This window comes from Saccharopolyspora sp. 6V (assembly GCF_020176785.1).
Classification (GTDB): domain Bacteria; phylum Actinomycetota; class Actinomycetes; order Mycobacteriales; family Pseudonocardiaceae; genus Saccharopolyspora_C; species Saccharopolyspora_C gregorii.
The window spans coordinates 1-53,064 of record NZ_JAIUKB010000026.1 but is presented as its reverse complement, the minus strand read 5'-3'; the positions used below and the strand labels follow the sequence as shown (position 1 = coordinate 53,064).

Genomic DNA, 53,064 nt, shown 5'->3' with positions numbered 1-53,064 from the left:
CCGGGCCCCCCCCGGGGGGGGGGCCGCCCCCCCCCCCCCCCCCCCCCCCCCCCGGGCCCCCCCGCCCCCCCCGCCCCCCCCCGCCCCCGGCCCCCCCCCCCCGCCGCGGCGCGGTCAGCGCCAGGACGGCAGCCACAGCTCGGCCTGCCAGTGCTCCTGCGTGATCGGCTCCCCGTTCAGGATCGGCCACAACCAGGCGAAGTTCGCCACCACCAGGCCGACGTACAGCGCCACCAGCAGCAGCCCCGTCTTCCGCCGCTCGGTGTGCTCCCGCGCCGCGCCGAGCACCTCGCCCAGCACCAGCACGATCCCCAGCACCAGGAACGGCGCCATCGGCGTCGCGTAGAAGTAGTACATCTGCCGGTCCAGGTTGATGAACCACGGCAGGTACCCGGCGGCGTAGCCCACCAGCACCGCGGTGTAGCGCCAGTCCAGCCGGCTCGCCGCCCGCCACACCGCCCAGGCCGCCACCGGCAGCGAGAGCCACCACATCGCGGGCGTGCCCAGCAGCATCGTCGCCTGCACGCAGTTCGACCCGCCGCAGCCGGGCAGCCCCGACTCGTAGTAGTAGAGCATCGGTCGCATGCCCATCGGCCACGCCCACGGCTTCGACTCCCACGGGTGCGGGTGGTTCCCGGTGGTCAGGTGGGTGTGGAAGTCCAGCACGTTGAGCTGGTAGTACAGCAGCGAGCGCAGCGGGTCCGGCAGGAAGCCCATCCCCACGTCGGAGGCGGTGATCGCCGCGTTCCGGTCGGTGGCGGTCTCGCTGGCGAACCAGTTCGCCCAGGTCGCGAAGTACACCGCCAGCGGCAGCACCAGCAGCGAGCCCAGCGCGGGCACCGTGTCCCGCACCAGCGCGCCCACCCACGGCCGCTCCACCCCCGCGGTCCGCCGCGCCCACGCGTCCCACAGCACGCTGAGCAGGCCGAACGCCATGATGTAGTAGATGCCGTTCCACTTCACCCCGCAGGTCAGCCCCAGCGAGACGCCCGCGGCGAACCGCCACCACCGGAAGCCCAGCCGCGGTCCCCACCGGCTGTCGCCGATGCGCCCTTCGGCGACGACCAGCGACAGCCGCTCCCGCATCCGGTCGCGGTCCACCAGCAGCAGCGCGAACGCGGCGAGCACGAACAGCGCCTGGAAGATGTCGAGCATCCCGACCCGCGACTGCACGTGGCTGACCCCGTCGCAGATCAGCAGGATCCCGGCGAGCGCGCCCAGCAGCGTGGAACGGGTGAGCCTGCGGGCGATGCGCACCAGCAGCACCACCATGATCGTGCCCGCCAGCGCCGCCGAGATGCGCCAGCTCCATGGGCCGTACCCGAACACCCACTCGCCGATCGCGATGAGCTGCTTGCCGACCGGCGGGTGCGCGACGACCTCGTAGCCGGGGTTGTCCTCGTAACCGCCGTTGCGCAGCATCTGCCACGCCTGGATCGCGTAGTACTTCTCGTCGAAGACCGGCGTCCCGTCGTCGGTGGCCCGGCCCAGGTCCCAGATCCGCACGATCCCGGCGATCAACCCGATCACCAGCGTCACGATCCAGCCGCGCAGCCGGTCGGACGGCATCCTCGGTGCGAGCAGCGCCCGGGCGTCCCGAGAACCGGGTTCGGCCGCGGGCGGGGTCTGACCGGGTTCGACCATGTTCTCGGCCTGGCCGCCGGTGGAGTTCGGCACGAGCACGCTCACACGTGAATCGTAGGGTTGGGCTCATGGACCTCGAATCCGGATCGGGCACGTTGGTGCTCGCCGCGACCCCGCTCGGTGATGCCCGCGACGCGTCCGCCCGGTTGGTCGATGCGCTCGGCTCGGCGACGATCATCGCCGCGGAGGACACCCGCCGGGTGCGCACGCTGGCGACGTCGCTAAGGGTGAACCCGGCCGGGAAGATCGTCAGCTACTACGAGGACGTGGAGGCGGCGCGCACCCCGCGGCTGCTGGAATCGCTGCGGGACGGCCAGGACGTGCTGCTGGTGACCGACGCCGGGATGCCGAGCGTGTCCGACCCCGGGTACCGGTTGGTGTCGGCGTGCGCGGCCGAGGGACTGCCGGTGACCTGCCTGCCGGGGCCGTCGGCGGTGACGACGGCGCTGGCCGTGTCCGGGCTGCCGTCGGACCGGTTCTGCTTCGAGGGCTTCCCGCCGCGCAAGCCGGGGGAGCGGCGCCGCTGGTTCGGGCGGCTGCTCGCCGAGCAGCGGACCTGCGTGTTCTTCGAGTCGCCGCGGCGGCTCGCGGACACCTTGGCGGACGCGGTCGCGGTGCTCGGCCCGGACCGGGCGGCGGTGGTGTGCCGCGAGCTGACCAAGACCTACGAGGAGGTGCGCCGCGGCGACCTGGGTTCGCTCGCCGAATGGGCGGGCGCCGAGGTGCGCGGCGAGATCACCGTGGTGATCGGCGGCGCGGCCCCGGTCTCGCAGGACCCGGCCGACCTGGTGCCGCAGGTCGAGGAGCGGGCCGCCGAGGGCATGCGGCTCAAGGACGCCGTCGCCGAGGTCGCCGAGCTCAGCGGCGCCCGCAAGAACGAGCTGTACACCGCGGTGCTCGCCGCCCGGCAGTGAGCTGAGCGAGCCCGCCCCTCCGCCGCGGGCCGGGTGGCGTCGGCGGGATCCCCACTGCGGGACCGTGGTCACCGGTCGCTCCGCGCGGGGGAACGTCGATCCCGCGGCGGTGGCCGTCGCCCGGGTGGTCGCTGCTCAGCGGTCCGGGCCTGCTGGGCGCGGTCGAAGCCGGGCGGTGCGGTGGGGTGCGGGGCTACCGTGCGCGCATGGTGTGGGTGACCGGGACTACCAGGCTGGCGGCGATCACCGGTGCGGAGTCGCGCAACGCCGGATCGGGCGTGGTCGCGACCGACCTCGGGATCTTGTGGGACGACGGGCGCGGCGGGGTGCTGGCCGCGTTCGGCGACACCTACGGCGAGCGCTGGGGCGGTAGCGGTGCCGGCCCGAAGCACGCGGACTGGCGGTGCAACGTGCTCGCCCGCAGCACCGGGACCGACCTCGACTCGGGGCTCGACCTGGACTGGGTGGTGCGCCGGGAGGACGGTGGCGCGGCCCAGTTCCTGCCCGGCGACCGCACCGGCGTCCGCGAGCACACCGTGATCCCCACTGCGGGCATCGCCGTCGGCGGGCGGAACCACCTGCACTACATGTCGGTGCGGCGCTGGGGAGTTCCTGGTTCGTGGCACACGAACTACGGGGCGCTGGCGTACTCCGACGACGGCGGCCGCAGCTGGACGAAGTCGGAGTCGGCGGTGTGGCGCAACGACCGGCAGCCGTTCCTGCGCCGGTTCCGCCGCCGCGACCAGGGCGGCCACCCGTTCCAGCAGCTCGCATTCGCGGGCGTCGTGGCCGGGCGGGTGCACCTGCTGGGCACGCCGAGCGGCCGGTTCGGCGCCGGGCACCTCGCCCGGGTCGGCCCGGACGACCTGCTGGACCCGGCGGCCTACGAGTACTGGACGGCGCGCGGCTGGACCGCGGACGAGCGGGAGGCGCTGCCGGTGCTCGCCGCCCCGGTCGCGGAGCTGTCCGTGCAGTTCAACACCCACTTCGGCCAGTGGTTCGCGGTGCACCTGGACGAGCGGCGGGCCGCGATCGTGCTGCGCACCGCCGACCGGCTCACCGGACCGTGGTCGGCGGGACGGGTGCTGGCCGCCGGATCCCGGTTCCCCGCGCTCTACGGCGGCTTCCAGCACCCGTGGGCGGCGGACCGGCCCGCGGTGTACTTCACGACGACGCAGTGGCGGCCGTACAACGTGTCCTTCCTGCGCGCCGACCTGGAATGACCCCGTCCGGTCGGGCTCCGCGCGGACCGTAGGCTCGCCGGTGGCACGACCGACCGAGGGGTTTGACGGTGAGCAAGAAGGACAAGAAGGAACGGCCGCCGATGCCGGAGGCGCTGCCCGCGCCCGCGGTGGACGCGCACACCCACCTCGACGCGTGCGGCGCGAAGACCGCCGAGGACGTGCGCACCCTGGTCGACCGCGCCGAAGCCGCCGGGATCACCCGGGTGATCACCGTCGCCGACGACCTCGAGGCCGCGCGCTGGGCCGCCGAGGCCGCTACCTGGGACGACCGCGTGTTCGCCGCGGTGGCGCTGCACCCGACCAGGGCCGAGGACCTCACCGACGCCGCCCGGGAGGTGCTGGCGGAGCTGGCCGAGCGGCCGCGGGTCGTGGCGATCGGCGAGACCGGGCTGGACTACTACTGGGACTTCTCCTCGCCGGCATCGCAGCACGAGGCGTTCCGCTGGCACATCGACCTGGCCAAGCGCACCGGCAAGCCGTTGATGATCCACGACCGGGAGGCGCACGAGGACATCCTGCGCATCCTGACCGAGGAGGGGTCGCCGGAGGCGGTGGTCTTCCACTGCTTCTCCGGGGACGCGGAGTTCGCCCGCGCCTGCGTGGACCGCGGCTACGTGCTCTCGTTCGCGGGCACCGCGACCTTCCGCAACGCCAACGCGGCCGGCCTGCGCGAGGCGGCCCGGCTGGTGCCGGTGGAGCAGATGCTGGTGGAGACCGACGCGCCGTTCCTCACCCCGCACCCGTTCCGCGGGCGCCCCAACGAGCCCTACTGCGTCAATTACACCCTTCGAGAGCTCGCGGAACTGCGCGGAGCCGATCTCGCGGAACTCGCCGTGGCCACCACCGCCACGGCAGAGCGGATCTTCCGCCTCGATCAGGTAGGAACCGGCTGACCTGCGCTGACTGAGCGTGCCCTGCCGTCGTGCCGGGCGCGCGCACTGACTTGCGACCGCGACCCGGCGACCTAGCGTCCCCTGCGGAAGCCGGGGGCGGCCCCGCTCGGCGATCGGCCACAGTGGACCCGACAGGTCCGCGGCAGGCGCCGGGACCGCTGCCCGGAGGCACGGCAGTCAGGACCTGTATGCGCATCCGTGGCATCACCAGGATCGGAATCGCCGCCGCGATCACGCTGTGCGGCGCGCCGCTCGCGACCGCGGCACCCGCCCCCGAGCGCAGCGGTGACGCCGGAGAACCCCGCACCGCGCAGGTGTGGGACCGGCTGGCGCAGTGCGAATCCGGCGGGAACTGGGCCACCAACAGCGGGAACGGCTACTACGGCGGGCTCCAGTTCGACCGCAGCACGTGGGCGGCCTACGGCGGCGAGGGCTTCGCCCGCTACCCGCACCGCGCCTCGCGCGAGCAGCAGATCTCGGTGGCGAGCGCGCTGCGCGACGACCGCGGCGGCTACGGGGCCTGGCCGGCGTGCGCCCGGAAGCTCGGGCTCCCGCGTTGAGCGCTCCTGCTCCGAACGGCGTCCCGAAGCGCCGCTGAACGGCTCGACCGCCGGAGATCGCCCGGGAGTGTGAGGAAGTGAGGTTCCTCATCACCCACCGCGTCCGGACGGTCGTTGCCGCCGCCGGCGCGGGCGGCGGGAGATGACCGCTCTCTCCCGTCGCCCGCCCCCCACCCGCCGTCCCGGCGCCCGAGCCGGATCCGCTGATCGGGGCGACTGGTGATCCGCTCACCAGGGACGATCAAACCGTCCACTGGGGACGAAGTGGTCGATCTCGGCGCGGAGCGGCGAAACCGCGGCGGTGGTGGGAAAACTGGCAGCGGTTCGCGGTCGATCACTCGACCCGATCACCGACGGTGCACGGTTGCGCGGCAAATCGGCGTAACCCAGGTCACACCGCCGGGGGGCCCCTTGGCGGGCCCGCGGGATCACGCTAGAGTCTCGGCCTCGTAACCGATGACAACGAAGTCACGGGAACGCCCGCTAGTCGCCGCCGGGTACGTCGGGGAAGTCGGTGCCACCGATCGAGCTGGGAACGAGACCGGTTCGCATCAGGTATCGGCTGAAGACGGCGCTTGGCTACGGGAGTCGGATACGGAAACGAAGCACGAAGTCGCGCAGCGGCAGGTGAAGGAGTTCGAACCGGACATGCTCGGCGAACTCCCCTCGGTCACCCGCGCGCGGACGGCTTCTCGCTTTCGAGAGGTAGCGACCCTGTGAACGGACGCGGCATCCCCGGTGCCCACGCCAGCTCCACCAGCAGTGATGAACAGCTGGGTGGTGCAGGCCGAGACCACGGCTACTGGGCCGATTCATTCGAGCCCTCGACGGACTGGTTCAGCCCCGTGAGCCCGCAGCAGCAGACCGCGGTCGGCCTGCTCGATCGCGAGAGCGATGCGGAGATCACCGCCGAGCAGCCCTTCGCCCCCATCAGCGACCGGTACCCGGCGCAGGACCACCCGAGCTTCCCGCCCGGCGCGCTGGAGATCACGCCGGACGACGTGCTCGAAGCGCTCGGACCGCAGGCCGACGAGATGCTCGCGACTGCCGACATCGACGTCGACGAGCTCATCCGGCTCATCAACGCAGAGACCGTGGTCATGCCGCCGCTGGTCCTGCCCGACGAGCTCGGTGAACCGCAGGCGCAGCCCTCCCCGGAGGTCGTCGAAGCGATCACCTCGTGGAAGCAGCGCTTCCTCAAGGGCGCGGTCGCCGCGGTCATCCTCACCCTGACCGGCTCCGGCGGTGCCGCCGCCGCGATGGACAAGTCCGTCACCGTCGAGATCGACGGCAAGGAACGCCAGGTCAACACCTACGAGTCGACCGTCGGCGAAGTCCTCGAGGACGAGGGCATCAGCATCGGCGAGCACGACGCGCTGAGCCCCTCCCCGCAGTCCAAGGTCGGGCACAACGACACGATCACCCTCGACCGCGGCCGCCTGCTGAAGATGACGGTGGACGGCGAGCAGCGCGAGGAGTGGGTCCGGTCGGTGACCGTCGGCCAGGCGCTGCGCCAGCTCGGCGTCGCCGACGACGGCGCCTGGGTCTCCAGCGCGCGCAGCACGGCGGTGCCCGAGCAGGGCATGGACCTGGTGGTCAAGACCGCCAAGGACATCACGATCACCGACGGCGCGGGCGAGCCCCGGCAGCTGACGACCACCGCGGTGACCGTCGACGAGCTGGTGCAGGAGCAGAACCTCCAGCTCGGGCCGGAAGACCACATCACCCCCGGCGGCGACCAGAAGATCACCAGCGGTGCCACGGTGCAGATCGACCGCACCGGCAGCACCGTGATCAACGTGACGGTGCCGATCGAGCCGCCGGTCAAGGAGATCGAAGACGACTCCATGCTCAAGGGCGAGGAGAAGGTCGAGAACCCGGGCACGCCCGGCGAGAAGATCGTCTTCACCCGGGTGAGCACCCGCAACGGCGAGGAGACCGGTCGCGAAGCGGTCGGCGAGAAGATCACCAAGGAGCCGACCGAGAAGGTCGTCCGCGTCGGCACCAAGCAGCCGCCGAACAGCGCCGTCTGGGACAAGCTGGTGCAGTGCGAGGCCGGCGGCAACTGGTCGATCAACAGCGGCAACGGCTACTACGGCGGTCTCCAGTTCGACAAGAGCACCTGGGACGCCTACGGCGGCGACCAGTACGCGGCCTACCCGCACCAGGCCAGCCGGGAACAGCAGATCTCGGTCGCCACGAAGGTGCGCGACGCCCGCGGCGGCAGCTACGGCGCCTGGCCGGGCTGCTCCTCGAAGCTCGGCCTGAGCTGAGCCGCGCCGGGACGGTTCCCGGCTCCCGCGTTCTTCGACCGGTCATCGGCCTCGTGCCGGTGCCCGCTCGTTCGCGTTCCCGGGCCTGCTCGGTGCGGTCCTGATCAGCGCGGGGGAGGGCGGGCGCGGTGCGGGAAGCGGGCGCGGGTAGCTTTGACCTCGTGGAACAGCACGCGAACCAGGCGCGGTTGCTCGGGCCGGCCGATGTTCGCCGGCTGGCGGGGGAACTCGGGATCCGGCCGACGAAACGGCTGGGCCAGAACTTCGTGCACGACTCGAACACGGTGCGCCGCATCGTCGGCGCGGCCGAGCTCACCGCCGAGGACGTGGTGCTGGAGGTCGGGCCCGGGCTGGGCTCGCTGACCTTGGCGTTGCTGCCGGAGGCCGCCGGGGTGGTGGCCGTGGAGATCGATCCGGTGCTCGCCGAGCGGTTGCCGCGCACCGCCGCCGAGTTCGCCCCCGAGCTGTGCGACCGGTTGCGGGTGCTGCCCGCCGACGCGCTGCGGGTGCGGGCCGCCGACTTCGCCGAGCCGCGGCCGACCGCGCTGGTGGCGAACCTGCCGTACAACGTGGCGGTGCCGGTGGTGCTGCACCTGCTGGCGGAGCTGCCGTCGCTGCGCACCGGGCTGGTGATGGTGCAGTCCGAGGTCGCCGACCGGCTGGCCGCGAAACCGGGTGGTCGCACCTACGGGGTGCCGAGCGTGAAGGCCGCGTGGTACGCCGACGTCCGGCGCGCCGGGCCGGTGCCGCGCAACGTGTTCTGGCCGGTGCCGAACGTCGATTCCGGGCTGGTGGCGTTCTCCCGGGTCGATCCGCCGTCGGCGGCGCCGCGGGCGCAGGTGTTCGCGGCGGTGGACGCGGCGTTCGCGCAGCGGCGCAAGACGCTGCGGGCGGCGCTGTCGGGCTGGGCCGGGTCGGCGGCGCGCGCCGAAGAGGTGCTGCGGGCGGCGGGGGTGGATCCGGCGGCGCGGGGCGAGCAGCTCACCGTGGCCGATTTCGCCCGGGTGGCCGAGGCCGCCGGAGAACCGGCGCGCTGACGTTCCGCTGCGTCGCCTCCCTTCGGGACTTCGTTGGTCCGTCCGGAGGGAAAACCGTAGTGTTGATCACATAAGGTCACCGGAATATTCACGGCGGGCCATGCCCCCTGCTCAACAGGGGGATGTGATTTGTCAAACGATTCCACATAGTGACGGGTTTTGGCTTGCGCCCGTCGACACCGCTGCGTTCTACTATGCGGGAAATCCATCCCGAGCGGCTGAGAGACCTGGCTCCACGACGCCGCAGCAACCACTCCACCGGAGCAGGTGCTAACGCCAGGGTCGATGGAGTTGTGGTGTCTGAAACTCTGCTCGCAGGTGAACGTGCGCCCCGGACCAGCCGCCGGCAGGCCCGCGGCGGTCGCGCTCGCGTCGGATCCGGTCCGCACGGCCTCGCCTTGACCCAGCGCCGGGTCATCGATCACGGACGCCGCACCACGACGGCCTGTCGCCTCGCCGGCTGACGACCCCAGTCGTCACCGCCCCACCAGGCCCTTCTGTTCCTCCCCGCCCGGCCGCGGCATGCCCGCAGGCCGGCGTGAGCTGATGCGGAGCGATCGTGATCACAGTCGAGAACCTCACCAAGTCCTTCCGGCACGACCAGTCGAGCCGGTCCGACGTCGTCGCCCTCGACGACGTGTCCCTGGAGGTCCCCGCGGGCGCCGTGCTCGGCGTCGTCGGCCCCAGCGGCGCGGGCAAGTCCACCCTCGCCCGGTGCATCGCCCTGCTGGAGAAGCCGGACCGCGGTGCCATCCGGGTCGACGGCACCGACCTCGTGGCCCTCGAAGGCGCCGCGCTGCGCGCCGCCCGCCGCCACATCGGCGTCGTGCCGCAGGGCGACTCGCTGCTGCGGCAGCGGACCGCCGCGGGCAACGTGGCGCTCCCGCTCGAAGCCGCCGGGATGCCCGCACCGCAGCGCCGCAGCCGCGTCGCCGAACTGCTCGACCTGGTGGGGCTCACCGACAAGGCGCCGACCTACCCGGACCGGCTCTCCGGCGGGCAGCGGCAGCGCATCGCGGTCGCCCGCGCGCTGGCCGCCAAGCCCTCGGTGCTGCTGGCCGACGAACCGACCTCGGCGCTGGACCCGGGCACGACCGACTCGGTGCTGACCGTGCTGGACCGGGCGCGTTCTGAACTGGGCGTCACCGTCCTGGTGGTCACCCACGACATGGCCGTGGTGCGGCGCATCGCCGACGACGTGGCCGTGCTCGAAGGCGGGCGCGTCGTGGAGCACGGCAAGGTGCTCGACCTCGTCGCCGAACCCGGCAGCCGGGTCAGCACCAGCCTGCTGCCCGAGACCGACCAGGCGCCCGCCGTGCCCGGAGTGCGGCACGACGTGGTCGCCGAAGTGGTCCTCGTCGGCTTCGCCGCCGTCGGGGCGCTGCTGCCGGAGGCGGCCGCCCGCTTCGGGGTGGAGCTGTCCATCCTCGGCGGCGGGCTCACCCGGCTCGGGGACACCCCGGTGGCGAAGTTCCGCATCGGACTCACCGGCGAGCGGTCCGAGTCGGCCCTGAAGTGGATGGTCGACCGGGACGCGCACGTGCGGCGCACCCCGGTCAGTGTTGATGGAGTCGCGGCGTGAGTGATCCGACCCCCTGGGCGGAAGTAGCGGAGCTGCTCGGCGGTGCCACCGTCGAAACGCTCTACATGGTGCTGGTGGCGACCGTGCTGGCGGTCCTCGGTGGACTGCCGCTCGGCGTGTTCCTGCACCTGAGTTCTCCGGTCGGGCTCAACCCGCGTCCGACGCTGCACCGGATCCTCGGTGTGGTCGTCGACGTGGTGCGGTCCGTGCCGTTCGTGGTGCTGCTGGTGGTGCTGGCCTCCTTCACCAGGTTGTTGGTGGGCACGTCCATCGGCAGCACCGCGGTGATCGTCCCGCTGGTCGTCGGCGCGGTGCCGTTCTTCGCGCGGCTGACGCAGAACGCGTTGCGGGAGGTGAGCTTCACCGTCGTCGAAGCCGCGATCACCACCGGGTCGAGCCGGTGGCGGATCGTGTGGACCGTGCTGCTCGGCGAGGCCCGCGCCGCGCTGGTCGGGGCCGTCGGCGTCACCGCCGTCGCGCTCATCGGCTACGCGGCGATGGCCGGCGCCATCGGCGGCGGAGGTCTCGGGACCACCGCCATCCAGGACGGCTACCAGGCGTACGACGAGCGCGTGCTGTACGGATCGGTGGCGGTGCTGGCCGTGCTGGCCTTCGCCATGCAGCTGCTCACCGACATCACCGCCAAAGCAGTGGACCGCCGCCGCAGCGCGACCGGCTAGGCCCGCAGCTCACCAGGAACACTCCGACGACGGGGACGTGCGATCCCCGCCGGCCGCCGGTGCGCGTCACCGGCCGGCCCTCCAGAAAGGACGCGATCGATGCGTTTTCGCTCCCTGGCCGTGGTGCTCACCGCCGCGACGCTGGCGCTCGCAGGTTGCGGCGGCTCCGGCACGCCCGCCGCGCAGGACCCCGAGGCCCCGCTGACCATCGGCGTCAGCCCGCAGCCGCACGGCGAGATCCTGCAGTTCGTCAAGGACGACCTGGCCGAGAAGGCAGGCATCGAGATCGAGATCGAGAAGTTCGACGACTACAACCGGCCCAACGAGGCCGTCGCCAACGGCGAGCTGGACGCGAACTACTACCAGCACAAGCCGTACCTGGCGGAGTACCAGGCGCAGCGCGGCGGCGAGTTCGAATGGGTGCAGACGGTGCACCTCGAACCGCTGTCGGTCTACTCCAAGAAGGTCCGCTCCCTCCAGGAGCTGCCGAACGGCGCGCGGATCGCGCTGCCCAACGACCCGTCGAACCAGACCCGCAGCCTGGAACTGCTGCAGGCCAACGGTGTCCTCAAGCTGAAGCCGGGCGCCGAGCAGGGCGCCGGGGTGCGCGACGTGGCGGAGAACCCGAAGAACATCCAGTTCCAGGAGCTCTCCAGCGACCAGCTGCCCCGCTCGGTCGATGACGCCGACGCGGCCATCGTGAACGGCAACTACGCGCTCAAAGCCGGGCTGAAGGATCCGATCGCGGTGGAGAGCGCGGAGAACAACCCGTACGCCAACGGTCTCGTCGCCTCGCCCGAGATGGCGAAGGACCCGCGGGTGCAGAAGCTGGCCGAGCTGCTGCGCTCGCCGGAGGTCGAGGACTTCATCAACAAGACCTACGGCGGCATCTCGGTGATCCCCGCTTCCTGATCGATCCCGGACCGGGGGGCCCCTCGTGGCAGCGGGGGGGCCGCGGTGCGTCCGGGCCGGGCTGGACGAAGATCCACCTGGTGGCGGTGCCATCGCCCGACCGGGAATTCCGGCCGGGTGCGCGGAGGTTCCGCTGTGAAGTCGGGTGCTGGGGCGGCACGCGAGTCGCGCGGACACGTACGCTCTAGGGGTGCTCTCCGTGGTACCCACCCCCATCACCGTGCGTGTCCCGGCCAAGGTGAACCTGCACCTGTCGGTCGGCGATACCCGCCCGGACGGCTACCACGAGCTGGTCACCGTCTTCCAAGCGCTCTCGCTCACCGACGAGGTGACGGTGCGCACCGCCGACGAGCCCGGCATCGAGGTGCACGGCGAAGGCGCCGACTCGGTCCCGACCGGGCCGAGCAACCTGGCGTGGCGGGCGGTGCAGCTGCTCGCCGAGCACTCCGGCCGCGACCCGGAGGAACCGGGCGTGCAGCTCACGATCCGCAAGGGCATCCCCGTAGCGGGCGGCATGGCGGGCGGCAGCGCCGACGCGGCCGCCGCGCTGCTGGCCGTGAACGCGCTGTGGCGGCTGGAGATCGGCCGGGACGACCTCGCCGACCTCGCCGCGAAGATCGGCAGCGACGTGCCGTTCTCGCTGCTGGGCGGGACCGCGCTCGGCACCGGTCGCGGCGAGCGGCTGGTCCCGGTGCTGGCCCGGCACACCTTCCACTGGGTGATCGCGCTGGACCGGCGCGGCCTGGAGACCCCCGGCGTGTACGCCGAGCTGGACCGGCTGCGCGGCGACACCGGCCCGCACCGCGTCGGCGAGGTGGAACCGCTGCTGGAGGCGCTGGCCTCCGGCGACCCGCGGCAGCTGGCGCTGCTGCTGGGCAACGACCTGCAGTCCGCGGCGGTGTCGCTGCGGCCGAACCTGCGCCGCACGCTGCGCGCCGGCGTGGAAGCGGGCGCGCTCGCCGGGATCGTGTCCGGCTCCGGCCCGACCTGCGCGTTCCTGTGCACCGACGACGACGCCGCGGTCCGGGTGGCCGCCGAGCTGTCCGGCGCGGGCGTGTGCCGCACCGTGCGGGTCGCGCAGGGCCCGGTGCCCGGCGCGCGGATCGTCGGTGACGACCGCGCCGACCGGCCCACTCCGCCGCAGGTCCACGCCTGACCCACCCCCCACGTTCCTCTGGAGATCCACACCCCCGATGGCGAACCTGATCAACCTCGAATCGGTGAGCAAGAGCTACGGAGTGCGACCGCTGCTGGACGGCGTGTCCCTCGGCGTCGACGAAGGCGAACGCATCGGGGTCGTCGGCCTCAACGGCGGCGGCAAGACCACGCTGCTGGAAGTGCTCTCCGGTGCCGAAGAACCCGACTCCGGCCGCGTCAGCCAGTCCCGCGACCTGCGGATGGCCGTCGTCACCCAGCGCACCGAACTCCCGCCCGGGTCGACCGTGCGCAACGCCGTGCTCGACCCGCACGGGTTCACCGCCGAGCACGAGTGGGCCGCCGACGCGCGGGTCCGCTCGGTGCTCACCGGGCTCGGCATGACCCGGCTCGGGCTGGACACGCCCGTCGCCGACTTCTCCGGCGGGGAGCGCCGCCGGGTCGCGCTGGCCGCCGCGCTGGTGCGCGACCTCGACCTGCTGGTGCTGGACGAGCCGACGAACCACCTCGACGTGGAAGGGGTGCGCTGGCTGGCCGATCACCTGCTGGCCCGCCGCTGCGCCCTCGTCATCGTCACGCACGACCGCTGGTTCCTGGACACCGTCTGCAACCGCACCTGGGAGGTCACCCAGGGCAAGGTGGAGCAGTACGAAGGCGGCTACGCCGACTGGATCTACGCCCGCGCCGAGCGCGGCAGGCTCGCCCAGCAGGCCGAGGAGAAGCGGCAGAACCTGGCCCGCAAGGAACTCGCCTGGCTGCAGCGCGGTGCGAAGGCCCGCACCTCCAAGCCGCGCTACCGGGTGGAGGCCGCCGAAGCGCTGATCTCCGACGTCCCGCCGCCGCGGGACACCGTCGAACTGGTCAGCTTCGCGAAGCGGCGGCTCGGCAAGACCGTCGTCGAGCTGGAGGACGTCGACCTGCGGATCGCCGACCGCACCCTGCTGCGGGACGTGACCTGGCGAATCGGCCCCGGCGACCGGATCGGCGTCGTCGGCGTGAACGGCTCCGGCAAGACGACGCTGCTGCGGCTGATCGCGGGCGAACGCGAACCGGACGCGGGCACCCGCAAGGTCGGCGCCACCGTGCGGCTCGCCCACCTCACGCAGGAACTGCACGACCTGCCCGGCGACTGGCGGGTGCTGGAGGCCATCGAGGACGTGGCCGAACGCGTGCAGCTCGGCAAGTACGAGCTCACCGCCTCCCAGCTGGGGGAGCGCTTCGGGTTCGGCAAGGGGCGGCAGTGGACGCCCGTCGGCGACCTCTCCGGCGGGGAGCGCCGCAGGCTCCAGCTCGCGCGGCTGCTGATGGGCGAGCCGAACGTGCTGGTGCTCGACGAACCGACGAACGACCTGGACATCGACACCCTGCAGCAGCTCGAAGACCTCCTCGACGGCTGGCCCGGCACCCTCGTCGTCGTCTCGCACGACCGGTACCTGGTGGAGCGGGTGTGCGACCGGGTCGTCGCCCTGTTCGGCGACGGGAAGCTCAGCGACCTCGTCGGCGGCATCGAAGAGTACCTGCGGCGGCGCAGCTCGCTGCTCGAAGCGGAGGAGTCCGTCGGCAAGCAGGCCGTCGACTCGGCCGAGGCCAAGGAGAACAAGCTCTCCGGGGCGCAGGAGCGGGCCGCGCGCAAGGACCTCGCCAAGCTGGAGCGCCAGCTCGACAAGCTCGGCAAGAAGGAGCAGGACCTGCACGTCAAGCTCGCCGAGGCCGCCACCGAACCCGAGCGGCTGCAGGGGCTCAACGCCGAGCTGCGGGCGCTGTCGCAGGAGAAGGACGAAGTAGAAGCCCGCTGGCTGGAACTGGCCGATCAGCTGGATTGAGGTCGTTGTCCTGCTGCGAGGGGGTGGGGTGGCGGAACCTCAGCGTTTCCCTCGCTGCGGGATCTTTTTCCCGAGTGGCTCTGCCACGAGGGGAAAGCTGTCCTCGCGAGGGAACCGCTGAGAACCCGCGGGTGGTCCTGTTGATCGGGTGGTCGTCAGCTCATCGGCTTCGCCGCTGACATGCAACGGATACGACCTGCCGAGCAGGTTCACGGGCAGGCGGTCCTCGCTGTGGGTCGAGGTGGGCGGGTTCGGTCGGTAGGACCTTTCGCCGGGGTGGATTGGTCGCTGCGACGGTTTCCCGCACCTGGGAACGGTCGTAATGTGCGTCACATGAGCCGGTTCGTGGACGGGATCGTGGCCTCGGCGCTCGACGGCGGGGCGGACGCGCGCGGGCTGGTCACCGGCGAACCCCGCGCACCCCGGCGCCGCACCTGGGCCGAGGTGCACGAGCAGGCCCGGTGCGTTGCCGCCGCGCTCACCGGCACCGTCCGGCCCGGCGCGGCGGTCGCCGTGCTCGCCGCCGACCCCGGCCTGATCGCACCGGCCGTGCAAGGCGGCTGGCTCGCCGGGAACAGCGTGACGATGCTGCACCAGCCGACGCCGCGCACCGACCTGGCGCGCTGGGCGCAGGACGCGGTGCGGGTGCTCGGCGTGATCGACGCCGAGCTGGTGCTGCTCGGGCCGCCGTTCGAGCCGCTCGCCGACCTGCTCGACTCGCACCGCATCCGGTACCGCGACCTCGCGGGCCTCGTCGCGCACCCCGAGCCGCTGGCCGAGCCGGTGCCGGTGGCGGAGGACGCGACCGCGCTGCTGCAGCTGACCAGCGGATCGACCGCGGAGCCGAAGGCGGTGCGGATCACCCACGGCAACCTGGCCGCGAACACCGCCGCGATGGTCGAGGCCGCCCACCTGGACCCGGCGGGGGACGTGGCCGTGTCCTGGCTGCCGCTGTTCCACGACATGGGCCTCGTCGGCACCCTCACCGTGCCGATGGCGATCGGGATGGAGGCGGTGCAGGTGACACCGACCGACTTCCTCGCCGCCCCGCTGCTGTGGCCGAAGCTGATCGGCAAGTACGGCGGCACCGTGACCGCGGCGCCGAACTTCGCCTACGCCATCGCCGCGCGCCGGATGAGCCGCGCCGAGGACGGCGAGTTCGACCTGTCCGGGCTGCGGTTCGCGCTCAACGGCGCCGAACCGATCGACGTGTCGGCGGTCCGCTCGTTCACCGCGGCCGGTGCCCGCTTCGGGCTGGGCGACGCGGCGGTGGTGTGCGCCTACGGGATGGCGGAGGCGACGCTGGCCGTGACGTTCGCCGAGCTCGACCGGCCGACGCGGGTGGACGTGGTCTCCGCCGAAGCGCTGGAGGTGCGCGGCCGCGCCGAACCCGCCACCGGCGGCGGAACGCGATCGTTCGCGCTGCTCGGGCCGCCGCTGCCCGGGATGGAAGTGCAGGTCGTCGACGACGCGGGGAACGAGCTGGGCGAGCGCGCGGTGGGCCGGGTGCGGGTGCGCGGCGCCGCCGTCACGCCCGGCTACCGCACCGCGGACGGGCCGGTGCCCGCGCAGGACGCGGCGGGCTGGCTGGACACCGGGGACGACGGTTACCTCGTCGACGGCCAGGTCGTCATCTGCGGCAGGCGCAAGGACGTGATCATCATGGGCGGGCGGAACGTCTACCCGGTGGACGTGGAGCGCGCCGCGAGCGAGGTCGCCGGGGTGCGCGCGGGGAACGCGGCCGCGGTCCGGCTCGACGCGGGGAGCCGCCGGGAGCGGTTCGCGGTCGTCTGCGAATCGGCGTCCGCGGGCGACGGGGCGGCGGAGAAGGCGCTGCGCAAGGAGATCACCAGCAGCGTGGTGCGGGCCGTCGGCGTCCGCCCGGCCGCAGTCGTGGTGCTGCCGCCCGGATCTCTGCCGAAGACCCCGTCCGGCAAGCTCAAGCGCGCCGCCACCGCGGAACTCGTGCCGCCCGCCGCCGGCTGATCAGTGGAAGCGGTTCTGCGCGGCTTCCAGACCGTCCGCGGCCAGCGCCTCGACGGCGTCGGCGCACAGGTCCACGAAGTAGCCGAGGTCCTTGCGCTCCGCGCCGGAGAAGTCCTTGAGCACGTAGTCCGCCGGGTCCATCCGGCCCGGCGGGCGGTCCACGCCGAACCGCACCCGCAGGTAGTCCTTGGTGCCCAGCGACTTGGTGATGGACCGCAGCCCGTTGTGCCCGTTCTCGCCGCCGCCGCGCTTGAGCCGGACGGTGCCGTACGGCAGGTCCAGCTCGTCGTGCACCACGATCAGCGTCTCGGGGGTGGCCTTGAAGAACTTCGACGTGCCCGCCACGGGGCCGCCGGAGAGGTTCATGAACGACCGGGGCTTCGCCAGCACGACGCGGCGGGCGCCCAACCGGCCTTCGACGACGTCGGCGCCGGACTTGTGCGCCTTGAACCCACCGCCGACGCGGGCGGCGAGCTCGTCGGCGACGAGGAAACCGACGTTGTGCCGGTTGCCCGCGTAGCGCGGTCCCGGATTGCCGAGTCCGACGATCAGGACGGGCGAGTCAGGAGTGGTCACCAGGCTGCGTCCTCGGATGGGGGTCGCAGCTGATCAGCGGCGACCTCGGGATGGCCGGCCCCGTGCCGGGGCGGCCGCGCGGTGTTCGGCCCGGGCGGGCCGGAGCCGCGGCGGCCGGGACGCGGTTCACCGCATCCCGGCCGCCGGCCCGACGTCGTGGGCTCAGGACTCCGAGGCGGTGGCGTCCTCGGGCTCGTCCTCGACGACGCCCGCACCCTCGGCGTCGATCTCGGACTCCATGTCGGCGGCGCTGGGGGCCTCGCTGATGCTGGCGACCAGGCCCTCGGGGGCGGAGCTCAGCGTGACGCCCTTCGGCAGCCGCACGTCGGAGGCGTGGATCTGGGTGCCGTCCTCGGCGCCCTCCACGGAGACCTCGAACTGCTCGGGGATGTGCAGCGCCTCGGCCTCGACCTCGAGCTCGTTGAGGTCCTGGGTGACCAGGGTGCCCGGGGCGGCGTCGCCGACCAGCACGACCGGCACGTTCACGGTGACCTTCTCGCCGCGCTTGACCAGCAGCAGGTCGACGTGCTCGATGTAGTTCTTGATCGGGTGCGCGGTGATGGTCTTGGTCAGCGCGAGCTCGTTGGCCGAACCGGCGACCTCCAGGGTCAGCACCGCGTTCTGGCCGTTGTCGCGGACGGCGCGGGCGAACTCGACCGCGGGCAGCGACAGGTGCTTCGGGTCGGAGCCGTGGCCGTAGAGGACCGCGGGGATCTTGCCGGCGCGGCGGGTGCGACGGGCTGCGCCTTTGCCGAACTCGGTGCGCGGTTCGACGGAAATACGTACCTCGGACACGGTGGTGCACTCCTCGTGACGTCGGGCGGAACGGAACTGGTCGGCGGCCTGCGGCGGCGGGGGCACCACTTGCGTGGTCGGCGCGTACCGGACGGGGCGGCACCTTGTGCGGGCGGCGCCGGCGGTCCTTCGCGTCCACGAGGGCGAACACCGAGCCGCCGCGTCGATCACGCCGGGTGGCAGGACCCGGCCTCGCCGAGGCAACCCGAACAGTTTAGAGCCTGCGCGGGAAGGGGGCGCCGCCCGGGTGGGTGCAGGGGCGATCAGCGGTCCTCGCGGGCCGCGTCGTACTCGGCACGGGCGGCTTCCACGTCGGTCACGTGGGCTTCGGCCCAGTCGGTGATGGCCTGGATCGGGGTGCTCAGCGACCGGCCCAGCGCGGTGAGCTCGTAGTCCACCCGCGGGGGAACTTCCGCGTGGACGGTCCGGTGGAGCAGGCCGTCGCGCTCCATCGCGCGCAAGGTCTGGGTGAGCACCTTCGGCGCCACTCCGCCGATGGCCGCGCGCAGCCGGGTGAACCGCAGCGGGCCGTCCAGCAGGTTCAGCACCACCAGCGACGTCCAGCGATCTCCGATGCGGTCGAGCACCACGCGAGTGGGGCAGGCGGGGTCGTGCACGTCCGGGACCAGGTTGGTAACCACCAGGTACTTATAGCACTGTGAAGTCACTGGTCACCAATGGTTACCATCCTGGTCAGGTCCACGACTGGAGGAGATCTCGCATGCGGATCGTTCTGTTCGGCGCCACCGGGTACGCGGGCGGCCGGATCGCGAAGGAAGCGCTGTCCCGCGGCCACGAGGTGATCGGGGTGGCCCGCGACGTGAGCGGACTGCCCGAAGCCGACGGGCTCAGCGGGCGCCAGGGCACGATGCACGACCCGGCGTTCGTGCTCGACGTGACGAAGGGTGCCGACGCGGTGCTCATCGCCACCCCGGGCCGCCCGGCGGCCGACGGCAAGAAGCTGCTCGACGCGGTGCCGACACTGCTCGACGCCGCGCGCACCAACGGCTTCCGGCTCGGCGTCGTCGGCGGGGCGGGCAGCCTGCGCGTCGCCGAAGGCGGTCCCCGCGTCATCGACACCCCGGACTTCCCGGCGGAGTTCAAGCTGGAGGCGGGTTCGCACGCCGAGGTGCTGGACGCGCTGCGCGAAGCCCCCGCCGACGTCGACTGGTTCTACGTGAGCCCGCCCGCGGTGTTCGGCGCCTACGCGCCGGGGGAGCGGACCGGCACCTACCGGGTCGGCGGCGACCTGCTGCTGTCCGACGAGGCGGGGAACTCGACGATCGGCGGCGACGACTTCGCCCTGGCCTTCGTCGACGAGCTCGATGCACCGGCCCACCACCGCACCCGCTTCACGGTCGCTTACTGAGGCTTCGTGGGCTCGTCTCCGCTCAGCGGCTTCGCCGCTGACAGGCGAAGTGCGGCAGTGCCGGTGCCCGTGCGTCACGGTTTGGTCGCCGACGGGTGACCGGCACCACGCGCGGCGATAGTTTGACGCGCATGTCCGCAGACACGAGCTCCGGCCAGGGCGCCGAGAACGGCAGCGCGCCGCAGGTCCCGGCCACCGGCTGGGCGCGGTTCAAGCAGATCGGCCCCGGCATCATGGCCGCCGCCACCGGGGTCGGCGCGGGCGACCTGGTCGCAACCATGGTCGCCGGCGCCCGGTACGGGTACACGCTGTTCTGGGCGGTGCTGCTGGGCACGGTGTTCAAGCTGGCGCTCGGCGAGGCGGTCGGGCGCTGGCACCTCGGCGGCGAGCGCACGATGCTCTCCGGCTGGCGCTCGCTCGGCCGGTGGGCCACCGCCTACTTCGGCGTGTACATCGTGATCTGGGGCTTCGTGTACGGGGCCACCGCGATGTCCGCCTCGGCGCTGCCGCTGAACGCGCTGTTCCCGGTGCTGCCGGTCGGCGGCTGGGCGGCGCTGTGCGGGCTGCTCGGCCTGGCGCTGGTGTGGTTCGGCCGCTACGCGGTGCTGGAGAAGATCATGACGGTGCTGGTCGGGGTCATGTTCGTGACCGTCGTCGGCACCGCGTTCCTGGTCGGGCCGAACCTGCTGGAGCTCGGCGAGGGCCTGGTGCCGCGGCTGCCCGCGGGCTCGGTGGCCTACGTGCTCGGCCTGATGGGCGGTGTCGGCGGCACCATCACGATGGCCGCCTACGGCTACTGGACGTTCGCGAAGGGCTGGCGGACGCCGAAGTGGCTGCCGATCATGCGGATGGACAACACCGTCGGCTACCTCACCACCGGCATCTTCGTGGTGGCGATGCTGGTGGTGGGCGCGGAGATCCTGCTCGGCCAGGACCTGACCGAGAGCGACAAGGGCCTGCTCAACCTCGGCGACGTGCTCGCCGCCGACTACGGCGAATGGGCGCGGATCCCGTTCCTGGTCGGCTTCTTCGCCGTCGCGTTCAGCTCGGTGATCGGCGTGTGGAACGGCGTGAGCCTGCTGTTCGCCGACTGGTGGCGGACTTGGCGGCTGCCGAAGGAGGCGCCGGTGGAGACCGCCGAGGCCTACGACCACAAGGCGGGCATGCACAGCGCGCCCTACCGGATCTACCTGCTGTGGCTGACCTTCCCGCCGATGCTGCTGCTGCTGTTCAGCAAGCCGTTCCAGCTGACGCTGGTGTACGGGGTGCTGGGCGCGCTGTTCATGCCGTTCCTGGCGGGCACGCTGCTGGTGCTGCTGAACTCGCGCTCGATGATGCCGGCCGAGCACCGCTCCCGGTGGTTGTCGAACACGCTGCTGGTGCTGTGCCTGCTGCTGTTCGTCGGCGTGGCGATCAACGAGCTCGTCGGCCTGTTCTGACGAGCGGGACGGGTGTGACGCGCGCCTCTGCCGGAATGGTGGAAGCTTCAAACACGTTGCTCGGAGAAACCGCGAGCAAGGAAGTGATCATGACCTCGACCGATTCGACGACCGGCCTCCAGCTGTCCGAGGAAGCCCAGGACCTGCTGTTCCGCAACGCCCGCACGGCCAACACCTTCAGCGCCGACGAGGTCACCGACGAGCAGCTGCGCGCCATCCACGACCTGGTCAAGTGGGGCCCGACCTCCATGAACCAGCAGCCGCTGCGCATCGTCCTGATCCGCTCCGACGAGGGCAAGCAGCGCCTGCTGCCGCACCTGGGCGGGGGCAACCGGGCCAAGACCGAGAGCGCTCCGGTCGTCGCCGTGCTCGCCGCCGACACCGACTTCCACGAGAACCTGCCGCGGATGTTCCCGCACGCCCCCAACGCCAAGGACATGTGGGCGGACGACGACTTCCGCACCGAGCACGCCAGGCTCAACGCGAGCCTGCAGGTCGCCTACTTCATCCTCGGCGTGCGCGCCGCCGGCTTGGCCGCGGGCCCGATGACCGGCTTCGACCCGGCGGGCATCAACGCCGAGTTCTTCCCGGACGGCAAGCAGCAGGTGCTCGTCGTGGTCAACATCGGCAAGCCGGGCGAGGACCCGTGGTTCGACCGCCTGCCCCGCCACGACTACGACGAGGTCGTCACGACCATCTGATCGCGCTCGGCCCGCCCGCTCCGGGCCGACCGCCGCGGACGCGCAACGGCCCGGCCCCGAGGGGGACCGGGCCGTCGTGCGTTCGGACTTCGCTCAGGCGTGGCCGTCGAACAGGCTGGTGACCGAACCGTCCTCGAACACCTGGTGGATCGCCTCGGCGACCAGCGGGGCGATCGAGAGCACCCGCAGCGTGTCGAAGTGGTGGTCGTCCGGGATCGGCAGCGTGTTCGTCAGCACGACCTCCTTCGCCCCGCAGGACGACAGCCGCTCCACCGCCGGGCCGGAGAGCACGCCGTGGGTCGCCGCGATGATGACGTCCTTCGCGCCGGACTCCAGCAGCTGCTCGGTGGCCTTGGTGATCGTGCCACCGGTGTCGATCATGTCGTCGACCAGCACGCACAGCCGGCCTTCGACGTCACCGACGACGCGGTTCGCGACGACCTGGTTCGGCTTCGTGGGGTCCCTGGTCTTGTGGATGAACGCAAGCGGGGTCCCGCCGAGGTTGTCCGCCCACTTCTCCGCGACCCGCACCCGGCCGGAGTCCGGCGAGACCACGGTGATCTTCTCGTCGGAGTAGGTCTGCCGGATGTAGTCCGACAGCACCGTCTGCGCGAGCAGGTGGTCCACCGGCCCGTCGAAGAAGCCCTGGATCTGGTCGGTGTGCAGGTCCACCGTCATGATCCGGTCGGCGCCCGCGGTCTTGAACAGGTCCGCCATCAGGCGGGCCGAGATCGGTTCGCGGCCCTTGTGCTTCTTGTCCTGCCGGGCGTAGCCGTAGAACGGCATGACCACGGTGATGCGCTTGGCGCTGGCCCGCTTCAGCGCGTCCACCATGATCAGCTGTTCCATGATGGCGTCGTTGAGCGGCGTGCAGTGCGACTGGATCACGAAGGCGTCGCAGCCGCGGACCGACTCGTCGTAGCGGACGAAGATCTCGCCGTTCGCGAACTTGTAGGCCGATTGGGGCGTGACCGTCACGTCGAGTTGCTTGGCCACCTCCTCGGCAAGTTCCGGGTGGCTGCTCCCGGAGAAGAGCTTGAGGCTCTTCTTCGGGGTCGCAGACATGGCACTCACGGTCATCGTCCCTCCCCGTTGACGCCCATCATCGGGTGTCACTCGTCGGATTGGTGGTCAGGTCGTCAGATCCCGACCGCTGCTGAGCCTGCCGGGAGGCTCGATCGGCGGCGGTGTCCGGGCGGCGGCGAGCCACCCAGCCTTCGATGTTGCGCTGCCTCCCGCGGGCGACCGCCATGGCGCCCGGGGGGACATCTTGGGTGATGACCGAACCGGCGGCCGTGTAGGCGCCGTCCCCGACCTCGACGGGAGCGACGAACATGTTGTCCGCCCCCGTCCGGGCGTGGGAACCGATCACGGTGCGGTGCTTGGCGACGCCGTCGTAGTTCACGAAGACGCTCGCCGCACCGATGTTGCTGCCCTCGCCGATCTCGGCGTCGCCGACGTAGGTGAGGTGCGGGATCTTGCTGCCGGTGCCGATCTCGGCGTTCTTGACCTCGACGAAGGTGCCGATCTTGCCCTTCTCGCCGAGCCGCGCGCCGGGGCGCAGGTAGGCGAACGGCCCCACCGAGGCGCCGGGACCGACCTCGGCGCCTTCGCCGTGGGTGCGCACGACCGAGGCACCCGGGTGCACGGTGCAGCCGGTCAGCGTGGTGTCCGGGCCGATCAGCGCGCCCTCGCCGACGGTGGTGCCCGCGCGCAGCTGCACTCCCGGCTCCACGGTCACGTCGCGGTCGAGCACCACGTCGCAGTCCAGCCACACCGAGGACGGGTCGGTGACGGTGACGCCCTCGCGCATCCAGCCGAGCACCAGCCTGCGGTTGAGCTCCGCACCGAGCCGGGCCAGCTGCACCCGGTCGTTGACGCCCTCCACGAGCCAGGTGTCCGCGCACACCAGCGCGCCCACCGGGTGGCCGTCGGAGCGGGCGATGGACAGCACGTCGGTCAGGTACAGCTCGCCCTGCGCGTTGTCGGTGGACAACCGCTCCAGCGCGTCGGAGAGCACCGCCGCGTCGAACGCGTACACCCCGGAGTTGATCTCCCCGATGGCGGCCTGCTCGGCGGTGGCGTCCTTCTGCTCGACGATGCCGGTGACGTTCCCGGCGGCGTCGCGGACCAGCCTGCCGTAGCCCGTGGGGTCGTCGACGACCGCCGAGAGCACGGTGACCGCGTTGCCGCGCTCGTGGTGCTCGGCGAGCAGCGCGTCGAGCGTCGCGGTGTCCAGCAGCGGGACGTCGCCGTAGCTGACCAGCACGGTGCCCTGCCGCTGGTTCGCCAGCGCGGTCATCCCGCACGCGACCGCGTGCCCGGTGCCGAGCTGCCGGTCCTGGACGACGGTGTGCACCTTGCGGCCGAGGCCGTCGGCGACCTGCGCGAGGTGCTCGCCGACGGCGTCCCGGCCGTGGCCGATCACGACCACCAGGTCGTCCGGCCCGGTCCCGGCCGCCGCCCGCACCGCGTGCTCGACCAGCGGCCGGCCGGCGAGCGGGTGCAGCACCTTCGGCGTCGCGGAGCGCATCCGGGTCCCCTCGCCCGCGGCGAGCACGATGGTGCTGACCGCGGAGCCCGCGTTGCCGAGTGCGGAGGGGGAAGCGGAGGAAGCCGCGCCGGACGTGCTGGGGGCGGGCCGGGCGTTCTCGCCCTGAGGCATCAACGCACTCCCTTGGGTCTCAAGCGGGTTCGACGCCGACACGCCGGAGTCGCCCTGGTCGGTGTGGTCACGGTGAGCAGTCTCGCCGCGAACCGGCTGCTGGTGGCGTCCAAGCGGGTGAAGGGTAACCGGGGCGTGCCGCGCGCGCGCCGGTGGCCCTTCCCGCTTGTCCGGCGGACGCCGATGCTACCTGCCCGGTCCACCCCGCTCCGGACGTCGCGGCCGTCCCGAACTGCTGCTTTGTGATCAATCGGGCGGAATGCTGGCGGGTGGTCGCCGACGTCGCGGTGCGTTGCGGGCCGCCGGGTCCCGACTGCCCGCCCCGGGGACGGGTCGCTCACGGAGAGTGCACGCACGAGCATCGGCTGGGCCGGTCCGGGTGAACCATCAGCGGGGCTGCGGCGGGATCCAGGTCTCCTCGTCGTCGCCGCCCGACGACTCCACCGCGAACGTGGCCACCTGGTTACCGCCGTCCCGCTTGGCCTGGTACATCGCCGCGTCCGCGCGGGCCTGCACCTGCGCGCCGGACTCCTGCGGTCGCCGCGCGACCACGCCGATCGACAGCGTCACCCCGCGGGACAGCGCCTTCGGCAGCCGCGCGATCGCCTCCACCGTCCGCCGCAGCGCCGACTCGGCCGCGGCCAGCGTCACGCCGGGCAGCAGCACCACGAACTCGTCGCCGCCGTAGCGGGCCACGAAGTCGTCCACCCGCAGCGTGTCCCGCAGCGTGCTCGCCACGACCCGCAGCACGTCATCGCCCTCGGCGTGCGAGCAGCGGTCGTTGACCTCCTTGAAGCCGTCCAGGTCGACCAGCGCCACCGACAGCGGCTGCGCCTCCGGGGAGTCCAGCAGCGCGTCCAGCCGTTCGTCCAGCGCCCGCCGGTTGGACAGCCCGGTCAGCGGGTCCTGCAGCGCCTGCTGGGTGATCGCGTCGTGGCGCAGGTTCAGCCGCGAGTTCTCCAGCCGCGTGCTCAGCGTCAGGTAGCGGCCTTCCCGCATCGCCCACAGCTCGTTCTCCAGGTCCAGCACGTAGTCGTGCACCGCATCGCTGGTGGGCCGGTCCTGGTCGAGCTCGGTGAGCTGCGCGTACTCGCGGGCGAGCGAGATCCGCAGCGTGGGGTCGGCGGCGTCGCTGGTGACCTTGGAGCGGGTGTCGGAGAGCATCCGCACCGCCTCCGACCGCCGGCCCGCGCCGATCAGGCAGCGGGACAGCGCGATCGTCACGATGATCTTCTCGCGCGGGTGGATGGCCCGGTCCAGCGAGCGCAGCCGCCGCAACCGCTCGATGTGCTCCTCGCCGGGCTGGGCGAGCGCGTGCGCGGCGCCGAGCACCGGGATCTGGTCGGCGGCGGAGCGGTCCGCGAGCCGGGGGAACAGCGATTCCCGCCACGGCACCTCCACACCGAGCGCCAGCCCGGAGGCGGTGGCGAACCGCTCGCCCGCCGCGTCCTGCTGGCCGATGCGCTCCAGCCGCAAACCCCAGCCGAGGAACATCCGGCAGCGGTTCATCATGTGCAGCGCTATCTCGTGCGGGCCGCCGCTCTCCCGGATCCGGTGCAGCGCGCGGGCCATCACCTCGTCCGCGGTCTCGTACACGCCGAGCTGGGTGAGCACCGAGCCCAGGTCGATCAGCGCGGTCGCCAGCAGCCGGTCCCAGGAGCGCCTGCCCAGCGCGGTGTCCGGGACGGGTTCGTCCTCCAGCATGGCGAGCCCGCTGGCGACCTCGGTGATCGCGTTGTCCTCGCTGCCGGTGAGCAGCGCGCGCCTGCCGCGCAGCGCGTAGGCGTCGGCTTCCAGCACGGTCAGGCCGTGCCTGCGGCTGTGCGTGAGGAGTTCGTCCAGCAGCGGTTCGGCGCCGTGCGCGAGCCCGGAGGAGGACAGCCGCATCGCGGCGCAGTGCCGCAGCAGCTGGGCGACGATGCGGGGTTCACCGCGCCGCTGCGCCTCGGCGAGCAGGCCGTCGGCTTCGCGGATGGTGCCGCGCTGGCCCAGTGCGTCGCTGTTCTGGCCGACGGCGTTGAGTTCGCGAGCGCGACCGACCAACCACGCGTCGCTGACCTCGCTCAGCGCGGTTGCCGCATCGTCGCGCACGTCCGTCGTGTCCTCGCGCAGCGGCGCACACCCCCTGCTGGCATCCAAGCCCGGCCGGGGCCGGGGAGGTCGGCGATCGACCACGGTTCCCGTCGGGACATCGCGCACGGCGTCGCGGGGACCGCTGCTCCGCCGCCAGGACTCGAACCTGGACCATCAGAACCAAAATCTGAGGTGCTGCCTTTACACCACGGCGGATCGGGCGATGTGGTCCGGCGCCAGAGCTTACCGCCACGCCGACCGACCGCGGTCGCCCAGTCGACATCGTGGCATGCCCGTCCAGGGTGATCGTTCTCACGGGTGCACGAACGATCGGAACCGACGATCCGGACACGCCCGGGCGGTAGCGACACGCCGTATTTCCGTCGCCGGGGGGTGACGATTGTGCATCCACCAACTTACGCTGGCGTAGGTTACGGTCCCGTAGGATCTGCGGGGCCGACACCGCTTTCCCGGCGCTGCCGACCAACGTTCTTCCGCCACCTGACCCAGTAGAGGTACTGAGTATGACCGCAGCAACCGACGTTGCCCCCGAGACTTCCGGGGCCGAGTCCGGGCCCAAGCCGCTCACCGCGGGGGCCCGTCCCCGACTCGCCCAGTTCTTCGTCTACGCGTTCGTCCTGATCCCGTGCGTCGCGCTCGTCGCCGCGATCCCGTTCGCCTGGGGCTGGGGCCTCGGCTGGGTCGACGTCGGCCTCGCGGCCTTCTTCTACGTGTTCAGCGGGCTCGGCGTCACCGTCGGGTTCCACCGGCTGTTCACGCACGGCTCGTTCAAGTCCAACTGGCCGGTGCGCGCCACGCTCGCGATCGCGGGCATGACCTCGCTGCAGGGCCCGGTGATCACCTGGGTCGCCGACCACCGGCGGCACCACGCCTACTCGGACCGCGACGGCGACCCGCACTCGCCGTGGCGCTTCGGCAGCACTCCGGGTGCGCTGGCCAAGGGCTTCTGGCACGCGCACATGGGCTGGCTGTTCGACCGGAACATGACCAACGAGGAGCGGTTCGCGCCCGACCTGCACAAGGAGGAGCGGCTGGTCAAGCTGAACAACCTCTTCGTGCTGTGGACCGCGCTGAGCCTGGTGCTGCCCGCGGTGCTCGGCGGGCTCCTCACCTGGTCCTGGTGGGGCGCGCTGACCGGCTTCTTCTGGGCCGGGCTGGTGCGGGTCTCGCTGCTGCACCACATCACGTGGTCGGTGAACTCGATCTGCCACATGATCGGCGAGCGCCCGTTCAAGAGCCGCGACAAGGCGGCGAACTTCTGGCCGCTGGCGATCGTGTCGTTCGGCGAGTCCTGGCACAACTCCCACCACGCCGACCCGACCTGCGCCCGGCACGGGGTGCTGCGCGGGCAGCTGGACATCTCGGCGCGGGTGATCTGGTTCTTCGAGAAGGTCGGCTGGGCCTGGAAGGTTCGCTGGCCGAACGAGAAGCGGCTGGCCCGGATCGCGGTCACCGACTACAAGGGCTGACCCTCCGGCGGTCACGGCGGTGGAACCTCGCCGGGGCCGGTCCTCGCGGACCGGTGACCCAGCGGGGGCGCCGCCGGGCCGGCCTCCTCGTCGCGCGGCCGCGCGCCCGCCCTCCCCGGGCGCGCAGCGCCGCGCGCGATCGGGGAGGCGCGCACCTCGGCGGATCTCGACGGATAGGGTGACCTGCGTGGCAGCAGGACGGCGCAAGCGGAACTCGCCGGATTCGGAGACCAGGCGGCGTTCGGCCCGCACCACCCGAGTCCGGATGACCGGTGAGGAACGACGTCAGCAGCTGCTCGACGTGGCCAGGGCCCTGTTCGCGGAGAAGGGCTTCGAAGCGGCCTCCATCGAGGAGATCGCGCACCGGGCCGGCGTGTCCAAGCCGGTCGTCTACGAGCACTTCGGCGGCAAGGAAGGCATCTACGCGGTGGTCGTGGACCGCGAGATGCGCGCCCTGCTGGACCGCATCGTCTCGGCGCTCTCGGCCGGGCACCCCCGCGCGCTGCTGGAGCAGGCCGCGGGCGCGCTGCTCGAATACATCGACACCTGCACCGACGGGTTCCGCATCCTGGTCCGCGACTCGCCGGTGGCCTCCACCACCGGCACGTTCTCCTCGCTGCTCAACGACATCGCCAGCCAGGTCGAGCACATCCTCGGGCTCCAGTTCAGCGCGAAGGGCTACGACGCGAAGCTCGCCCCGCTCTACAGCCAGGCGCTGGTCGGCATGGTGGCGCTGGTCGGCCAGTGGTGGCTGGAGGCGCGCAAGCCGAAGAAGGACGACGTGGCCGCGCACCTGGTCAACATCGCCTGGAACGGCCTCTCCAACCTGGAGCACAAGCCCAAGCTCGGCACCTGGCGCTGACCTCCGTCCGGCGGGTCAGGACGAGGTGACGCGCAGGATCCGGTCGTCGGTGCCGTTGGACGTGGTGACGTAGAGGGCGCCGTCCGGGCCGAGCCGCGCGGCGCGGAGCCTGCCGTGCAGGCCGTCGAGCTCCGGTGGCACCAGGACCTCCCGCACCGACCCGTCCGGGGCGAGGCGGAACAGCATCAGCTTCGACCCCTTCAGCGCGGTCACCGCGAGCATCCCGTCGAACCGCCCCCACGTCCCCCCGGTGAGGAACGCGGCCGCGCACACCGCCTCCGTCGTCCCTCCCGAGGACCACACCGCGGGCACCGCGTCCGGGAACCGGCGCAGGTCCGTCATCGGCACCGACTCGTCGTAGGAATCGGAGTCGCCGCCGCGCGACGGGTCCCAGCCGTGGTTGCCGCCCGGGCGCAGCAGGTTGAGCTCGTCGTCGGAGTCCGGCCCGTGCTCGGCGACGAACACCTGGCCGCCGGGGCGCTGCGCGATGCCCTGCGGGTTGCGGTGCCCGTAGCTGTAGACCAACCGTTCGGCGGGGTCCGGGGAGTCCAGGAAGGGGTTGCCGGGCAGCGGCGCACCGGTGCGCAGGTCCATCCGCAGCACCTTCCCGCCCAGCCCGCGGCGGTCCTGCGCGGCGGCCGGGTCGGCGGTGTCGCCGGTGGTGACCAGCAGCGCGCCGTCCGCGGCCAGCTCCGGGCGGCAGCCGGAGTGCCTGCCACCCGGGTTCACCGGCAGGCCCGCCAGCAGCGGCGGTCCGACGCGTTCGGCGCTGCCGCCGTCCTCGGCGAGCCGCCAGGTCACCAGCCGCACGTCCACCGCCCGCCCGTCCCGCCGGTGCGTCTGGCAGGTGACGAAGCGCCTGCTCTCGGCGAAGTCCGGGTGCACCACCATTCCCAGCAGGCCGCCCTCGCCCTCGGCGAGCACGTCGTCGAGGTCGGCGCGCACCGGCCGGATCTGCGCCCCGGGACTGGTGTCGGCGAGCAGCGCCAGCCGTCCCGGCCGCTGCGTCACCAGCGCGGTGCCGTCGGGCAGGAAGCCGAGGTCCCACGGGTGCTCCAAGCCGCCGCCGAGGACCTCCACCCGCAGCGTGGACGGCACCGGGTCCGGAGCGCGGGTGCTCGGCGGCGGTGGCGCGCCGTCCGGGGCGCCGCACGCGCCGAGCAGGACGACCAGGGCGACGGCGGCGACTCGGCTAGCGCGCATCGCCACAGTGTGGCACCGCCCGGGCACCCGCCGTGCCCGTCCGCGCCCCGCCGGCGCGGGGCGACCGGACGTCGTCGGTGCGGAGTCGTAGGCTGGACGGCGACTCCCGCCACCCGGCAACCGGTCCGCCTGGGGAGAGCCGGTCCCGGCTCAGCCGTCGCGACGCCGACCCCCGCACGCCGGACTCGGACGCAGTCGTCCCGGGGACGGGTCTGTGCGCTTTCCGTTCTCGGTGCGAGGGATTCTGATGACCCAGGCTGGTCCTGCCACGGCGACCGACGCGGCTCCGGCCGCGCTGCACGGGCTGCTCGACGCGCTGCTGCGGGAGGAGACCTTCCGCGAAGTGGTGTCCGCGGCCGGTCGGCCGCACCTGGTGCTGGAGGGCCCGGTCGCCGCCCGTCCGCTGGCCGCGGCGGCGCTCGCCGCCGACACCGGTGCGGCGGCCCCGGTGCTGCTGGTGACCGCGACCGGCCGGGAGGCCGAGGAGACCGCGTCCGCGCTGGAGGACCTGCTCGGCGCGGACGGCATCGCGGTGCTCCCGTCCTGGGAGACGCTGCCGCACGAGCGGCTGTCCCCGCGCGCGGACACGGTGGGGCGCAGGCTCGCGGTGCTGCGCAGGCTCGCGCACCCCGAGGAGCACGCCGAAGGCCCGGTGCGGGTGCTGGTCACGACGGTCCGCAGCCTCATCCAGCCGATCGCGCCCGGCCTGGGCGAGCTGGCCCCGGTGCGGCTGCGGCTCGGCGACGAGCACGACTTCGAGGACCTGGTGGAACGGCTGGCCGGCCTCGCCTACTCGCGCGTGGACATGGTGGAGAAGCGCGGCGAGTTCGCCGTGCGCGGCGGCATCGTGGACGTGTTCCCGCCGACCGTGGAACACCCGCTGCGGGTGGAGTTCTGGGGCGACGAGGTCACCGAGATCCGCCCGTTCTCGGTCGCCGACCAGCGCTCGCTGCCGGATGCCACCGACACCGCGCTGTACGCCCCCGCCTGCCGCGAACTGCTGATCACCCCGGAGGTGGCGGAGCGCGCGGCCGAGCTGGCCCGGCGGCACGAGGCGGACGCGCACCTGTCCGAGATGCTCGGCAAGATCGCGGGCGGCGCCGCCGTCGAAGGCATGGAGGCGCTGATCCCGGCGCTGTGCGACGGCGAGATGCGGCTGCTCACCGAACTCGTGCCGGACGGCACCCACGTGCTGCTGTCCGACCCGGAGAAGGTGCGGGCGCGGGCCGCGGACCTGGTGCGCACCGGGCAGGAGTTCCTGGAGGCGTCCTGGATGGTCGCCGCCGACGGCGGCAAGGCCCCCATCGACCTGGGCGCCTCGGCGTACCGGGGCCTCCCGGAGGTCGAGGAGCGGACCCGGGAGATCGGGCTGCCGTGGTGGACGCTGACCCAGCTCAGCAGCGACAGCGCGGACCGCGGCGTGGTGCACTTGGGCCTCAAGCAGGTCGAGGCCTACCGCGGCGAGGTGGAGCGGGCCTTCACCGACCTGCGCGCGCACACCGCCACCGGCGGCGCCGCGGTGCTGGTGGTGCCCGGCCAGGGGACGGCGCAGCGCGCGGTGCAGCAGTTCCGGGACGGCGAGCTGCCGGTGCGCCACGCCGCCGACGGGCTGACCGCGGCCCCCGAGACCGGCGTGATCACCGTGGTGCGCGGCGGCCTGGAGGACGGTTTCGCCGCCGCCGGGGTGGGCCTGGTGGTGCTCACCGAGACCGACCTGACCGGTGGCCGCGGCGGTACGTCCACCAAGGACATGCGCCGGATGCCCTCGCGGCGGCGCAACGCGGTGGACCCGCTGGCGCTGAAGGCCGGTGACTTCGTCGTCCACGAGCAGCACGGCATCGGCAAGTACGTGGAGATGGTGCAGCGCACCGTCGGCGGCGCCACCCGCGAGTACCTGGTGCTGGAGTACGCCTCCAGCAAGCGGGGCCAGCCCGGCGACCGGCTGTTCGTGCCCACCGACCAGCTCGACGAGGTGTCCCGCTACGTCGGCGGCGAGCTGCCGACGCTGAACAAGCTCGGCGGCTCCGACTGGAAGAACACCAAGGCCAAGGCGCGCAAGGCGGTCAAGGAGATCGCCGCCGAACTCGTGCAGCTCTACGCGGCCCGCCAGTCCGCGCCCGGCCACGCGTTCGGCCCGGACACCCCGTGGCAGCGGGAGCTGGAGGACGCGTTCCCCTACACCGAGACCGGGGACCAGCTCGCCGCGATCGACGAGGCGAAGGCCGACATGCAGCGCGCCGTCCCGATGGACCGGGTGATCTGCGGCGACGTCGGCTACGGCAAGACGGAGATCGCGGTGCGCGCCGCGTTCAAGGCCGTGCAGGACGGCAAGCAGGTGGCGGTGCTGGTGCCGACGACGCTGCTCGCCCAGCAGCACCTGAACACCTTCACCGACCGGATGCGCTCCTTCCCGGTCACCATCAAGGGCCTGTCCCGGTTCACCACCCCGCAGGAGTCGGAGCAGACGCTGCAGGGCCTCGCGGACGGTTCGGTGGACATCGTGATCGGCACGCACCGGCTGCTGCAGACCGGCGTGCGCTACAAGGACCTCGGACTGGTCATCGTCGACGAGGAGCAGCGCTTCGGCGTCGAGCACAAGGAGCACATCAAGGCGCTGCGCACCCACGTGGACGTGCTGACGATGTCGGCGACGCCCATCCCGCGGACCCTGGAGATGAGCATGGCCGGCATCCGCGAGATGTCGACCATCCTGACCCCGCCGGAGGAGCGGCACCCGGTGCTGACCTACGTCGGCGCCTACGACGAGAAGCAGGTCGGCGCCGCGATCCGCCGCGAGCTGCTGCGCGACGGCCAGGTGTTCTTCGTGCACAACCGGGTCTCCACGATCGAGAAGGCCGCCCGGTCGCTGCGCGAGCTGGTGCCGGAGGCGCGGATCGTCACCGCGCACGGCCAGATGAACGAGGAGCGCCTGGAGAAGATCATCCAGGGGTTCTGGGAGCGCGAGCACGACGTGCTGGTGTGCACCACGATCGTCGAGACCGGGCTGGACATCTCCAACGCGAACACGCTGATCGTGGAGCGCTCCGACATGCTCGGCCTCTCCCAGCTGCACCAGCTGCGCGGCCGGGTCGGGCGCGCCCGCGAGCGCGGCTACGCGTACTTCCTGTACCCGGGCGAGAAACCGCTCACCGACACCGCGCACGACCGGCTCGCGACGATCGCGCAGAACTCGGAGCTCGGCGCGGGCATGGCGGTGGCGATGAAGGACCTGGAGATCCGCGGCGCGGGCAACATCCTCGGCGCCGAGCAGTCCGGGCACATCGCGGGCGTCGGCTTCGACCTGTACGTGCGGCTCGTCGGCGAGGCCGTGGAGGCGTTCAAGCAGCACGCGGGCGCGGGCACCGCCGACCTGGAGCAGGAGCTCGCCGAGGTGCGGGTGGACCTGCCGGTCGACGCGCACATCCCGCACGACTACGTGCCGGGGGAGCGGCTGCGGCTGGAGGCCTACCGGAAGATCGCGGCGGCCGGGGACCAGGCCGCGCTGGACGCGGTGCGCGCCGAGCTGGAGGACCGCTACGGTCCGCTGCCGGAACCGGTGCGGCGACTGCTGAAGGTCGCCGCGTTCCGCCAGGTGTGCCGGGAACACGGCGTCACCGAGGTGACCTTGCAGGGCTCCTCGCTGCGGGTGGCGCCGCTGGAACTGGCCGACTCGCAGCAGATGCGGCTCAAGCGGCTCTACCCGAAGGCGGTGTACAAGGCGACGGTCCGCACCGTGTCCGTGCCGCGGCCGACCGAAGGTGCCGCGGGCGGGCGGATCGGCGCGCCGCCGCTGCGGGACGAGGCGCTGCTGGAGTGGTGCGCGACCCTGCTGACCTCGCTCGCCGGTCGACCGGCGCCGGTGGGCTGACCGCGTCCTGAACCCGCTGCCGCGCGGTGCGTTCCGCTCGGCCGGACGGGTGCGTGCTCGGCGGTTCTGCTGGCGGTGGTGCGTGCGCCGGGGCATGATCGGCGCGCGTTCGCGAGCGCTCCGCTCCCGCCGGTGGTCCGGGGTCTGATCGGTGGTCGTGCGGTGCCGGGAGGCAACCCGCTCGGCCGTGGCGCGTCTGAACTCGTAGGTGGCCGCGCCGGTCGGCGCGCCTCCTGGTGTTGCAGGGGCGGGGAGAGGACGAGGGCGTGGAGCGTGCACGAGGACCGCAGCGACCGAGGAATGCTCGTCCGGGGCCGTCCCGTCCCGGCGAGGCGACGACCGTGCGGCACCCCGTCGTTCCCCGCGAACCACCTCGCCCGCGCAGGCCGCGCCGCGCGCGGAAGTTCTTCGGGCGCACGGTGATCGCCCTGCTGTCGGTGGCGGTCCTGGGGAGCAGCGCCTACGCGTGGGGCGCCCTCAACGGGGTCACCGGCGGGCTCTCCGGCAGCGATGTCATCGGCAGCGGCCTGAACTCGCCGGACGGCGCGACCGACGTGCTGCTGGTCGGCAACGACAGCCGCACCGACGCCGACGGGAACCCGCTGCCCGAAGAGGTGCTCAAGGAACTGCGCGCCACCGACGACGAGGGCGGCGACCTCACCGACACGATGATCCTGGTGCGCATCCCCAACGGCGGGCAACGCGCCAGCGCCGTGTCCTTCCCCCGCGACACCATGGTCGAACTCGGCAACGGCTACGGCGAGCAGAAGCTCAACTCCGCCCTCGGCCGCGCCAAGAGCGAAGCCCGCCACCGGCTCGAACAGGACGGCGTCACCGACCCCAAGCAGCTGGAACTGCAATCCAAGGCCGAAGGCCAGAAATTCCTGATCAAAACGATCGAAGAGCTCTCCGGCGCCAGCATCGACCACTACGCTGAGGTCAACCTGCTGGGGTTCTACGACGTCACCAAGGCCGTGGGCGGCGTCGAGGTGTGCTTGAACGAGGCGGTGGACGACAGCGCGCACTCCGGCGCGGTGTTCCCCGCCGGGCGTCAGACGGTCGAAGGCGCGGACGCGTTGGCCTTCGTCCGCCAGCGCTACGGCCTGCCGAACTACGACCTGGACCGGGTGGTGCGCCAGCAGGTGTTCATGTCCGGACTGGCGAACAAGATCCTGTCCGCGGGCACGCTGGGCAACCCGGTGCGGCTCGGCGAGCTGATCGGGGCGCTGCAGAAGTCGGTGGTGGTCGATTCCGGCTGGGACATCATGGAGTTCGCGCAGCAGATGCACGGCATCGCGGGCGGCGACATCGACTTCCACACCATCCCGGTGGAGCTCGTCGGCCCGTCCGGGCGCGAAGACGTGCAGGCCGACGAGGACGAGGTGCACCGGTTCGTGGCGAACCTGCTGCTGTCCCCGCAAGAACGCGCGGTGCGCCAGCAGGCCGAGCGGTCGCCGGAGGCGCAGCCCGAGACCTCCGAGTCGAGCTCCCCGGCGGAGGTCTCCGTGGACGTCTACAACGCCTCCGGCATCACCGGCCTGGCCGCGGGCGTGGCGAACCACCTGGCGGCGCAGGGCTTCGGCACCGGGTCGACGGGCAACGCGGCGTCGGCGAGCTCCTCCTCGGTGCGGGTCGCCGCGGGCGAGCAGGACGCGGGGGAGCAGGTCGCGGCGGCGCTCGGCGGAATCCCGGTGCGCACCAGCGGATCCGTCCCGGCGGGCACCGCCGAGGTGTACCTCGGCGCGGACTACGACGGTCCGGGTGCGGTGAACTTCGCCGGTGCGAAGGCACTGCGGCTGGACGGACTGCGGCTCGCCCAGGAACCGGAGCAGCCGATCACCGCGGGCGGCGTGCCCTGCGTGAACTGACCGGGGCCGGACCCGGCGGGCGGAGGTTTCACCCTGCGATGATCTCGTGAGAGGGTGATCGCTGTGAGTTCCGCCATGCACCGGGTCCGCCCGCTCGCGTTGATCCTGCTCTGCTGCGCACTGCTCGCCGGTTGCGGTGTCGAACCGGGCAAGGCGGGCGCCGCGGCGTTCGTCGGGGAGGCGCGGATCCCGGTCAACGAGGTGCAGAGCCGCTACCGCGCGGTCCTGGACAAGGAGCCCGAGGCGAAGGCGCAGCTGTCCGAGCAGGGCATGCTCGGCGAGCTCAGCCGCCGGATGGCCGCCGATCTGGTGCGCCGCGAGCTGATGAAGCAGGCCGCGCGGACCGAGGACCTGGACGTGGACGAGCGGCGGGTCGCCGACGTCATCGACTCGGCCGGTGGTCCGCAGGCCGCCAGCAAGGGCCAGATCTACACCGAGAGCGACATCCAGGACGTGGTGCGCAGCCGGCTGCTCGCGGCCGAGCTGGGCCGCAAGTACGTGGACCGGTTGTCGGTCGTCTACGACGTCACCTCCGCGGTGAACCGCCGCGAAGCCGAGGAGAAGGTGCGGCGGATGGCGGGCGGTGACGCGGAATCGGCCGCGCTCGTCGCCGAGGACCGGCAGGCCGGGACGGGTGCCGCCGCCGACCAGCGGCTGCGCTCCGCCGACGTGCCCGACCTGGCGGCGGGCACCCCGCTGTTCGGCGCGCGCACCGGCACGGCGATGGCGTTCGAGCTGCAGCCGCAGTCCGGGCAGTGGACGGTGGTGCGGATCAAGCGCCGCGAGGTGGGCCCGCCGCCGCCCGCGCCGAGCGCCGCCGGAGCGGACGAGATGAAGATGCAGGCCCTGGGCGACCAGCTGCTGCGGGTCACCGCTCAGCAGGTCGGGGTCGAGCTGAGCCCGCGCTACGGCGTGTGGGACGAGCTGGGCCTGTCGGCGGCGCCGAACGCGGACGAGACCACCGGGATCGTCCTGCCCGGCGCGCGTTCCTGACGGCGGATCGGGCGGTCGCCGTCCCGCGTCCGCACCGCCGACCGGGCGGGGTGCCGCGGTGCCGATGCCCCGGCTGCGGCCGAACAGGTGATCTTCGCGGCGCGAGTCGCCGAAGATCACCCGTACCGGGTGATGCGCCGGTGTGTCGGACGGGGGTGCGGGCGGGTTCCCCGGCAACCTCCGCGGCATGGATCGAGCACTGCGGCGGAGGACGGCCGCGCGGTTGGGACAATCGCGCCATGCACAACGCACGTTCGGCGGCGCCGGGGTCCGGCGACCGCACCAGCGGTTCCGGTGGAACCGGCGCGACCTCCCGCTTTCCGGACCTCGGGACGGTGGCGCCCGGGACGGCGGTGGTGCTCGTGGACGACCGCCTCGGGGACGTGATCCCGGCGGCGGCGGTGCCCGCGCTGCGCCGCGCCGCCGCGGTGCACGCGGTGCCGGGACTCCCGCCCGCCACGGTCTCCGCGTTGGACGACCCGGGAACGCCCGACGTGCCGGAGCTGCTGGCCGGGGCCGAGCGCGAACCGGTGGTGCTGTTCGCCCCGGACGTGCACTCGGCGCAGGCGGCGGCGCTGCTGGAAGCGGGTGCGGTCCTGCTCGGCGCGCAACCACCGGTGGGTGCGGAACTGCTGGACGCGGTGGCGGTGATGGACCGGCTGCGCTCGCCGGGCGGCTGCCCGTGGGACGCGGAGCAGGACCACGACTCGCTGCGCCGCTACCTGGTGGAGGAGACCTACGAGCTGCTGGACGCGATCGAGCAGCGGGACCGGGCGTCGCTGCGCGAAGAGCTGGGGGACGTGCTGCTGCAGGTGCTGTTCCACGCGCGGATCGCGGCCGAGGACGGCGCGGAACCGTTCGGGGTGGACGAGGTCGCCGCCGACCTGGTCGGCAAGCTGGTGTCCCGGCACCCGCAGGTGTTCACCGAGGCAGGTTCGGTGCACGACGCCGAGTCCCAGCAGCTGCGCTGGGACGAGCTGAAGCAGCGGGAGAAGCAGCGCGAGTCCGTCCTGGACGGCGTGGCCACCGGGCAGCCCGCCGCGGCGCTGGCGGCCAAGTTGGTGAACCGCGCCGACCGCGCCGGAGTGCCGCGCGAGCTGCTCACCGCCGCCGGATCACCGGGGGCGGGCTTGTTCGAGCTGGTCGCCCGCGCCAGGCTGGACGGCGGTGATCCGGAGGACGAGCTGCGCGCCGCCGCGCTGGACTTCGACGGGCGCGTGCGGGCGGCGGAGGCCGCGGCGCGGGCCGACGGGCACGATCCGCACCGGCTCACCTCGGAGCAGTGGGCCTCCTACTGGAGCCGTGGCGGTGCGACCAGCGGGAACGATCACAACTAGTCCACTGTGGACTGAATCGGTGAGGCGGCCGTCCGCCCGCACCGCGGCACCCCCGCACTCGTTGATCCGGGCGGTGCCCGCGCGGCGGCGAGCGAAAAGTCCGGTTCGCTCCCGGGTGTTGATCCGGTACGTGCACACTGGAGTGGGAGAGGGAGGGCATTCGTGTCGCAGCAACTCAGCACGAGCAGGTCGTGGCGGTTCGCCGGAGTGGTACCGATGATCGCACTGCTCGTCTCGTGCGGCACCGAGCCGGACCGCGAACCCGAGCAGATCCGACCCAGCGTGCAGGCCGTCCCCCCGCCCGCGGTGGCGCCCCCCGACGGCGGCGTCGACCCGCCCCCGGTCCGGGTGCTGCCCGAAGGCGGCCCGCCGCTGCCCACCACGGAACGGCCCCAGCTGCAGCTCACCGCCTGGGCCGAATCGATGTCCGACGAGCTCAACATCCCCCGCGCCGCCCTGCAGGCCTACGGCTACGCCGCCGGAGCCGTCGCGCAGAGCCACCCCGGCTGCGGGCTCGGCTGGACCACCCTCGCCGGGATCGGCGCCATCGAATCCAGCCACGGCCGCTACGGCGGCGCCCGCCTCGACGAGACCGGCAGACCCACCATCCCGATCATCGGCCTGCCGCTGGACGGCAGCCACGGCGTCAAGCGCATCGAGGACACCGACGGCGGCAGGCTCGACGGCGACCCCGTCTTCGACCGGGCCATCGGGCCCCTCCAGTTCATCCCCACCACCTGGGAGCGGTGGGCCGTGGACGCCGACGGCGACGGCGTCGCCGACCCCAACGACATCGACGACGCCGCGCTCGCCGCCGCCGAGTACCTGTGCACCGTCGGCGGCGACCTGCAGGACCCGGACCGGTTCTGGGTCGCGCTGCTCGACTACAACGAGAGCCACGACTACGGGCAGGACGTGCTCGACCACGCGGACCACTACGGCAAGACCAGCCGCACCCTCTTCGGCACCGACTGATCGAGTCCCTGGTCCGAGGGGCGGATGGTCGATTCGTGTTCGCTCCTAGTTCTCGCGACTACCGGCAAGTAGCCTGATCGCGTGACCGACCCGACCGCCTCCCGGCTGCGCGGAGTGGCCGCCGCCGTCGGACGCCTGGCCGTGGCGCTGGCCCTCGTCGCCACGATGGGCGCCGGGGTCGCGTTGGCCTCGACCCTCACCCGGCCCGAAGCCGCACCCGCGGCCGGCCCACCGCCCGAGCAGGTCGTGGTGGAACCCGCGCCGGTGCTGCCCGGCTCCGCCGCGCCCCTCGTCCCCGAGCCCGCGCAGCAGTCCGCGCCCGCGGGCGAAGACCCGGTGCGGGAATGGGCCGATCACGTCGCCGCCTCGGCGGACGTGCCGTCCCGAGCGCTGATCTCCTACGTCAACGCGGACCTGGCGATGCGCCAGTACCAGCCCGGCTGCCGCATCTCCTGGGCCATGCTCGCCGGGATCGGCCGCATCGAGTCCAACCACGGGCGCTACGGGAACCGGGTGCTCGGCGACGACGCGGTGCCCTCCAGCCCGATCATCGGCGTGGCGCTGGACGGCACTCCCGGCGTGCGGGCCATCGGCGACACCGACGGCGGGGCGCTCGACGGCGACCCGGTGCACGACCGGGCGGTCGGCCCGATGCAGTTCATCCCGTCCACCTGGCGCAAGTGGGCCACCGACGGCAACGGCGACGGGATCGGCGACCCGCAGAACCTGGACGACGCGGCGATGGCCGCGGCGCGCTACCTGTGCTCCAGCGGGCGCGACCTGACCACCGGCGCCGGCTGGTGGGGCGCGGTGATGTCGTACAACAACTCGGTGGAGTACGGGCAGAAGGTGTACGCGATCGCGGAGAGCTACTCGGCGGCCGCGAGCCGCCGGGGATGAACCCCGGGGCTCAGCCGCCGCGGGTGGCCAGCCGGGCGTTGATCTCGCCCAGCGCCTCCTGGTAGGCGGGGTCGGGATTCATCACCGCCGCCAGCTGGACCTGGCTGCGTGCCTCCCGGAGCCGTCCCTGCCGCTGCAGGGTGCGGCCCAGCACCAGCCGGGCGTAGTGGTCGGACGGATCGAGCTCGATCACCCGCAGGAACGCGGCCTCGGCCCGGCGAAACTGGGCGGTGAACAGGTAAGCCCTCCCCAGCAGCAGCTGGACGGAGGGCTTGTCCTCGGCGATGTCGAGCACGGGTTGCAGTGCGCGGAGAGCTTCCCAAGGTCGGCGCTGGGCGACCAGGCTCTCCGCCCGGCGGAACGCTTCAACGGTGCCTTCGCTGCTCATGGTCCGCTCAACGGTACGTGCCGAGCCCGGTGTTCCTCGACGGCCGAGCGGATGTCACCGGGGCCCGTCCAGGCCGCCGGCGATCACCGCGCGTGGCCACCGGGGCGATCTCGGCCGTTCCGGCGGACGTGCGCGGTGTGGCGTGCGCGAAGTCGGCCGCACCGGCCTCGCGCCCACCGATAGGCTCGGGGGCGGTCGTGGGGCGATCGGCGCCCGCTCGCGCGCACGGGCGAGGCGGGGCGGGCCGCCCATACCTCAAACCCTGGTTAGGAGCACACGTGGCGATCATCGAACAGGTCGGCGCCCGCGAGATCCTGGACTCGCGCGGTAACCCCACCGTCGAGGTCGAAGTGGCACTGGAAGACGGCACGCTGGCCCGCGCGGCCGTCCCGTCGGGCGCTTCCACCGGTGAGCACGAGGCGGTCGAGCTGCGGGACGGCGACGCCGAGCGCTACGGCGGCAAGGGCGTCGAGAAGGCCGTTGAAGCGGTCCTCGACGAGATCGGCCCGGAGCTGGCCGGCCTGGACGCGACCGAGCAGCGCGTCGTCGACCAGAAGCTCGTCGACCTCGACGGCACCCCGGGCAAGTCCCGGCTCGGTGCCAACGCCATCCTCGGCGCCTCGCTGGCCGTCGCGAAGGCCGCCGCGGACTCGGCGGGCCTGGAGCTGTTCCGCTACGTCGGCGGCCCCAACGCGCACGTGCTGCCGGTGCCGATGATGAACATCCTCAACGGTGGCGCCCACGCCGACACCGGGGTGGACGTGCAGGAGTTCATGATCGCGCCGGTGGGTGCGGACTCCTTCTCCGACGCGCTGCGCTGGGGTGCGGAGACTTACCACGCGCTGAAGTCGGTGCTCAAGGCCAAGGGCCTGCCCACCGGGCTCGGTGACGAGGGCGGCTTCGCCCCCGACCTGCCGAACAACCGCGAGGCCCTCGACCTCATCGCGGTGGCCGTGGACAAGGCCGGGTTCAAGCTGGGCACCGACATCGTGCTCGCGCTGGACGTCGCCGCCACCGAGTTCTTCGAGGACGGCGCCTACACCTTCGAGAAGGCCAAGCGCAGCGCCGAGCAGATGACCGGCTACTACACCGAGCTGCTCGACAACTACCCGCTGGTCTCCATCGAGGACCCGCTGGGCGAGGACGACTGGGACGGCTGGGTGCAGCTGACCAGCGAGCTCGGCGAGCGGGTGCAGCTGGTCGGCGACGACCTGTTCGTCACCAACCCGGAGCGCCTCGAAGAGGGCATCAACCGCCGCGCGGGCAACGCGCTGCTGGTGAAGGTCAACCAGATCGGCACCCTGTCCGAGACGCTGGACGCGGTGAACCTGGCGAACTCCTGCGGCTACAAGAGCATGATGAGCCACCGCTCCGGCGAGACCGAGGACACCACGATCGCCGACCTCGCGGTGGCCACCGGCTGCGGCCAGATCAAGACCGGTGCCCCGGCGCGCAGCGAGCGGGTCGCCAAGTACAACCAGCTGCTGCGCATCGAGGAAGCGCTCGGGGACGCCGCCCGCTACGCGGGTGAGCTGGCTTTCCCGCGGCTCAACCTGGAGGCGTGACATCCTGGTCACCAGCGGTCCGCGAGGCCGGGTGACCACGACGACGGGTGCGGACGATGCCGAGCGGGCGATCTTCTGATCGACAGCAGCGCCGTCGCGGGGACGGTTCCTCGTCGACGCGCGGGAACGGTGCGCGCCGCCGTTCGGAGGCGCAGACCACCGCGAAGCGGTCCGGGACGCGGGCGGGAGCCCAGTCGGGTCCCGGCCCGCGGTCGAAGACCGGATCCCGCTCGGAGACCGCGGGCGCGTTCAAGCTCTCCTCGACGCGGCGGGCGGCGCTGCTGGCGCTGCTGCTGTGCGCGATGGCGCTGAGCGTGTCCGTGCCGCTGCGCACCTACCTGAGCCAGCGCGGTGAACTCGCCGCGCAGGAGCAGCAGCGCACCGAGCTCGTCCAGCAGGTGCGCGAACTGGAACTGCGCAAGGCGCAGCTTTCCGACCCGGAGCGGGTGGAGGCCGAGGCCCGCTCCCGGCTGGGGTACGTGCGGCCCGGGGAGACGCCGTACATCGTGGACCTGCCCGGCCGACCGGCCACGCCGCCCACGGCGCCGGAACCGGAGGAGGACGGCGCCTGGTACTCGGATCTGTGGAAGTCGCTGACAGGGAACTGACGTGAGCAACACTTCGGCGGTCGCCGCGAGCGACCGCGACAGCATCGCCCGCCAGCTGGGCCGACCGCCGCGCGGGCTGCGCGCGGTGGCGGCGCGCGACGCGGCGGGGGAGCCGGCCGTGGTGCAGACGCACCCGCGCCTGGAGGACGGCACGCCGTTCCCGACCCTGTACTACTTGACCTCGCCGCGGCTGGTGGCGCACTGCTCCACGCTGGAGGCCGAGGGGTTGATGCGTGAGATGCAGGACCGGCTCGCCGCGGACCCGGAGCTGGCGGAGCGCTACCGCGCCGCGCACGAGTCCTACCTGGCGGAGCGGGACGCGATCGAGTCGCTGGGCACCCGGGTCACGGCGGGCGGCATGCCGGACCGGGTGAAGTGCCTGCACGTCCACGTGGCGCACTCGCTGGCCACGGGGCCCGGGGTGAACCCGTTCGGCGACGAGGCGCTGGAGATCATCGAGCGCCGCTGGCCGGAGAAGGCGCCCGAGCCCGCGGACTGATCGGTTGCGCGTCGTCGCCCGGCCCGCTGCGGTCGCGGGGCGGCGGCGCGCGTCGCCGGAGCACTCACTCCTGGGGTGGTGCCTCTCGCGCAGTGCCGGCGGAACCGCGTGCGGCGGGGCCTCGGCCTGCGGAGATCGACTCCATCGTGTTCGATCAGCTGGCTTGATCACAGAGCATGATCGAATCTGCTATTAATGCCACTCGATGGAGTGAGCGCAAGAGTCGTGACGCGCCGCTTCGTGCCACCGTGGTGACGGATCCAGCGCCGGTGGCGATGCCCCGAGCGCGGACGATCTCGTGGGGGCTGGAGGCACCGTGGCAGTTCGCAACACCCGTCCCACCGCTCGCCGCCGGAACCGGCGCCGGTGGCGCGCCGCGACCGCGCTCACCCCCACGCTGCTCCTCGTCGCCGCCTCCAGCACCCTGCTCTCGCTGCCGCCGCCGACCGTGCGCGACGGGCGCGCCGAATCCGCCCCGGACAGCGGGCTCTACGGAGCCAGCGGGCACCTGCCGCAGACCCGCGAACCCAGCACCGAACTGCTCGACCTCGCGGGCCGGCCGCAGCGCCTGCCCGGTCCGCCGGACGACCAGCCCAGCGGACGACTCGACATCCCCGAGCCGATGATGGCCGCCTACGTCGGTGCCGCCGACCGGCTCGTCGGCACGCACCCGGGCTGCGGCGTGCACTGGTCGGTGCTCGCCTCCATCGGCCGCATCGAATCCGCGCACGCCCGCGGAGGCGAGGTCGACGTCGACGGCAACGCCCTCTCCGCGATCCTCGGGCCCCGGCTCAGCGGCGGACCCGGCGTCGCCGCCATCCCGGACACCGACGGCGGCAGCCTGGACGGCGACCCGGTGTGGGACCGCGCCGTCGGCGCCATGCAGTTCATCCCCGGCACTTGGAACGAGTACGCCCTCGACGGCAACGACGACGGCGAGCTCAGCCCGCACAACGTGCACGACGCGGCGGCCACCGCGGGCGCCTACCTGTGCAGCGCCGGTGGAGACCTGCGGGAACGGCGGGCGCTGGCGGAGGCGGTGTTCCGCTACAACCACTCCGACGACTACGTGCGCACGGTGCTGACCTGGGCCGACGCCTACGCGGACGGCGCGTTCCCGCAGCCGGTGGAGCCGCTGCCGGAACCCGACGGGCGCGACGTGCTCGCGGGCAGCAGGTTGCCCGCGGCCCGGCCGGAGCAGGTGATCGCCGCGCCGCCGGAGCCCGGCTCGGGCGCGTCGGCACTGACCCCGCCGTCACCCGGCGCGCCGCCCGCGCCGGACGAGGCCGCGCGGCCCACCTGGCCGGGGGCGTCGACCGCGGACCCCGGTGCGGACGCACCGCCGGAACCGGGGCGGCCGGACGAGCCGGCGCCGGAGGACGGTGCGACCTCGCCCGCACCCGCGCCCGCGGAGAGCTCGGACCCGGAGGACCCGTCCGCCCCGCCGACGTCCGGTTCGGTCCCGCCTGCGGATCAGCCGCCTTCGGACCGGCCGCCTTCGGACGCCCCGCCGTCCGATGCGCCGCCGTCCGCCGGTCCGACCCCGACGGAACCCGGTGCCCCGGCGTCGGAGGAACCGAGCGACCCCGGCCCGACCTCCGGCGCCCAGCCGTCCAGCGAGGAGCCGTCCCGGCCGTCCGCGACGGGGGAGCCCTCGAACCCGGACGAGGTCCCGTCGAGCACCGCCCCGCCGTCCGCCGACCCAGGGCGACCCACGGCCGGACCGCGCCCGCCCGGGTCCGCGACCTCGGAGCCGACCTCCCGGCCGAGCACCGACCCGACCGAACCGAGCACCCCGGTCTCCTCGACGTTCCCGGAGGCCGCGGGCGTCCTGGACCCGTGCGAGGTCGGCGCGCTCGACGAAGGCCGGTTCGTCCTGCGCGGCGGGGAGACCGCCGCCCCTCGGCTGGAGGCGGGCACGAGCGATCCGGGGGAGGCGAAGCCCGGCGAGGTCGTGCTCGTGCGGCCCGCGTCCACCGGTCCGCTGCAGGCGTGCGAGGTGCCCGCCGACTTCAAGCCCCGCCCATGATCATCCGATCAGGTGAGTGAGCTCGAATCTCGCCCGAGGGTGTACCGGTCGGTCCGCACCGCCTGACCGGCGGCGGAAGTCGTTCACCCGGCCGGTGCCGGTCCGCCGTCCCGGGTTGCGCCGACACGCCGCCGGTGAGTCCGCGCCGAACCGTTCCCCGGCAGCCGCTAGCGTGGTCGCCGATCGAGGAACGGGGCAATCGCTCCGGAGCACCGACCAGAGCGAGGAGAAGCCCATGTCCAGGGTGGCCGCGATCGACTGCGGGACGAATTCGATCCGGCTGCTGGTGGCCGACGTGACCGCGAGCTCCGACGGCGTCCGCGACCTGCGCGACGTGCACCGCGAGATGCGGGTGGTCCGGCTCGGCCAGGGCGTCGACGCCACCGGCCGGCTCGCCGAGGAAGCGCTGGAGCGCACCCGGGCGGCGCTCGTCGACTACGCGGCCATCGCGCGCCGCAAGGGCGTGGAGCGGATCCGGATGGTGGCGACCTCGGCGACCCGCGACGCCGCGAACCGGGACGTCTTCTTCGCGATGGTGCGCGAGACCATCGGCGTCGACGCCGAGGTGATCACCGGGGACGAGGAGGCGCGCCTGTCGTTCATCGGTGCGGTCGGTGACTTCGACCCCGCCGACGGCCCGTTCGTGGTCACCGACGTGGGGGGTGGCTCCACCGAGCTCGTCGTGGGGAGCTGGGACGGCGCGCAGGCCCGGATCGACGCGGCCTTCTCCGCCGACGTCGGCTGCGTGCGGCTCACCGAGCGCTGCCTGCACACCGACCCGCCATCCGCGGCGGACGTCGCCGAGGCCGAGCGGGTCGCTCGCGGCATCCTGGACGAGGCGTTCGCCGCGGTGGACGCCTCCGGCGCCCGGACCTGGGTCGGAGTCGCCGGAACGGTGACCACGCTGTCCGCGGTGGCGCAGAACTTGCCGGTTTACGATCCCGCGGCAATTCACCTTTCCCGTTTATCCCAGAAACAGCTCGGAGAAACGACTTCGGAGCTGTTGGCGATGACTCATGAAGAACGCGCTGCGATCGGTTCCATGCACCCGGGTCGGGTCGACGTGATCAGTGGTGGTGCGCTCGTCGTCAAGGTCCTCGCCGACGAGCTGGCCGAGCGCGCCCGGATCGATGCGGTCGCGGTGTCCGAGCACGACATCCTGGACGGGATCGCCCTGTCTATCAGCTAGTTCTCAGAGTGTGGTCGATCGCCTCCGGCGTGTGGATAGGTTGGTTTCTGGATCGAACCAGAAAGTGACGGATTTGTGACGGGGCACTGCGGGTGGGGGTTTCTCATTTATGTTTACGCTCATCTATCGCGGTGGTGAACATCGTCGCCGCGAGGTGTGACCCCGAGAAATCCTCGCAGGGGCGCGCGTGGGAAGTGGGAGGACGCATGCGAAAGGGACGTCTGGCCGCGATGCTGGCGGCCCCGCTGGCGGTGGCCTTGCTGGCCTCCGGCTGCGGTGGCGGCGGGAGTTCGGCGTCGGCGGACACGGTCACCGTCGAGTGGGGCGAGCCGGAGAACCCGTTGATCCCCGGCAACACCACCGAGGTCAACGGCGGCAACGTCATCGACTCGATCTTCTCCGGCTTGGTCAAGTACTCGCCGGACGACGCTTCGGTGAGCAACGAGATGGCGGAGCAGATCACTCCTTCGCCTGACAACAAGTCGTTCACCATCAAGATCAAGCCGGGCTGGACGTTCCACGACGGGTCCCCCGTCACCGCCGACAGCTTCGTCAAGGCCTGGAACTACACCGCCTACGGCCCGAACGGGCAGCAGGGCGCGAGCTTCTTCGAGCAGATCAAGGGCTACGACGACGTCAACCCCGCGGACCCGGACGGCGCGAGCGGCCCGCAGGAGGCCCCGAAGCCGACCGCCGAGACGATGTCCGGGCTGAAGGTCCTCGACCCGAACACGTTCCAGGTCGAGCTCAAGGCCCCGCTGGCGATCTTCCCGACCATGCTGGGCTACTCGGCGTTCTACCCGCTGCCCGAGGTGTTCTACACCGACAAGGACGGGTTCGAGGACAAGCCGATCGGCAACGGCCCGTTCAAGTTCGACTCCCGGTCGCCGAACGAGAGCCTCACCGTCACCCGCTACGACGAGTTCAAGGGCGAGGACAAGGCCAAGGTCGGCGCGGTCGAGTTCAAGGTCTACGACGAGCTCGACACCGCCTACCAGGACCTGGTCTCGGGCAACCTCGACTTCATCCGCCAGGTGCCGGTCTCGGCGCTCACCGGTGACAAGTGGCGCGCCGACCTCGGCGAAGGTGCCCAGGAGAAGCCGGGTCTGCTGACCCAGAACATCGCGTTCCCGCTCTACGACGAGCGCTTCAAGAACCCGGACCTGCGCAAGGCGATCTCGATGGCGATCGACCGCCCGACGATCACCCAGCAGATCTTCGCCGGCAGCCGCCAGCCCGCCGACGGCTGGACCTCCCCGTCGGTCGAGGGCTTCGTGCCCGGCCAGTGCGGCGAGTACTGCACGTTCAACCCGGAGAAGGCCAAGCAGCTGCTGGCCAAGGCCGGCGGGTTCGACGGCACGCTGACGATCATCACCAACGGCGACGGCGGCCACAACGAGTGGTCCGAGGCGGTCGCGTCCAGCATCCGCCAGAACCTGGGCATCGACGTGCAGTACACGCCGACCCCCACCTTCAGCGAGTTCCGCCGCCAGGCCAACGCCCGCGAGTTCACCGGCATGTACCGCACCGGCTGGGTCGCGGACTACCCGAACATCGAGACGTTCCTGACGCAGCTGTACCGCACCGGTGCGTCCTCGAACGACGGCGAGTACTCCAACCCGGCCTTCGACGCCGCGCTGGACAAGGCCAACGCCGCGCCGAACGTGGAAGCGGCCAACAAGCTCTACGCGGACGCGGAGAAGCTGCTGGCCAACGACATGCCGGTGATCCCGCTGTGGACCCAGCCGGTCCAGGCCGGTTTCTCCACCGAGCGGCTGGCCGAAGCGAAGGCGACGCCGTTCCGCAAGCTGGACCTGACGTCGGTGACGCTGAAGCAGCAGTAAGCAGAGCGAGGCGCCCGGCTCGCCCCGGAACGCACGGGGGGGGCCGGGCCGCGTTCTTCGTGCACAGGAGGACCGGTGGGACGTTACGTACTGCGACGGCTGTTGCAGTTGATCCCAGTTTTCATCGGCACCACATTCCTCATCTACGCGATGGTGTGGGCCGTCCCGGGTGATCCGTTCGCCGGCAAGTGCGGTGAGCGGCCCTGCCCGGAGTCGTACGTCAAGGAGATGACGGAGCAGTTCAACCTGGACGACCCGCTCGTCGTGCAGTACTTCAAGTACCTCGCGCAGCTGTTCAGCGGGGACTTCGGCGAGACCTACAACGGCGTCCAGATCTCCCAGCTGATCGCCAACGCCTACCCGACCACCGTGCGGCTGGCCCTGGTGGCGCTGGTCATCGAGGCCGTCATCGGCGTCCTGGCCGGCATCGTCACCGGCCTGCGCGGCAAGGGGTTCCTGGACAGCCTGGTGCTGGTCTCCACGCTGTTCCTGATCTCGCTGCCGGTGTTCGTCACCGGGTTCGTGCTGAAGGTGTGGCTGGGCACCGAACTGGGGTTGATCAAGACATCCGTCGGGTCGGACCCCACGTTCGGCGAGCTGCTCGTACCGGGCTTCGTGCTCGGCAGCTTGTCGATGGCCTACGTGGCCAGGCTGACCAGGACGAGCATGATGGAGAACAAGCGCGCCGACTACGTGCGCACGGCCTACGCGAAGGGTCTGGAACCGCGCCGCGTCGTCGGCGTGCACCTGCTGCGGAACTCGATGATCCCGGTGATCACCTTCCTGGGCACCGACCTGGGTGCGCTCATGGGCGGGGCCATCGTCACCGAAGGCGTGTTCAACATCCGGGGCATCGGCGGGCTGGTCTACAAGGCCATCCTCACCAAGGAAGGCATGACCGTCACCGGCATCGTCACGCTGCTGGTGCTGGTCTACCTGCTGATGAACCTCCTGGTGGACATCCTGTACGCGGTCCTGGACCCGAGGATTCGATATGACTGAACCGACTGCCACTGTCGTCACCACCACGCAATCCGGGACCGACCCGATGGCGGCCCACGAGATCAAGCCCGAGAAGCCGCGCGGCCTGTGGGCCGACGCCTGGCGGGACCTGCGCCGCAGGCCGCTGTTCCTGATCTCCTCGGCGATCATCTTCGTGCTGCTGCTGATGGTCGCCTTCCCGCAGCTGTTCACCTCCGCCGACCCGAACAACGCGATCCTGACCAACGCGCGGCAGGGCCCGTCCGCGGACGCCTGGTTCGGCTACGACGTGCAGGGGCGGGACATCTACGCGCGCGCCGTCTACGGCGCCCGCGCGTCCATCGCGGTCGGCGTGCTCGCGACGCTGGGCACGGTGCTGATCGGCTCCGTCGTCGGCATCATCGGCGGCTACTACGGCGGCTGGCTGGACAACCTGCTGTCCCGGTTCTCCGAGATCTTCCTCGGCCTGCCGTTCGTGCTCGGCGCCATCGTCATCCTGACCACCTTCAACCAGCCCGGTGACATCCCCAGCGGAACCCGGGTGATCCTGCAGGTGGTGGGGTCGATCGCGGCGCTGTCCTGGCCGATCGCGATGCGCATCATGCGGTCCGCGGCGATCTCGGCGAAGCAGCAGGACTACGTGAAGGCGGCGCGCGCCCTGGGGGCGAAGCCGTCGCGGATCATCCTGCGGCACATGCTGCCGAACTGCCTCGCGCCGGTGCTGGTGTACGCCACGATCGCGCTCGGCGGGTTCATCGGCGCCGAGGCCACGTTGTCCTACCTGGGCCTCGGGCTGAAGTACCCGGTGGTGTCCTGGGGCGTGATGATCGCGGACTCCCGCGACTACATCGAGACCGCCCCGCACCTGCTGCTGTTCCCCGCCGGGTTCCTGGTGGTCACCGTGCTGGCGTTCGTGATGCTCGGTGACGCTGTCCGCGACGCGCTCGACCCGAAGCAGAAGTAGGAGGACCGCTGTGTCCGACAAGGACGAGAAGGCAGGGCGGCTGCTCGACGTCGAGGACCTGCACGTGGAGTTCCGCACCCGCGACGGCGTCGCGAAGGTGCTCAACGGCGTCAGCTACCACGTCGACCCCGGCGAGACGCTGGCCGTGCTGGGCGAATCCGGCTCCGGTAAGAGCGTCACCGCCCAGACCGTGATGGGCATCCTGGACACCCCGCCGGGCTTCATCACCGGCGGCGCCATCCGCTACGACGGCGAGGACCTGCTCACCGCCACCGACGCCCGTCGGCGCGAGCTGCGCGGCGACTCGATGGCGATGATCTTCCAGGACGCGCTGTCGGCGCTGAACCCGGTGTTCACCGTCGGCTTCCAGATCGCCGAGCAGCTGCGGCTGCGGCGCGGCATGTCCCGCAAGGACGCCACCGCCCGCGCCGTGGAACTGCTGGACATGGTGAAGATCCCGAACGCGAAGCAGCGGGTGAAGGAGTACCCGCACCAGTTCTCCGGCGGCATGCGGCAGCGGGCGATGATCGCGATGTCGCTGGCGCTGGACCCGAAGCTGCTCATCGCCGACGAACCGACCACCGCGCTGGACGTGACAGTGCAGGCCCAGATCATGGACCTGCTCGACGAGCTGCGCCGCGAGCGGGGGATGGGCCTGATCCTCATCACCCACGACCTCGGCGTGGTCGCGGAGGTCGCGGACCGGATCGTGGTGATGTACGCGGGCCGCATCGTCGAGGCCGCCGACGCCTACAGCCTCTACGCGCAGCCCGGGCACCCCTACACCGAGGGGTTGATGCGGTCGATCCCGCGCCTGGACCTGAAGGGCCAGGACCTGGACACGATCAAGGGCCTGCCGCCGAACCTGATGAAGATCCCCAGCGGCTGCCCGTTCCACCCGCGCTGCCCGCGCGCCCAGGACCGCTGCCAGGAGCAGGTTCCCGAGCAGCACCTGCTCGGGGGCGGCCGGACCAGCGCCTGCCACTTCGCCGAGGAGCTGATGACCAGTGAGTGAGCCGATCCTCGAAGTGCGGGACCTGGTCAAGCACTTCCCGATCAACCGCGGCATCGTCTTCCAGCGCACCGTCGGGCAGGTGCGCGCCGTGGACGGCGTCTCGTTCGACCTGAACAAGGGCGAGACGCTCGGCATCGTCGGCGAATCCGGCTGCGGGAAGTCCACGCTGGCGCAGGTGCTGATGCGGCTGGAAATGCCGACCAGCGGCTCCGCCACCTTCGAAGGCCGCGACATGTTCAAGATGCGCGGCGCCGAGCTGCGCAAGCTGCGCCGCGACATGCAGATCGTGCTGCAGGACCCGTACACGTCGCTGAATCCGCGTCGCACCGTCGGCGACATCATCGGCGAACCCTTCGAGATCCACCCCGAGGTGGCGCCGAAGGGCGACCGGCAGCGCAAGGTGCAGGAACTGCTGGAGGTGGTGGGGCTCAACCCCGAGCACCTGCAGCGCTACCCGCACCAGTTCTCCGGCGGCCAGCGGCAGCGCATCGGCATCGCGCGGGCGCTGGCGCTGCGTCCGAAGGTGATCGTCTGCGACGAGCCGGTGTCGGCGCTGGACGTGTCGATCCAGGCGCAGGTGATGAACCTGCTGGGCGAGCTGCAGCAGGAGTTCGGCCTCTCGTACGTGTTCATCGCCCACGACCTGGGCGTGGTGCGGCACCTGTCGGACCGGGTCGGCGTGATGTACCTGGGCAAGATGGTGGAGATCGGCACCGACGAGCAGATCTACGAGCATCCGCAGCACCCGTACACGCAGGCGCTGCTGTCCTCGGTCCCGGTGCCGGACCCGACGTTGCGCGGCAAGCGCGAGGTCATCCGGCTGACCGGGGACGTGCCGAGCCCGGCGAACCCGCCGTCGGGCTGCCGCTTCCGCACCCGGTGCTGGAAGGCGCAGGACATCTGTGCGGAGAGCGCGCCGGAGCTGGAGGTGCGGCTGGGCGAACACCCGGCGGCCTGCCACTTCGCGGAGGAACGGCCGCACGTCGTCGCTTGATCGCGCGAGCGCGCCCCGCCCGGCTCAGGGCGGGGCGCGCGCTCACGCGTCGAGCCGACCCACCCCGCCGTAGGCGTTCGCCTGCCCCGCCTCGCCGAAGCTGATCTGCGAATCGGGGCGCCACAGCGGCGAGAGCACCAGCCCCGGATCGGCCAGGACGTACCCGTCGAACAGGCTCAGCACGCTGTCCCGGTCGCGCCACAGCACCGGGGTCGGCGTCCGCGCCATCACCTCGTGCGCCACCCGCACCTGCTCGTCGGTGGCGGACACCTGCGAGATGTGCGAGATCGCGATCCAGCTGCCCGGAGCGCTCGCCTCCCGGTAGCTGGCGACGAGCCGGTGCACCTCCTCGTCGTCCGGCACGAACGGCAGGATGGCGATGGCCAGCACCGCGATCGGCCGGGAGAAGTCGAGCATCCCGGCCACCCCGGGCGCGGTGAGCACGCTCTGCGGATCCCGCACGTCGGCCTGGGTGATCGTCACGTTGGACTGCCCGGTGAGCATCCGCTGGGCGTGCGCCACCGCCACCGGCTCGTGGTCGACGTAGGCGACCCGCGTCGACGGATCGATGCGGTGCGCGATCTCGTGCACGTTGCCCACGGTGGGGATGCCGGAACCCAGGTCGAGGAACTGGTCGACGCCCTCCGAGAGCAGGAACCGCACCACCCGCCCGAGGAACGCCCGGTTCGCCCGCGCGTACACCGCGGACTGCGGCAGCACCTCCAGCGCGTCGTCGGCCGCCTTGCGGTCGATCGCGAAGTGCGCGGAGCCGCCGAGGTAGTAGTCGTACATGCGGGCCGAGTTCGGGCGATCGGTGTCGGGCACCGAGGGCATGTTCCGGAACAGGTCGTACTCGTTGGCGCCCATGCCTTTGATGTTGCAACAAGGAACGGAAGTTGACCATGCCCGTTCCGCGGTCGAAGTGCAGAACCGCAGGTGCGCTGACCGGTTCTCGCCAGAACCAGGGGAATGCACAACCGAAACGTCCGGCTGCAATTCGTCACCGATTCCGAACGCACGGTGATCAGCCATTCCTGGAATGCGCGGGCACCGGGGTGCCCGGGGGGGGGGGGCCCGGGCCCCCGGGGGGCCGCGAGCCGCCCCGGCGGGGTGAATTGGCCCCGTGCACGGGCGGCGGGGCGCGGGTCGGGGAGGGGGCCGTAATAAAGTG

At 72.2% G+C, this 53,064-nt stretch carries 42 protein-coding genes, 1 tRNA gene, 1 pseudogene and 1 riboswitch; of the genes and pseudogenes, 33 read left to right on the top strand and 11 right to left on the bottom strand.

What is annotated here, in order from left to right:
• Window positions 1-114 precede the first annotated feature (114 nt).
• Window positions 115-1,644: a dolichyl-phosphate-mannose--protein mannosyltransferase gene (locus LCD35_RS06170; RefSeq protein ID WP_224960203.1), complete on the bottom strand. Its 1,530-nt coding sequence runs from the start codon at window positions 1,642-1,644 to the stop codon at window positions 115-117.
• 68 nt (window positions 1,645-1,712) lie between these two features.
• Between LCD35_RS06170 and rsmI the strand changes: the two genes are divergently transcribed.
• The 12 genes and pseudogenes from rsmI (at window position 1,713) to LCD35_RS06110 (ending at window position 16,703) form a co-directional block, all read left to right on the top strand.
• Complete coding sequence (gene rsmI / locus LCD35_RS06165; RefSeq protein WP_225043890.1) at window positions 1,713-2,558, top strand: 16S rRNA (cytidine(1402)-2'-O)-methyltransferase; 846 nt, start codon at window positions 1,713-1,715, stop codon at window positions 2,556-2,558.
• Between the two features lie 206 nt (window positions 2,559-2,764).
• Window positions 2,765-3,781 carry a DUF4185 domain-containing protein gene (locus tag LCD35_RS06160; protein ID WP_224960199.1) on the top strand — a complete coding sequence of 339 codons (1,017 nt, stop codon included), beginning with the start codon at window positions 2,765-2,767 and terminating at the stop codon, window positions 3,779-3,781.
• Between the two features lie 101 nt (window positions 3,782-3,882).
• On the top strand, window positions 3,883-4,695 hold the full coding sequence (locus LCD35_RS06155) for a TatD family hydrolase (RefSeq protein WP_224960201.1): 813 nt from the start codon (window positions 3,883-3,885) through the stop codon (window positions 4,693-4,695).
• 296 nt (window positions 4,696-4,991) lie between these two features.
• A pseudogene (locus LCD35_RS06150) lies at window positions 4,992-5,255 on the top strand (transglycosylase family protein); the annotation flags it as partial.
• A gap of 716 nt (window positions 5,256-5,971) precedes the next feature.
• Window positions 5,972-7,528, top strand: coding sequence for a transglycosylase family protein (locus LCD35_RS06145; RefSeq protein ID WP_374108040.1), 1,557 nt, complete (start codon window positions 5,972-5,974; stop codon window positions 7,526-7,528).
• Window positions 7,529-7,689: 161 nt separating this feature from the next.
• On the top strand, window positions 7,690-8,565 hold the full coding sequence (rsmA, locus tag LCD35_RS06140) for a 16S rRNA (adenine(1518)-N(6)/adenine(1519)-N(6))-dimethyltransferase RsmA (RefSeq protein WP_224960197.1): 876 nt from the start codon (window positions 7,690-7,692) through the stop codon (window positions 8,563-8,565).
• 202 nt (window positions 8,566-8,767) lie between these two features.
• Window positions 8,768-8,857, top strand: a riboswitch (SAM riboswitch).
• Between the two features lie 267 nt (window positions 8,858-9,124).
• Window positions 9,125-10,147, top strand: a complete 1,023-nt coding sequence (locus tag LCD35_RS06135; protein ID WP_224960196.1) for a methionine ABC transporter ATP-binding protein — start codon at window positions 9,125-9,127, stop codon at window positions 10,145-10,147.
• Window positions 10,144-10,827 (top strand): methionine ABC transporter permease, encoded by a 684-nt coding sequence (locus LCD35_RS06130; RefSeq protein ID WP_224960195.1) that lies wholly within the window; start codon window positions 10,144-10,146, stop codon window positions 10,825-10,827. Before LCD35_RS06135 ends, LCD35_RS06130 begins: the two co-directional genes overlap by 4 nt.
• A 99-nt stretch (window positions 10,828-10,926) precedes the next feature.
• On the top strand, window positions 10,927-11,739 hold the full coding sequence (locus LCD35_RS06125) for a MetQ/NlpA family ABC transporter substrate-binding protein (protein ID WP_224960194.1): 813 nt from the start codon (window positions 10,927-10,929) through the stop codon (window positions 11,737-11,739).
• Window positions 11,740-11,938: 199 nt separating this feature from the next.
• On the top strand, window positions 11,939-12,895 hold the full coding sequence (locus LCD35_RS06120; protein WP_224958621.1) for a 4-(cytidine 5'-diphospho)-2-C-methyl-D-erythritol kinase: 957 nt from the start codon (window positions 11,939-11,941) through the stop codon (window positions 12,893-12,895).
• Between the two features lie 37 nt (window positions 12,896-12,932).
• Entirely contained in the window at window positions 12,933-14,717 is a 1,785-nt protein-coding gene (locus tag LCD35_RS06115) for an ABC-F family ATP-binding cassette domain-containing protein (RefSeq protein ID WP_224958597.1), read from the top strand.
• A 333-nt stretch (window positions 14,718-15,050) separates the two neighbouring features.
• Window positions 15,051-16,703 carry a fatty acyl-AMP ligase gene (locus LCD35_RS06110; RefSeq protein ID WP_224958598.1) on the top strand — a complete coding sequence of 551 codons (1,653 nt, stop codon included), beginning with the start codon at window positions 15,051-15,053 and terminating at the stop codon, window positions 16,701-16,703.
• Here LCD35_RS06110 and pth read toward each other — a convergent pair whose 3' ends face one another.
• The 3 genes from pth to LCD35_RS06095 form a co-directional block, all read right to left on the bottom strand.
• Window positions 16,704-17,279 carry an aminoacyl-tRNA hydrolase gene (pth, locus tag LCD35_RS06105; RefSeq protein WP_224958600.1) on the bottom strand — a complete coding sequence of 192 codons (576 nt, stop codon included), beginning with the start codon at window positions 17,277-17,279 and terminating at the stop codon, window positions 16,704-16,706.
• A gap of 162 nt (window positions 17,280-17,441) precedes the next feature.
• On the bottom strand, window positions 17,442-18,074 hold the full coding sequence (locus LCD35_RS06100) for a 50S ribosomal protein L25/general stress protein Ctc (protein ID WP_224977939.1): 633 nt from the start codon (window positions 18,072-18,074) through the stop codon (window positions 17,442-17,444).
• A 263-nt stretch (window positions 18,075-18,337) separates the two neighbouring features.
• Window positions 18,338-18,715, bottom strand: a complete 378-nt coding sequence (locus LCD35_RS06095) for a winged helix-turn-helix transcriptional regulator (protein WP_374108039.1) — start codon at window positions 18,713-18,715, stop codon at window positions 18,338-18,340.
• 80 nt (window positions 18,716-18,795) lie between these two features.
• Between LCD35_RS06095 and LCD35_RS06090 the strand changes: the two genes are divergently transcribed.
• The 3 genes from LCD35_RS06090 (at window position 18,796) to LCD35_RS06080 (ending at window position 21,583) form a co-directional block, all read left to right on the top strand.
• A complete protein-coding gene (locus LCD35_RS06090; protein ID WP_224958604.1) occupies window positions 18,796-19,443 on the top strand; it encodes an NAD(P)-dependent oxidoreductase in 648 nt (215 codons plus the stop codon).
• A gap of 131 nt (window positions 19,444-19,574) precedes the next feature.
• The gene (locus LCD35_RS06085; protein WP_224958605.1) at window positions 19,575-20,882 is read left to right on the top strand and encodes an Nramp family divalent metal transporter; all 1,308 of its coding nucleotides are present in this window, start codon (window positions 19,575-19,577) and stop codon (window positions 20,880-20,882) included.
• Between the two features lie 89 nt (window positions 20,883-20,971).
• The gene (locus LCD35_RS06080) at window positions 20,972-21,583 is read left to right on the top strand and encodes a malonic semialdehyde reductase (RefSeq protein ID WP_224958606.1); all 612 of its coding nucleotides are present in this window, start codon (window positions 20,972-20,974) and stop codon (window positions 21,581-21,583) included.
• 93 nt (window positions 21,584-21,676) lie between these two features.
• On the opposite strand, the gene LCD35_RS06075 is transcribed toward LCD35_RS06080, so the two are convergent.
• From LCD35_RS06075 to LCD35_RS06060, 4 genes are all read right to left on the bottom strand, one after another.
• Complete coding sequence (locus LCD35_RS06075) at window positions 21,677-22,648, bottom strand: ribose-phosphate diphosphokinase (RefSeq protein WP_224958607.1); 972 nt, start codon at window positions 22,646-22,648, stop codon at window positions 21,677-21,679.
• A 37-nt stretch (window positions 22,649-22,685) separates the two neighbouring features.
• Window positions 22,686-24,116 (bottom strand): bifunctional UDP-N-acetylglucosamine diphosphorylase/glucosamine-1-phosphate N-acetyltransferase GlmU, encoded by a 1,431-nt coding sequence (gene glmU, locus LCD35_RS06070; protein WP_374108041.1) that lies wholly within the window; start codon window positions 24,114-24,116, stop codon window positions 22,686-22,688.
• A 519-nt stretch (window positions 24,117-24,635) separates the two neighbouring features.
• On the bottom strand, window positions 24,636-26,339 hold the full coding sequence (locus LCD35_RS06065; RefSeq protein WP_224958609.1) for a diguanylate cyclase: 1,704 nt from the start codon (window positions 26,337-26,339) through the stop codon (window positions 24,636-24,638).
• A gap of 127 nt (window positions 26,340-26,466) precedes the next feature.
• Window positions 26,467-26,537 (bottom strand) — tRNA-Gln (locus tag LCD35_RS06060).
• A gap of 308 nt (window positions 26,538-26,845) precedes the next feature.
• On the opposite strand from LCD35_RS06060, the gene LCD35_RS06055 reads away from it, so the two are divergent.
• On the top strand, window positions 26,846-27,811 hold the full coding sequence (locus LCD35_RS06055) for an acyl-CoA desaturase (RefSeq protein ID WP_224958610.1): 966 nt from the start codon (window positions 26,846-26,848) through the stop codon (window positions 27,809-27,811).
• A gap of 265 nt (window positions 27,812-28,076) precedes the next feature.
• A complete protein-coding gene (locus tag LCD35_RS06050; RefSeq protein ID WP_224958623.1) occupies window positions 28,077-28,673 on the top strand; it encodes a TetR/AcrR family transcriptional regulator in 597 nt (198 codons plus the stop codon).
• Window positions 28,674-28,688: 15 nt separating this feature from the next.
• Here LCD35_RS06050 and LCD35_RS06045 read toward each other — a convergent pair whose 3' ends face one another.
• Window positions 28,689-29,876: a sorbosone dehydrogenase family protein gene (locus LCD35_RS06045; protein WP_225043889.1), complete on the bottom strand. Its 1,188-nt coding sequence runs from the start codon at window positions 29,874-29,876 to the stop codon at window positions 28,689-28,691.
• A 247-nt stretch (window positions 29,877-30,123) separates the two neighbouring features.
• Here LCD35_RS06045 and mfd point away from each other — a divergent pair, with 247 nt between their 5' ends.
• The 6 genes from mfd (at window position 30,124) to LCD35_RS06015 (ending at window position 39,817) form a co-directional block, all read left to right on the top strand.
• Window positions 30,124-33,744 (top strand): transcription-repair coupling factor, encoded by a 3,621-nt coding sequence (mfd, locus tag LCD35_RS06040; protein ID WP_225043888.1) that lies wholly within the window; start codon window positions 30,124-30,126, stop codon window positions 33,742-33,744.
• 341 nt (window positions 33,745-34,085) lie between these two features.
• A complete protein-coding gene (locus tag LCD35_RS06035) occupies window positions 34,086-35,612 on the top strand; it encodes an LCP family protein (RefSeq protein ID WP_225043887.1) in 1,527 nt (508 codons plus the stop codon).
• Window positions 35,613-35,675: 63 nt separating this feature from the next.
• Window positions 35,676-36,605: a SurA N-terminal domain-containing protein gene (locus LCD35_RS06030; protein WP_224958617.1), complete on the top strand. Its 930-nt coding sequence runs from the start codon at window positions 35,676-35,678 to the stop codon at window positions 36,603-36,605.
• Window positions 36,606-36,844: 239 nt separating this feature from the next.
• Window positions 36,845-37,942, top strand: coding sequence for a MazG family protein (locus LCD35_RS06025; protein ID WP_224958618.1), 1,098 nt, complete (start codon window positions 36,845-36,847; stop codon window positions 37,940-37,942).
• Between the two features lie 162 nt (window positions 37,943-38,104).
• Window positions 38,105-38,917: a lytic murein transglycosylase gene (locus tag LCD35_RS06020; RefSeq protein ID WP_225043886.1), complete on the top strand. Its 813-nt coding sequence runs from the start codon at window positions 38,105-38,107 to the stop codon at window positions 38,915-38,917.
• Window positions 38,918-38,998: 81 nt separating this feature from the next.
• Window positions 38,999-39,817: a lytic murein transglycosylase gene (locus LCD35_RS06015; protein WP_224958897.1), complete on the top strand. Its 819-nt coding sequence runs from the start codon at window positions 38,999-39,001 to the stop codon at window positions 39,815-39,817.
• A 10-nt stretch (window positions 39,818-39,827) separates the two neighbouring features.
• Here LCD35_RS06015 and LCD35_RS06010 read toward each other — a convergent pair whose 3' ends face one another.
• Window positions 39,828-40,205, bottom strand: a complete 378-nt coding sequence (locus LCD35_RS06010; protein ID WP_224958898.1) for a tetratricopeptide repeat protein — start codon at window positions 40,203-40,205, stop codon at window positions 39,828-39,830.
• A 278-nt stretch (window positions 40,206-40,483) separates the two neighbouring features.
• On the opposite strand from LCD35_RS06010, the gene eno reads away from it, so the two are divergent.
• From eno to LCD35_RS05960, 10 genes are all read left to right on the top strand, one after another.
• Entirely contained in the window at window positions 40,484-41,770 is a 1,287-nt protein-coding gene (eno, locus tag LCD35_RS06005) for a phosphopyruvate hydratase (protein ID WP_224958899.1), read from the top strand.
• A gap of 56 nt (window positions 41,771-41,826) precedes the next feature.
• Window positions 41,827-42,378: a septum formation initiator family protein gene (locus LCD35_RS06000; RefSeq protein ID WP_225043885.1), complete on the top strand. Its 552-nt coding sequence runs from the start codon at window positions 41,827-41,829 to the stop codon at window positions 42,376-42,378.
• A gap of 1 nt (window position 42,379) precedes the next feature.
• A complete protein-coding gene (locus tag LCD35_RS05995) occupies window positions 42,380-42,877 on the top strand; it encodes a DUF501 domain-containing protein (protein WP_224958900.1) in 498 nt (165 codons plus the stop codon).
• 316 nt (window positions 42,878-43,193) lie between these two features.
• On the top strand, window positions 43,194-44,906 hold the full coding sequence (locus tag LCD35_RS05990; protein WP_224958901.1) for a lytic transglycosylase domain-containing protein: 1,713 nt from the start codon (window positions 43,194-43,196) through the stop codon (window positions 44,904-44,906).
• Between the two features lie 235 nt (window positions 44,907-45,141).
• A complete protein-coding gene (locus LCD35_RS05985; protein ID WP_225043884.1) occupies window positions 45,142-46,095 on the top strand; it encodes a Ppx/GppA phosphatase family protein in 954 nt (317 codons plus the stop codon).
• Window positions 46,096-46,301: 206 nt separating this feature from the next.
• Window positions 46,302-47,939, top strand: a complete 1,638-nt coding sequence (locus LCD35_RS05980; RefSeq protein ID WP_224966305.1) for an ABC transporter substrate-binding protein — start codon at window positions 46,302-46,304, stop codon at window positions 47,937-47,939.
• A 75-nt stretch (window positions 47,940-48,014) separates the two neighbouring features.
• Window positions 48,015-48,941 carry an ABC transporter permease gene (locus LCD35_RS05975; protein ID WP_224958904.1) on the top strand — a complete coding sequence of 309 codons (927 nt, stop codon included), beginning with the start codon at window positions 48,015-48,017 and terminating at the stop codon, window positions 48,939-48,941.
• Complete coding sequence (locus tag LCD35_RS05970) at window positions 48,934-49,884, top strand: ABC transporter permease (RefSeq protein ID WP_373689986.1); 951 nt, start codon at window positions 48,934-48,936, stop codon at window positions 49,882-49,884. The genes LCD35_RS05975 and LCD35_RS05970 overlap by 8 nt, the downstream gene beginning before the upstream one ends.
• Before the next feature lie 10 nt (window positions 49,885-49,894).
• Window positions 49,895-50,899, top strand: a complete 1,005-nt coding sequence (locus tag LCD35_RS05965) for an ABC transporter ATP-binding protein (protein WP_224958906.1) — start codon at window positions 49,895-49,897, stop codon at window positions 50,897-50,899.
• Window positions 50,892-51,893: an ABC transporter ATP-binding protein gene (locus tag LCD35_RS05960; protein ID WP_224958908.1), complete on the top strand. Its 1,002-nt coding sequence runs from the start codon at window positions 50,892-50,894 to the stop codon at window positions 51,891-51,893. Before LCD35_RS05965 ends, LCD35_RS05960 begins: the two co-directional genes overlap by 8 nt.
• A 42-nt stretch (window positions 51,894-51,935) precedes the next feature.
• Here the strand turns inward: LCD35_RS05960 and LCD35_RS05955 are convergent, their stop codons facing one another.
• The gene (locus LCD35_RS05955) at window positions 51,936-52,760 is read right to left on the bottom strand and encodes an SAM-dependent methyltransferase (protein WP_224958910.1); all 825 of its coding nucleotides are present in this window, start codon (window positions 52,758-52,760) and stop codon (window positions 51,936-51,938) included.
• Window positions 52,761-53,064 lie beyond the last annotated feature (304 nt).

Bases quoted from the DNA above. Each gene is read 5' to 3' on its own strand.
- LCD35_RS06000 (WP_225043885.1), top strand. From the start codon at position 41,827: ATGCCGAGCGGGCGATCTTCTGATCGACAGCAGCGCCGTCGCGGGGAC.
- LCD35_RS06090 (WP_224958604.1), top strand. From the start codon at position 18,796: ATGCGGATCGTTCTGTTCGGCGCCACCGGGTACGCGGGCGGCCGGATC.
- LCD35_RS06125 (WP_224960194.1), top strand. From the start codon at position 10,927: ATGCGTTTTCGCTCCCTGGCCGTGGTGCTCACCGCCGCGACGCTGGCG.
- LCD35_RS06055 (WP_224958610.1), top strand. From the start codon at position 26,846: ATGACCGCAGCAACCGACGTTGCCCCCGAGACTTCCGGGGCCGAGTCC.
- LCD35_RS06160 (WP_224960199.1), top strand. From the start codon at position 2,765: ATGGTGTGGGTGACCGGGACTACCAGGCTGGCGGCGATCACCGGTGCG.
- LCD35_RS05980 (WP_224966305.1), top strand. From the start codon at position 46,302: ATGCGAAAGGGACGTCTGGCCGCGATGCTGGCGGCCCCGCTGGCGGTG.
- LCD35_RS06110 (WP_224958598.1), top strand. From the start codon at position 15,051: ATGAGCCGGTTCGTGGACGGGATCGTGGCCTCGGCGCTCGACGGCGGG.
- rsmI (WP_225043890.1), top strand. From the start codon at position 1,713: ATGGACCTCGAATCCGGATCGGGCACGTTGGTGCTCGCCGCGACCCCG.
- LCD35_RS06010 (WP_224958898.1), bottom strand. From the start codon at position 40,205: ATGAGCAGCGAAGGCACCGTTGAAGCGTTCCGCCGGGCGGAGAGCCTG.
- LCD35_RS06155 (WP_224960201.1), top strand. From the start codon at position 3,883: ATGCCGGAGGCGCTGCCCGCGCCCGCGGTGGACGCGCACACCCACCTC.
- LCD35_RS06170 (WP_224960203.1), bottom strand. From the start codon at position 1,644: ATGGTCGAACCCGGTCAGACCCCGCCCGCGGCCGAACCCGGTTCTCGG.
- LCD35_RS06080 (WP_224958606.1), top strand. From the start codon at position 20,972: ATGACCTCGACCGATTCGACGACCGGCCTCCAGCTGTCCGAGGAAGCC.
- LCD35_RS05970 (WP_373689986.1), top strand. From the start codon at position 48,934: ATGACTGAACCGACTGCCACTGTCGTCACCACCACGCAATCCGGGACC.
- LCD35_RS06075 (WP_224958607.1), bottom strand. From the start codon at position 22,648: ATGTCTGCGACCCCGAAGAAGAGCCTCAAGCTCTTCTCCGGGAGCAGC.
- LCD35_RS05955 (WP_224958910.1), bottom strand. From the start codon at position 52,760: ATGGGCGCCAACGAGTACGACCTGTTCCGGAACATGCCCTCGGTGCCC.
- LCD35_RS06045 (WP_225043889.1), bottom strand. From the start codon at position 29,876: ATGCGCGCTAGCCGAGTCGCCGCCGTCGCCCTGGTCGTCCTGCTCGGC.
- LCD35_RS06115 (WP_224958597.1), top strand. From the start codon at position 12,933: ATGGCGAACCTGATCAACCTCGAATCGGTGAGCAAGAGCTACGGAGTG.
- mfd (WP_225043888.1), top strand. From the start codon at position 30,124: ATGACCCAGGCTGGTCCTGCCACGGCGACCGACGCGGCTCCGGCCGCG.
- LCD35_RS05985 (WP_225043884.1), top strand. From the start codon at position 45,142: ATGTCCAGGGTGGCCGCGATCGACTGCGGGACGAATTCGATCCGGCTG.
- LCD35_RS06050 (WP_224958623.1), top strand. From the start codon at position 28,077: ATGACCGGTGAGGAACGACGTCAGCAGCTGCTCGACGTGGCCAGGGCC.
- LCD35_RS06085 (WP_224958605.1), top strand. From the start codon at position 19,575: ATGTCCGCAGACACGAGCTCCGGCCAGGGCGCCGAGAACGGCAGCGCG.
- glmU (WP_374108041.1), bottom strand. From the start codon at position 24,116: ATGCGCTCCGCGACGCCGAAGGTGCTGCACCCGCTCGCCGGCCGGCCG.
- LCD35_RS06025 (WP_224958618.1), top strand. From the start codon at position 36,845: ATGCACAACGCACGTTCGGCGGCGCCGGGGTCCGGCGACCGCACCAGC.